Below are 46514 nucleotides of genomic sequence, written 5' to 3'. Positions count from 1 at the left end.
CCACCGCAGTCGCCGCCCCGGATCGTCACACCCGCGGACCGGGCCTCGAACTCGCGCGCCAAGTTCCAGAGTTCCGTAGGACCTGCTGAGCGTTTTCGTTGACTTCCCGACCGCCGTCCACCGATTCCGGGGCACAGGCCGTCGGCGCTACTCGACGGCGCCGCGCCAAACACTCGACGCCGATCAAGGAGATGTAGCTGAGCATCGGAGGGCTACGTCGCCTCGGCGGACCAGACAGCCCTGGGCGTTACCGGGTCGGGATCACTAGGGATCCGATTGTCGCTGAACGCGTCCGCCCGGGCCGTGTTGATGATCATCGATGATGAGAGCTGGCGCGGATGTGGTGTGCAGGCGGAAGCACGTGACCTGATCGGGGCCCTCCCCAGGGTCTCGTCGACGGAGGGAGACGCGCAGCGTGTAGGAATTCGTGTCCTGCTGATGCTCGAACCGCACGTGCGCGACACCGGCCTGCCCGGGTCTGAACCAGCTGAGCAGGTCGATCTGCCCGGCGGCGGGAGCCGCTTCGCAGGAGGGCCCGGCGAACAGGTCTTCCACTCGCGGCAGGATCGGCCGATCGCCTCGGCGCTTGAGCTGCGTCCACGCCGTGGACAGTGCGTCGAGCGGCCCGAAACCGCGGACGAGCGAGAGGGGCGAGGCGACGACCTGGACCAGTGAGAGCGCAGGAGCGTAGGCGAGATACGTGTGATGGACGTCTCCGCCGAGCGCCACCGTCGGACGGCCAGCGCGTGCGTTGAACAGTCCCCTCCAGAACCGCTCGTACTGGGTCCAGTAGTCGTTGATCCCACGATCGAGGCTGTGGTCGAGCAGCATCCGCCATCCCCGCTGACGCGGGAACATCGCCGGGCTCAGGATCGGCTGCGCCACCGCCAGAACGAAGACCTCGGCGCGGCGCGCGACCTCGAGCATCGCGTCGAGGGCGTCGGGGTCGGTGAACTGGGAGACGGCGTTGCGGTGGCTGCGGCTTCGGCGTGTGCGGGTGTCGAGCAGGGCGACCTGCACCGGCCCCAGGTCGACGTGTTGGAAGAGGTCGTTGAGCGGCTCGGGACCGGCAGGCGGCTGGTGGCCTTCGGCTGTCTCGCCGAGGGGGATGGTGCCTCCGACCCGCTCCCCGCGCGTGCGTGTCTGAAAGGAGCCGAAGAGGTCGAAGGCGCCCCGACTCCACCCATCCCATTCGTTGGGGTGGACCGGCGAGTAAATCTGCTGCTGCGCCGCGTTCTCCGGTTCGGCTGCCTGAGCCGGACGCCACCAATTTGTAGGGTTATGACGGACAAGGGCACCCTTGATGAACTCGCCGATGTTGCCGAACGAGTGGAAGGCCGTCGCGGAGAAGTGCGGCCAGTTGTTCCAGAACTCGTGGTCGTCCGGCACGAACCAGGTCGGGCCTGTGGTCATTACCGACCGCAGCGCGCGCACCTGCTCACCACCCCAGCTACGCCAGTACTTCATCAGGTAGTAGGTGCGTGGGGTGTGGCGGGCGAGCGCGCCGAAGAACCACCAGGGTGCATCGAGGTAAACCTGGTCGCCGATCAGTAAAGTGAGGTCCGGGCGGCGGCCCGCCTCGGCGATCGTGCGGTTCCACAGTGTGTCGACGGAGTTGCCGTAGTCAGTGCCGAGGTCGTAGCAAGACGCGGTGACCAGGTCGAGCGGCTCTCCGGTTTGTTCGACGGCTCGGGGCAGCGTGCTCACGGTCGCAGGTGCGGACGTCGGGCCACCGAGAACACTGGCGGTGACCGGCAGGTCACGTGCCCCGCCGGGAACCGGGACCACGACGTGGGAATGGTAGAAGTTGTGGGTCGTCGAGAAGCCCGTGATTCGACGCTCACTGTCGAAGCGATAGCGCGACAGCGTCAGAGGATGCTCGATGTCCGCTACGCTCACCCCAGCCCGGATGGTGTCCGTGTCGCGCTCGACGAAGGCGCCGACCCACAGCAGGACCGACTCCGCCCACGCGTCCTTCTGCGTGACCAGAACCCCGGGTTCCACCTCTGTACGTCGACTCGGTCCCCGTAGCGCTGTGACCCACGACGCTGCCGCTCGGGCGGTCTGCCACAGGGTCCGCGGAGCGGAGCCGGAGTACTGCGCAGACCTCTGGTAAGCGTCGAGGAGGCGGAGCCCAGCCCGGAAGGCCAGTCGCTTCGACCGAAGATGCCGAATCTCGGGTACCAAAGGTTCCCCCACTGACAACTACCCCTCAGCGACACAACGACGTCGAGCGTCGACCCTCACGGCCGTCGCCGCCAGAGTCCAACAGGGTTACGCGCCGTCGGTAGGCCAAGCGATCTCCGAGAAGACGTAAGGCGAGGAGGGCTTGGCTTCCGTCACCCCGACGGCCCATGGTGACTTCTGATGTCAAGCTGATGTGCGAAGCGAACGCCACAAAGGTGGCGACATAGAAGCCGGTTACCGGTACCTGGCGGTCCGCGCGCGACGACGTTGCTGTTGGGGTGGGTCGGCCCCGGAGACGGTGAAGCGCACCGGGTTCAGTGGAGGCTGGGTTCTCCCGAGATCGGATCTTCTCGGGTTGTGTGTTGACGGTAGTAGCTCTGTTCGTGCTCGACGGGCGGGATGTTGCCGATCCCGGTGTGCAGCCGCTGAGTGTTGAACCAGTGCACCCAGGACAGGGTCGCGAGCTCGAGGTCGTCGACGGTGCGCCATGGGCCGTCGCGGCGCACGCACTCGGTCTTGTAGAGCCCGATCACCGACTCGGCCATGGCGTTGTCGAAGTTGTCGCCGACCGAGCCGATGGAGGCCACGGCGCCGGCTTCGGCGAGCCGGTTGCCGTAGCGGATCGCGGTGTACTGCGCAGATTCAATCGGCCGACGCAACACCAGCTACTCGACCGACCGTAGGTGATCTTGGAGTGCTTCGCCAGGGGTGCGCCAGCCGAGGGTCTTGCGGGGTCGGGTGTTGAGCGCGGCGGCGACGGCGTCGAGGTCGTCGCGGCCGTGCCGGGACAGGTCGGTGCCCTTGGGGAAGTACTGGCGCAGCAGCCCGTTGGTGTTCTCGTTGGTGCCGCGCTGCCAGGGGCTGTGCGGGTCGCAGAAGTAGATCTCCATCCCGGTGTCGATGCGCAGCGCGGCGTGCTGGGCCATCTCCGCGCCCTGATCCCAGGTCAGCGTCCGGCGCAGCGCCTCGGGCAGCGAGGTGATCTGCCCGGCGATCGCGTCGCGGACGGCTTCGGCGCCGTGCCCGGCCAGCGCCGGCCCGTTCTTGGTCTTCGGCCCGTCGTGCCTGGGCATCGGGGGCAGCTCGAGCAGCATCGTGAACCGGGTGGCGCGTTCGACCAAGGTGCCGATCGCGGAGCTGCCCACCCCGAGGATGAGGTCGCCCTCCCAGTGCCCGGGCACCGCCCGGTCCTCGACCTCGGCCGGACGCTCGCTGATCATCACCTCCGGGGTGACGAACTTCTTGCCCCGCCCGCGCACCCGGGCCCGGGGCACCCGCAGCACCCGCCCGGTGCGCAGACAGGCGGCCAGCTCGCGGCGCAGCGCCCCTCGTCCCTGCACGTAGATCGACTGGTAGATCGCCTCGTGGGAGACCCGCATCGACTCATCGTCGGGGTAGTCGACCGGCAGCCGGTGGGCGATCTGCTCAGGGCTCCATGCCCTGGCCCACCGCCGGTCCTGGCGCGGTCCGTGGCGACGCGTGCGCCACGGCACCTGCGGACCGGCGATCGGGCGTCCGTCAGGGGTGGTGACTTCTCCGGCGAGCCGTTCGGTCACGTACTCGCGCAGCCGCGGATTCGCGGCGAGTTTGGCGGTCTTGGGGCGGCGGGCCTGCCGCTCGGCGTGCCACTGCGCCACCGAGGCCCGGTAGTCCAGCTGGCCGCCGCGGGTGGCCGCGTTGCGGCGCAGCTCTCGGGAGATCGTCGAGGCGTCGCGGCCGGTCCGGCGGGCGATCTCGCGCACCCCGAGCTCCTGGGCCCGCAGCAGGGCGATCTCCTCGCGCTCGGCGAACGAGAGATACCGGCCGGTGGGCTCGTCGAGGGTGATCGGCGACATCCCGCCACCGTCACGAAACCACCGGGAACCCACCGGGACCGACACACCGCACCCCAGTGCGGCGTCCTCGCTGGACAGGCCCTCAGCGATCAGCCGCCAGAACCGTCGCTGCACATCGCTCCGATTCGCCGGCGGCCGACCCGGCGACTGCATCGGAGCCCGTCCTGCCCGATCCGAAACCCGTCCTCGTGCTCGTCGTGCTGCCACAACACCCTCCTCGACCAGGGTGTTGCGACGACCCCTTGAACCCGAGCAGTACACCTCGATCGCCTTCACCGAACGCCTCGCCGAAGCCGGCGCCGCCCCCTCGGTCGGCTCGGTCGGCGACGCCTACGACAACGCCCTGGCCGAATCCACCATCGGGCTGTTCAAGACCGAGCTGATCAGCCCGCGGGCACCGTGGCGCACCGTCGAACAGGTCGAGATCGCCACCCTCGAATGGGTCGACTGGTTCAACCACCGCCGCCTACACAGCACCTGCGGCGACATCCCACCCGCCGAACTCGAGCGCGCGCACTACCGTCACCACCAGCCCCAACCGAAACCCGAGCAGTCAAGCCTGTAGCTCTCCGGACACGCCGGGGCGGTTCACCCCGCTGCACGATGCGGCTGCGGAACTAAGGCGGGCCGGCTTCCTGGCGAAGGGACAGCCGACCGACCTCGACGGCACCTGGTCGCTCCAGGCGTACTCAGCGGCGTCCGAGCTAAGCGATGAGGACCTGGCTACTCTCGACGGGATAGCCGACCACTGCGGCGTCTCCTTTGACGGGTGGGGAACCTACCTCGGACCGCCCGACAAAGACGGCGGACCAGGCGTCCAGCCAAGCCCCGCAGGCCCGTCATCGCCGACCCACTACGCCGAGCCGGCAGTTCGAGTCGTCTACGAGCACGACCCTGGACTCGAGATATTCGACTCGGACCAAACACCGATCCTCGTCTTCGGCGAGGGATCGATGCATACCGAACACCCCAAGCACGGTGAGGGATGGGTTCTCTACTACCTCGACCCAGCCAGCAGCGGAGTCGACGACCATTTCGTCGGCGGCACGTTCGGCGAGCTGCCGTGGGCACTCGGTCAGGCCAAGGCCTGGCTCCACCTGCAGCGCGAGTCCGCCGACAAGGCGTAGGTCGGAGGCCCGGGCCCGCCGGCGACGTCGCCGCGGAATCGACTCAGCTCGGTCTCGGCCGAAGCCGAGTGGGCTTGCTTGCTCGGGTCGAGCTGCCAGGCACCACCTTGCAAAGATGGCCGACCGCGTTGCCCAGGGCCTCTACCAGCACCGATGTTCACATCGAGTGTCACTCAGTGCTCGCTGGCACCGACGGTCAACCCTGGTTCGCGTCACACCACGTGTCACTACAGCACGGAACGCTCGACCTCCGACTGCTCGTCGTGCCGTCCAGCACCTGCCCAGGCCTGAGCCCTACCCTCCTGGGAACGATCAGCCTGAAGCAAGGAGCGCCTGGGTGGCACAGCGAACGACGGTGATGCTGGTCGATGACCTCGACGGCTCGGACGCCGACGAGAGCCTCGAGTTCGGCCTCGACGGCATCGGCTACGAGATCGACCTCACCGCCGCCCACGCCTCAGCCCTGCGCGACGAGCTCGCCCCCTATATCGGCCACGCCCGACGCACCCGGCGCGAGCCTGCCACCCCGGCCCGCCGCCGCCCCACCCCGGCCTCGACCTCGGCGTCGACGACGGCATCGAGGTCGTCGACCAATGCGGGAGGACGTGAGCAGAACCAGGCCATCCGCGACTGGGCAGCCCGCCACGGACACCAGCTGTCCGCGCGCGGTCGCATCCCCACCGCGGTCAGCGACGCGTTCCACCGCGGCGACCCCGCCGCGCTTCCCACCACCAGCACCCCCGGCGCCACGACCACCGCCGACGTGCTATCGCCTGGTAGCGACCAGCGCGACGCGGCGCCCGCCGCGGCGGCCGGCGACTCGCCTTCTCCTGTGGGCCCCGACGGGCTGACCAGTGAGGAGCGCGAACGCATCCGGACATGGGCCCTTGAGGAAGGCATCGAGGTCAAGGCCCGAGGCCGGCTCAGCAAGGACCTGATCGGCAACTATCGATCCGTCCATAACCGCCGCTAACTCCACAGAGCCTCAAACCGTCAGGCCACGGATTAAAGATTCCCGTGCTTTGGCTCACACAGCCGCTACCAGCAACTTTAGTCGCTGAGCGGGTCTCCTGGACCTCCTCCACGCGCACCAGCTGACACCATTGTTCTCCACGACATGCTCCACGCGATGATCGCCAGCTGCGTGAGCATCATCGGGCCAGCTGGTCCCAGACCAGCATCGCCCTATAGCTCGGGTGTCCCGCGGCAGTGTCGCGAAGTCGACCGAGCGCCTTCCTCGCGCCGGGACGCCGTCGAGCTCAACGCGATGGAGCGATGAGCGACTCGGGCGAAGACCGGCGCCGGTGAGCTCGGCGGACGAGAACGCGTTGTAACCATTCGCCCAACTTCTGCGATAGCTGGTGTAAACCAGTTTGGGTGCGACAGCCTCCCGACCGAACGTTCCGATGAGCCGCAGCGCCCGGCCACCCCAGAGTAGCGTCCGCTTAACGCCTCGCTGGCCAGGCAGATTCAGGAAGGGCCATGAAGGGTGAGCACCAGAGATACACTCTTGGATTTCGAAGACCTGCGAGCCAACGAGCGCGAGCTGGTGAACAACGCCCAGACCGGCTCTTGGTGGAGCGGACCCAACCAGACCTTCGGACCTCCTTCACGTGGTCCATTAACCGCTGAACGCGCGGTGCGTGCTCAGGTCATTTATCAGCTTCTCACTGGGCACGGCGAGCTAAGTCGCAATGCACAGGATGAGGTTGTCTCCGTCAGAGCCGTGCGGCTCATGTCAGCGACTATAGTAGGCCACCTAGATCTTCGTGGTTCGAACATGAGATGTCCGCTGGAGCTTGTCGCCTGTAGTATTGAAGATTCAGAGAATCCGTGCGACTTCCGCCAAGCTTCGGGCCCCTACCTCCGTCTAACTAAGTGCCGTCTCCCTCGAGGTTTGGAAGCTCGCCATCTGAACATCCGCGGCGACCTCGATCTTAGTGGATGCGAGGCGTTCAAGAAGGTCAACCTCGATCAGGCCCAGGTCGGAGGCTCCCTGTACTTCACTGGCGCGAAGCTTCTGGGTCGTGATGATGTGACCCTCAGTGCTGCCGAGGCCGCCATCAACGGAAGTATGTTCCTTGATTCGGGATTCTCTTCAGTCGGCGAGGTTCGACTCCTCGGAGCGCAGCTTGGGCAATCTCTCGAGCTATCAGGGGGCCAGTTCCTAAATGCAGGTGGAAACGCTTTGAATGCGGACAGGATCCTGATTGAGGGTGGTGTCTTTGCCCGCAGGGGACTACAAGCAGAGGGAACCTTGAACTTTGACCTAGCGAAGATCGCCGGCATCGTAAACTCTAGCGACAGCGAAGTCTGGAATGAGGGGGGAACGGCAGTAAGTTTCGAGGGCGCCACCGTGGGCGGCGATATGATGTTGCGGACTGGAGTCGAACTCTGGGGAGGTTTGGTCGCTCGGTCGTGCTCTATACGTGGAAGCCTAAACCTGAACGGAGCGAAGATTGTTCACCCCGGCATGTGTGCAGTAGATGCAGACAATATTGAAGTGGACAGAGGAGCTTTCCTTCGTTCTGGCTTCACCGCAGAAGGCGAGGTCCGACTCTTAAGTGCATCAATCGGGAAGCTGCTCTCCTTCGATGGTGGCCATCTCAAGAATGTCGGCAATAATGCACTCACGGCGGATCACCTTTCTGTGGATGGCTCTTTCCATTTTCGATCTGAAGCTCGTGCCGAAGGTCGGATTAGATTGTGGGGATGTCAAATTGCCGGTTCGGTAGAGTTCAACGGTTCTACCGTGAGCGCCGCCGACACCGCGGCAATCATTCTTGAGCAGTCTGATATCAAGGGAGCGTTGCGAATCCTGCCAGCCTCCCTTGAGGGGCTGGTTGACTTGAGATCAGCGCAAGTGAACGTAATAGTCGATAGCGGGTTGAGCCGAAAAACTCGGACGCTCCTCCGAGGCTGTCGATATGAGTCCCTTATACCTGAGCCGCCACGCGTTGGGGTGCGTGAACGACTCGATTGGCTCCGCCTGGACCCAGAGGGATACTCATCTCAGCCCTACAGTCACTTAGCTTCGGAGTACCAGAAGAAGGGTTACGGGGTAGCGCGGCGCCGCACCTTGATCGAAGCGCAGAAGATCGAGCGTAGCAGGCACTCTGGAATTCGTGGACTTGTTGTGCCTGCATGGAGTCTCGTCTTGCGTGCGACCGTAGGTTATGGTTATCAGCCCTGGCTCGCAGTTGTGTGGCTCGCCGCCATTCTCAGCTGCGGCTCAGTCGCAGTTGAGATCCTCCATAAGCGATCTAGTCAAGACTTCGTTCCCGCCGCTAGCGCACCTGACTTCAACTCGTTCCTTTATGCCACGGATACACTACTTCCATTCATTGACTTTGGCTACAATAGATGGACACCGCATGGGCTCGGACAAGTAGCCTCGGTCTTGCTAGTCGTAGTTGGCTGGGTCTTCGCCACTATCCTCCTCGCAGCCTTCGCAGGAGTTCTCCGCCGCGGAGATTGACAGACAGTGTCGCACCCGAGTGGTCGGCCGCCGATCGACGGTCGTGTTGCGGATGGCATCCAAACACATGCGGTCCGAAGACGCGGCCTCTTGGGTATCGAGAGCAAGAGCGCCCAATATTTGGTCTAGTCAGCAGACCTGTTGACAACTCACGATCCAAGCAAATCGAACGAGAAGCCAACTACGAACAGGAAGAAGGCGGCCCATCGCACTGCGTGACCCGGCCTTGCGCTGTCGAGCGTGTACGCCAAGGGACGCAAGGTAATTGTTGTAACGACGAGCGCGGCGCCAATGAACGGGAGGCGAACACCGTACCGAGCCCGTCGGCCGCCGACTGCCAAGTAGAGTAGGGTGGCGAAGACAGGAGGAACGAGGAGGAAGAGTCCCCCATCCTCCAGCGAGCGAGGCAGACTAAGAACAAATAGGACGCAACAGAAGGTTGAGATGATTAGTAAGGCCAGTCCCATACCAGTAGCGGCCGCCGATGCCACTGTGCGCTCGTCTGGGGTCGAGCGCCTGACACTCACCTGCACGATCTCCTTGTAACGTTCGCTAAGTCGAGTTCCAACGGCACGCAATCTATCCGGACCAGTCAAGTCTAATAGTACTACCAAGCCTGCAGTAAACTGCAGCAACTTACCAATCCGGGCCCACCAGAGCACGGTTAGGCCCAAGATCGTGCTGGAGCTCGCCGAACTGCCTGTGCGCCAGATGGCGACCGCACTTGCGATCTCGCGGGGTAAGCTTGGATTTATCCGTATGAGCAGAAGAATGACCGCAAGGAAGGCGAATGCTGTGAGCCAAGCTTCTCGAAACTTGCTGCCTGTCGACTCTGTCGCCACAGTCACTTGACGACTGCTGTGGCGGTTTCGGCTAGGCTGACTCGCGACGGGAGCCGAGCCGTTGGCCTGCCCGCCAACCTCCGAAGCTCTTGAAGACCGCGGCTTTCGCTTTGACTTCCCTCTACCCCCACTCATGAGGCATGCCCTGCGATCTCATAGACAGGACAGGTATTGAAAAGATCGAGCTTCCACATACGGCTCGTCTGGTCGGCAAGTACCATTGCCTGCACCGCCCAACCGCACACGTTTGCGCCCCCTGTCTGCTGGCTCACACGTACAAGTCGGGCCCACACGCCGAGAAGTTACGCCAAGGGATAGTGCGAAGGATCAAGCTTGCCGAGCGGAGTCAACGGCGGTGCGAGCGCAAGCGCCGTCGACTGTCGCGTGGCTCGGCCGAGATTCCCCGGCCATAGCGGCGGGCTGGCCAGCCCACCCCGGGGTACGGCGCCGCGTAGTAGGGCGCCGCATAGTGCGGCTTACCTCCGGCCCCGACCCCGACATTCGCAAGCCTCCCCGACGACGACGCGCGGCCCTGATGGGCCAGGTCACCTGGCCTTCGCCCCGGGCCGCGCTGCGGCAGTACTCGCTGTTTCAGGCCGAGACGAGGGGCCGGTAGCCGAGCACGGGGGCGGCGCCGTCGAGGTAGGCCCGGCGGTGGGCGCGGGGAACCCAGTCCTCGACCGGGCGCACAGCGAGCATGCCGCCGCCGGCGATCTGCCAGTGGTCCTCCTCGGCGAGCGCGATCGCGGCGTCCTGCTCGCCCTGTGCTCGGGCCTGCTGCTGTTCGGTCACACCTGCCACGCTGCCCCGCTCGAGCGACGTCGTCCATCCCCGAAGTACAGGCGGGAGTACGTGCCGGCCCCGTCACGAGTCGGTCAGGAGCTCCCGCCCGGTCCTCGCGGTTGGTCGGTTGGGGTCAGCGAGGTCGGTACGCCGGGACGCGGTGGATACGGTCGGTGTGGTGGGCGCGGGCGGCGGCCAGGGCGCGGTCGATGCCGGCGAGCACGTCCGGCGGAACTTGCCACGACGCATCGCCGCCGGCGGCTCGATCGTGGCCGGGGAGCAGGGCGAAGGACGCGCGGTGGGCGGTGTCGTCGGGGTCGTCAGGCCCTCCGAGCCCGCCGAGCAGGTGCAGGGCAGCGGCGGCTCGGGTGTCGCCGTCGAGGGCGGCGGCGAACAGCCGCCCGATCGCGCCGCGGTCTCCGGGAGGGCCGTGCCCGGCGGCGGGTTCGCTGTCGACGGGGTCGCTGCCGGGGTGGTCGGTCGGTGTCATGTCTGGTTCGACGCAGCCCACCGACTCGCGGTTTCCCTCCGACTAACCAGGATTCGAGACGCGGGAGCAGCGGCTGCCTATCGATCAGCTGCTGACGATCAGCCGTACCGCTGTGCTCCACACCGAGTCGGCTCGGTGCTGCCTCGACTACGAGCGGCAGCGAGGCACGACGCGCCCGCCGGGCGCAGCCGACCGGACCGTCCCCCGACCATCAGCGGGAACGGCCCGGTCGTGGGCCACAGTCCGCGGAGTTCAGGTCGCCCGGGCCGCTTTAGTCGCGAGGAAGGCGCGCACGGTGGCCTGGGCGCGGGAGGCGCGGGACTTGATGGTGCCGACCGCGACGCCGAACAGCTCGGCGGCCTCCTCGATCGTCAGCCCGTCGAGGTGCAGCACCTCCAGCACCAGCCGCTGATCACGCGGCAGCAGGGCCAGCAGTTCGGGCAGGACCGCGATCGCGTGCTCCCGGTCGATCACCGCCGCCGATGGATCGCCCGGCTCGGTGCGTTCCGGACGGTCGTAGGCCCGGTACAGCTCGCCGACCGGGACCGCGCGCTGGGCCTGTCGGCGCCGGGCGGCCGTGATGGCCTCGTTGACGGTGATCCGGTGCAGCCAGGTCGACACCTTCGCCCGACCATTGAACGTGCCAGCGCTCTTGAGGACCCGCAGCCACACCTCCTGCACGACGGCCTCCGGGTCGGGCTCCAACCACGGCAGATGGCGCACCACCTGAAGCAGCACCCGCTGGTAGCGGTAGACCAGCACCCCGATCGCCTCGACGTCCCCGTCCACGTAGGCCGCGAGCAGCTCCGCGTCGTCGCGGGCATCGCTCTGCGGGTCGGCACTGTGGTGGTGGCTGCGGAGGTGGGTGGGATCGCTGCTCATGGTGGGCTCCGACCGGCAGAAGGGTCGGGGCTGGTGGGCCCCGGGGCGGTGGGTGCGAGGCGCGTGCGCCTCCACCGCCCGAAGGGCGCCGAGCGGGCCGTCGAGGCTCACCGTCAAGGGCCGGGCCGGAGCCTGCGCAGGCCCGGTCGCGCAGCGACGCGCAGCGCAGCGGAGCGCCCTTGACGGTGAGGAACGGCCCGCTCAAGCTCCCGGGGCCCATCAGCGCCGGCAGCCGCGCCAGCGGCGTCCACCCCGGCGCCGCAGGCGCCCACGGCCCGCCGGCCCTGAGGCCACCCCCTACACCCGGCCTCGAACCGCCGGTGTCTGCGCCGGCCTGCGCTGCAAGGCTCGCTGCCCGAGCGACAGACGGAGCGACCGACGAGGTCTCCGCGCGTGCCGTGCCCCTCGGGCGGGCACAGGGCCGGACAAGGTGACCGATCAGGTCCGCCGTTGTCGCGGCGTCACTCCGACCGAGGACGGCGGACCGAGCTCTCAGGGAAGGAAGCACCGATGGGTGACATCGCCGGGAAGGTCGACCAGGCCTACGAGGACAAGACCGTCGCCGATCTCGCCGACGCGCCGGTCGAGGCGCTGCAGGGGGTCAGTGAGGGCGACGCGCAGAAGCTCAAGGACGCCTTCAACATCAAGACCGTGCGGGACCTGGGCACCAACAAGTACTTCCTGTGGGCCCAGGCCATCACCAAGCTCGCCGACTAAGATCTGCGGGCGCGTGCCGCCCGCGCGCGGGCGGCACGCAGAGAAGCCCAGCTCGCCGCGGCCTTCCTCGGTCGTTGCGCCGCGCCGGGCCCCCGGTTCGGGATTCGCGCGGTCGCGGTCGGGCAGGTGGCGCGTACGCCGCCCCAGCCGGTCGGGCCGGCCCCGGACCTCGTCCCGGGGGGATGGGGCGAAGCCCGGGGCAGGCCCGATCATCGTGGCAGCCCCGACGGCCGTGCCGATACTCGACGCCGACGTCGAGCGGTCCCGCTCGAGTCCGCGGTGGTTGCTCGTGGGCCCTGGCGCTGGCTCAGCGGTGTTGACCTACGAGCAGGGTTCGCCGAAGAAGCGGCGCAGGCCGGGTTGCAGATGACAGCAGGCCGGTGCTTTGCAGCATCCAGCCCCAGCCGTCGCCGTGGCGTGTCCGCCGTGCCGCGTGGGTCTCTCGACCGAGGACGGTCAGGGCCAGCGGCAGTCGAGATGGTCGTCGAGGTTGTCGCCGGGGAGGAACACATCGCAGGCGCGGCACACGTAGAGCTGGCGATCCGGTTCGGCGTCGGGTGGGCGCGCGTCGATCCGCGCCAGACCCGCCCGTTGGCCCATCGCGGCCGGATCGACGTAGCGGCGCGTGCCAAGCCCGGCATCGGAGGACGGAGCCGCGATCGCGTCCGCAGCAGGCGCTATGTCCGGCCCGGAGGCGACACCACCAGCGTGGCCGGCCACGCTCCGCGCGTACATCTGGGCCGCCTCCGCGGCTTCTGCGGCGGTCTTCTCGGCGGTGGCCGCCGCCTGGACCTGGTCACGCCATCGGCACACCACGGGCTCGGGCAGCGCTGGCCCGGTGGGACTCAGGGTGAGCATGTCGAACCCGACTGGTACGGCGCGGGTGCGCATACCCCGCGGGGCGGGCCACCGGGGCCCGTAAGGCGCGAGGTCGTCGGTGTCCCACCACCCCGCATCGCGTGCGGCGCCCGTCCCGACCAGCGCGGTGAGCCGGTCGCGTTCGGTGGCGTAGGTCCAGCCGGGCTGTCCGTGCTCAGCCACGATCGGCGGCACCCCGACCCGTGGGTGCCACAACCACACATCCCGCACCCCGACCCGCTGGTAGTCGCGGTGCCGGCAGAGCCACTCGTCGTCAGTGACCCACCGCGACTGCAGCTCCAACGCCACTCGCGAGCCGTCGCTGAACCTGATCTGGACGTCGCTGCGGCGGCGCCCGTCGGCGGTGAACGCCTCGACCCGCGCCTCGGCGACCCCGGGCTGGGTGCGGGCCCAGGCGGCGAGGTCCTGCTTGCCCTCCGCGTGCCACACCGACTCCAGGTGATGCACCCCGCCGGACGGCGCTTGGCCGGGTGGGTGCGCGAAATGCGCCCGGCGCCGGCCGCCGACCCGGCCTTTCGGGATCAGCGCCACCCGCCGCGCCGACCCGTCGACCCCGGCGTAGCAGTGCACACACACCAGCGTCTGGTCACCCGACCAGCCCCGGTGCCGCCAGAACGGCACGTCGGCCTCGTCGATGATCCTGATCTCTTGGCCAGTGCTCAGATCGAGCCCGACCACACCACAGTCGTCCACACGAACCCCTCGGACACGGCGAGCGCGCCCGAGCCAGACGTCGACACCCGCGCCAGAGGCGCGGGGCTACGGGTCGGCGTCGAAGCGCGCGAGGACCGCGGCGGCCGTGTCAGAGAAGACGAAGAGTGTGTGTGTTCTCGATGCTTGGTGTGAGTTCGTGTCGTGTGTGGGCCATCAGGCCCAGGAGCTCATCGGCTCGGAAGGTTCAGAGTCGTGTCGTGTCAAAGGTGATGATCAAAATGGCCACCGTCGCGCACCAGCATAGACCGCCCGAGCGACAGACCTGACCATCAGCATCGAGCAAGGTGCCCGAGCGGCCAAGCAACGGACACAGCGGGGCGGCGATCCATCTAGAACATACCGAGCGCCAATTCAACGATTTCCCACGCGATCCCGCCCACGAAGACTGCCACAAGAAGGCCCATCACGATCAAGAACAGCCAGATGCAGCCCCCGAAACCGGCCTATTCGGGCCGCCTGGAGCGTGCAGAGGTCGACTTGGAAGCCGTGAGCGGGCGGGACTCTTTCTCCCTCGCCAGCCGGTCTTTGACGTCGAGGCGGAGTCCGATCATGGAGAAAGTCGGGTGTACTTTTCGTGCCCCGGCGATGAAAGGCTCGTCGGGGCCGACACGTCTGTGGTAGGTGGTGTGGGCGGAGGCCCGGGAATCGCCATCGTCATGCAGTGTCGCCTTATAGATTCCTGTCGGTTTCAAGACGAAGCCGCCACCGATGCTCACGGTCTCCCAACGTCCGTCCTGCGATGCTAGCCGATACATCCGGGCGCACGTGACCGTTGAGTCGAAACGATGGGTGTATTTCTCGGCGAACATGTCCTCGGCATCGTCCCCGACGAACAGCGAGGAGGGAAGCCCACCCAACAGGTAGGCCGGGACGAGTTCGTTCGACAGCACAGGCAGCGAGACGAACCGATCGCGTTTCGCTACTCGCATCCGACCCACGCATTCATCGCAGTGCCAGACATCCTCGTACTTGACTTTGTGTCGGTGACATAACGAGGCGCGACAACCTTTACAGACTGCTATCGCACCCATTCCAATGAGCAGATTCCGATGATCGGCGCACTCGGCATGGCTTGGAAGCGGTGCCCGCAGCGTCCTTGAACGGGTGTATTCGTAGCTAGGACCACGTCGACCACGCACAGCGCGTCGCACCGGTACTGTCCTGGCTCGAACTCTCGGCTCTCGGCTCCCCCGCACCGTGGGCAGATCGGACTGGTCACGGGCCCCCTCTCACCGGATCAACTGCCCGTCGTCGCGACCGGGCGAGACCGTTACAGCTCCTTGTGATGGAACGTGTGGCCAGCCGAGCACGGATGCCGGTCGACACCGTGACCGATCCTCGAAGCCGAGAGGGCGAGCCCGAGAACTGCGCGGCCGGGAACCTCCCGCCAGCGGTAGCGGCCGTGCGATGCAGCGAGCCGCCCGGCATCCACGGCGGGCTCGACGGTCGACCCTCACCGAGCACGACGACCGGCACTACGTGTGAAGGCGTGTCATCTGCACGGTCGTCGCGCCGTCGCGAACGACGAGCCCCACAGCACCCGAAGACCGGCCGATACTCTCGCCTCGTGCCGATGGAGGGGATCAGCGGATGACCACCGAGCTGCCGCCGGGGTGGAAGGTCAAGCCCGGTCGAGGGCGGACGGACGCGAACGGCAACCAACGAGATTATGTGGTGGTCACCGCACCGGACGGGGCGCGGTTCACCTGGTATGAGTCCGATGGAGCGGGAGATGTTCGACTGCACCGGCCCGACCACCTCATCGAGCTGGGCAGCACGCGCAACCATCCAGACGGAGACTCCCTCTACGTCCGTTTCCTGCCGATGCGAGACCGCTGACGCCCGGGCGAACGCAACTCAGTGAGACGCCTCCGGGGCACAAGCCAGGACACCTAGCCGAGAGTCGATGTTTCGCGGGTGGTGACTGCTCACCCGGCTTCCCCTGAGTGGGATCATCCCTGCTCATCCAACGAATCGAGGCCCTCGTCACCGCGAAGCAATGATGCGATTTCTCTGAGCTCGACCTGAATCGCACACGACATCAGGTACTGAGCCTTCATATAGTGCATCGCGGCTTCGTCGATCCGAGTAGCGCTTTCTCCTGACCGAAATGTGCGGGCCGCGTCGGCCCGGTAACGCTCCGCTCGCGCCTCCGTCTCGAGGGCCGGCTCATCGCGGTACGACGCACCCGAGACCGCTCCCAGTGGGCTGACGTTCACCGCTACTTGACCTTGCCCGTACTCCCTGACCTCCACCTGCACTTCCTGACCTCGGCTAAGAGTGGAGACCCCTCGGGCAAGACCTCGGCGATCGACATACACCCGACGGAAGGGGCTCGCCAGCGCGATCTCGCCGGGCCCATCCGGCTCCTGCCAGAAATCCACCATTCCCCGCTCCACATACCCTCCATCGCCAGATCGCTCTCACGGGCCACAGACCATCATGAAGTAGTGTTTCGGCAACCCACGCAATACCACCCGGAAGGCCGATAGTTGCAAGGTGTCCTCCAGCGCGAGCCGAAGCCCCCCGGGGGGCGTCCGGACGGAGTGCGCACCACCCAGCGCCGGCGGCGCTCCCGATCAACATCACCGGGGCCACGGACCGCTCGAGCCACGACAGTGGAGTCTTGACGAAGCGCCGCGCTGAGCCCGCATCGACTGCCCAGGACCAAGGCCCCAGATGGAAGCCTCGCGCCCTCCACGCCCACACGTCGCGTTCAGGCGGCAGGGGACCCCTGGCCAACGCATCTCCATCGCCAGGCGACCCCCCGGAGCCCTAGAGTCGCCCCGGGGGGAGAGCATGAACCAGAGCCGTCAAGGCGCGATCGAACTCGTCCAACTTCGGGCATGGGTACATCGCCTCGCGCTCGATCTGGAGAGAGCGTCGATCAGGCACACCAACCTGAAGCGCGAGAAGAAGACGATCAAGCTCTTGGAGCGCGCCGTCGACGGAAAGCCGCGCGGAGCCCGAAGATACGTCCGAACCCTGCTCGCCGCCGGGGTCATGCGCTACAAAGAACTACAAGCGCCAGTTGAGAACGAGACGCTTCCTGACGCAATCGTCTTCGACTTTGCTGCAGATGCCCTCTGGCCCCTGATACATGCCCCACATCCCCCGAACGGTTGGATGGCAGCACTAAGCGAGATCGCGTCGCCCGCCATCTCTATCCTGTCCCTCGACGCGCGCAAAGATCTGAAAACGTTCGGCCGCGTCGACAGAGCCGAATTCCAGGCACAACTCGCAGACCGGAGGTGTGCCGCCGGAGTCCTCAACATGCTTCGCGACCTGGGTGACCCACGCGGGACCGCCCCCCACCTAGCGGCCTTGTGCCTTGCCGGAGGAGTGGAGGCCCCCGACAGAGAGGAGAACGAGAGTCCACCGAAATCGACCCTGAGGTGGATACTTGCCGGTGCCGCAGGAGCCGTTGCCAGCGGCGTAGTAGGAAATAGGACCGACTGGGCGGTCGTCTGGGTGTACGAGTGGCTCAAGGACGAGGCCGTTGCAGAGCACAACACAACGGAAGCTGGCTATCTCTTCCTCACCTACGTTGAAGGAGATGCTCACCGCGGCCGCGCTGGAGGTACCGGGGTCCTTGCGGGCATCTTCGAAGCACTGAGCTGGACGTAGACAGATTACTGATGAGCTCGCTCAGTAGCCGTAGTCTCTCGGACCGCATAGGGCGGCCGCGAGCCATAGGACCCTTGCCGCGGTCGCCAGCTCAAGGAACGGGGCGCGATCCGTCCCCCCCGGGGACGGCGGCCGCTCTCGGCCTGGCGACCCCGCGTCGAGAGTTCCCGACGAGTCCCACGGAACGGTCCTGGGCGTTATCGGATCGAGTGAGAGAGGCGAGAGCCGCATCGGCGCCGGTGCTCCCGTCTCGACATGCCGGTCTTCTCCGGCCCTCTGGCGGGCGGCCCTTCTGAGCGCCGGTGAGCTTGTTGGGTCGAGGCAGGATCACGAACGTCGCGACTGTCGGGGCGTCTACCGCTCCAGCTCATCCGGTGGACCGTCTGAATCGGTAGGCGTGATCTCGTCAGGCGTTGCCTGCCCAGGTCCTCCACCCTCGACGGCCCGAGGCTGAGCTCGGCCGCGATAGCGCTGGGTCAAGAACGCCGTGGCCACTCCTATGATCGCGGCAGCGCCGAAGCCCGCGGCCACCTCCGGTGCACCCGCAAGTGCAGCGACGAGCGCTGCGACGACGATCAGGGCCACCAGGCCCGCAGCCAGGTATTGTCCTCGCGTCATGAACGCGGTCTCTGCCCGCGCGTCGTCCCGCTCGGCCTGCAGCGCAGCGTCCAGCCGATCGGCGTCGCGCTCCGCGATGCGGTCCAGCCGGTCGGCCTCCCGGCGCTCCATGTCGATCTGGTGAGCTGACACGTCCTCAGCCATGCGCAAGATGCGGTCCGCCGCGTCTGGCGTTCCGTCGTTGTAGCGGGCGAACGACTCCGCCGTCGGTAACGGACCGGAGTGCGTCTCATGACGCAGGCGCCATCCGTACTGACCACCCTCGGGCGGCTGAGTCCGCGGCTCTATCAGCTCATCACGAACATCGGGCGAGTCGTCGCCGCGCTGCAACGGCAGTGAAGACGATGGGTCACCGTCGGTGCCCTCCGGACCGGGCGCGTTCAGCTCCACCGGACGACTCGATCTCCTCACCTGTATCCGCGCTACTCATGACTGCGCGCAGGGTATCGCCGACCGACCGCCATATCCCGGCAACCGTCGTGCGCCGGGCCTGGCGAGCAGGTAAGGCCTGCGGAGACCGAACCGCGGTGTAGCGGCCCGTCCTTGTCGAGCGGACCGACCGGACGTGCCGGGCCTCCCTGGCGGCGAGGCGACCGGACGGGTCCGCCACTGACCGCGCCGCAGCCGCGCTGAGCCGGCCGGCCTTCACGGCCGCAGACTTTGACGAATAGGTCCTCGTGACGTTCGAGGCCTGCGCCTGTTGCGTCCCCCGAGTCACGCCGCCAGTCGCCACGTCGCGACCCTATCCACCTTGAGCTCATGTCATGCGCGCAGATGGGCTAACAAGTCGGTGAAGCTACCTCGCCGCGGCCCTCGGGCCGCGAGTATGCAGCCCGTGCCGCACACCCGTGAGCTCGAACCATCGAGACGGATCGAGGTAGAAGCAGTTGTCAGGTGTCGAGGTGGACTCGCAAAGCACCGGACCTGTCGCCCACATCGTTGCCACATCGAGGCGGCGGGCACCACCTTGCAAAGATGGGTGACAACGTTAACCAAGGCCTCTACCAGCAACGATGTTCTCGCGAGCTGTCGCTCGGTGCTCTTCGGCATCGCTGGTAGCCCCTATTTCGTGCCACGGGGCGTGCCACGACCGTGCGAGCGATGCGTTCGAAGCACCGGCGGCCGCGCCGTCGCGCTCATGGTCCGCCATGAGCATGATCATGGGGCCGCCTGCGGGCGGCGACCGAGCCACCACAGCCGCATCGCACCGAGTCGGTCGCTGACGACCAGGAGGGCCAGGACCCATGGGCCCTGCGAGCCCAACACCCATCCTGCGGGGATGCACAGGAGGAAGACCACGAGGTTCCCCACGAGGGGCCACACCATCCTGTCCCGATCCTTCGGGGTCGACGTGACGAGTCCGCGGGTGTCGATCAGGTGGCGCAGACGCAGGAGCAGCACGACGATCACAGCGTTGACGACTCCGTAGACAGCGAGCGCGATCGGCTCGCGTCCGTAGTGGCCGAGCAGGCTCGCGGGGAACGGCAGCACGGCCACCATCAACAGCAGTGGAAGCGTCCGGCTCAGCAACTGAGGGTGGCTCGAGGTGACCGACCGCATGAGCTGCCGGTGGCAGAGCCAGTAGCTGGCGATGACGTAGAAACTGACCGCGTAGGACAGGAAGTTCGGGACCAACGTCACCAGGGCCTGGGCGAGGCTCGCGTTGTCGGGCGTTGCCAGGTCAGGCACCCGCAGATCCAGCGCGAGCAGGGTCATCGAGATGGCGAAGACTCCGTCGGAAAGCGCCAACAATCGCCCGAGGGAGTTGTCTGATTCCCCCGCCGGCTCGACGTCCCGGCTGCCGATCTCGTCCATGTCGGCCCCTCCGCTCCACGGTGTCCAGTGGACCGTAGGCGTGGTGATTCCACACCGGGACCGACCTTCCAACGGTCCGTGCCGGCGTTTGGAACGAGGTTGGAAAGGGGGGAGCGAGGGTGGTGCCGACGGGTCGCCCACCAGGGGTGGCCAGCACCGGAAGGACCGTTCCGTGTCGATCAAACAGTTTCTGCCGGGTTTCCTGCCCTGGATCGTGTTCAGCCTGGTCTCCACCCGGGTGGGGCCCGGCGCGGTGGGGATGGCCGCGCTGCTCGCCATGGGCGTGGCTGCGGCCGTCGTCGTGGGCTCCCTGGTTCGCGGCCAGAGCCCGAAGCTGATCCCGGTCACCGCTGGGGTGTCGTTCGCCGCGATGGGCGCGTGGGCGATCGCTTTCCCGGCCTCCGACGCTTTCTTGGCCCTCTATGGTCGCGGTGTGATCGGGCTTGTTCTCGCCGCGGTCATGGCCGTCAGTCTCGTGACCCGCCCGTTCACCGAGCAGTTCGCCCGGGCTTCGGTGCCTGCGCAGTTCTGGGACTCCCCGCAGTTCCACGCCACCAACCGCCGCATCAGCGCCGCCTGGGCGGGTGCGGTCGCGGTGATGGGCGTCGGGCACGTGATCTCCGGCGCGCTGGACGCCAACGCCGCGGACTACGCGGGCTACCTGATCGTTCGGCCCGGCGAGCTTCTGCTCAACTGGATTATCCCCGCCCTCGCGCTCTACGCCGCGTATCGCTACACGCGGCGCGTCCTCGACGGGGTTCACCACAGCGCCGCGCTGGTAACCCGATGACGGCCACCCGTCAGGGCGCGCCACGGCGAGGGGATGGCCGGCCCGCCCCCGTCGTCCCGGGGCCGCACCTGACCGGACCGTTCGCCCCGGTTATCGCGGAAGTCGACGTCGCCGAACTGGAGGTCGTCGGCGAGCTGCCCGTCGACCTCGACGGCGCGTATGTCCGCAACGGACCGAACCCGCGCTTCTCCCCGATCGGCTCCTATGTCTTCCCGATCGACGGCGACGGGATGCTCCACCGTATCCGGCTGTCGGAGGGCCGAGCCGGCTACGACAACCGCTTCGTCCGGACCCCGATGGTCCTTGTCGAGGAGCGTGCCGGCCACGCCATCTGGCCCGGTTTCGGATCGGGCCGGCAACCGGGGCCCGACGAGGTCGGTGCCGATCTGGCCGGCACCAGACGCCAGCTCCCCGACATCAACGTGGTCCGCCACCACGGCACGCTGCTCGCCCTGGCCGAATGCGACCGGCCCTACCGGATCGGTCCGGAGCTGGAGACCCTCGGCCAGGAGAGTTTCGGCGGCGTCCTGCCGGCCGGCATCTGCGCCCACCCGAAGACCGACCCGGCCACCGGGGAGATGTTCGCGTTCTGCTACAGCTTCTCCGCGCCGTTTCTCACCTGGACCGTCGTCCGACCCGACGGCACCGCCACCCCGCCGCGCCCGGTCGAGGGCATCGCGCGACCCAGCATGATCCACGACATGGCGATCACCGGCCGCTACCTGATCCTGGTCGTGGCTCCGCTGTACTTCGACGGCGCCAAGGCCGTCAACGGCGGGTCGATGCTGTCCTGGCAGCCCGACCACGGCACCTGGATCGCGCTGATCCCCCGCGACGGCGGCCCGGTGCGCTGGTGCGCCGACGACGCGTTCTGGCTGTGGCACACCATCAACGCCCACGACCACGGAGATACGGTCGTGCTCGACTACGTCGAATGGTCCCGGCCGGACGACCTGGCCCCAGGCCCACCGGTGCAGCCCCGGCTCGCTCGAGCCGTCCTTCGCCCGACCACCGGCAAGGTGCGCCGCAGCACGCTCGCCGATGTCGCCGCCGAGTTCCCCCGGATCGACGACCGGCTTCTCGGCACAGCGCATAGCGTGTCGGCGTCGGTCGCCCGCACCGGCCGCGATCTACCGCACCCGGGCTGCTGGGACGCTCTCGCCTGGTACGACACCACAGCGGGCACCCTCACACGCTGGAGCCCCGGTGAGCTCGCCCTCGGCGAGCCCGTATTCGCCCCCGACCCCCGATCCCCCGACCCGCACGCCCGGGACGCGGGCTGGTGGCTCGTGCTCGGCACCCGGTTCGGCACCGGAGAGAGCGCCCTGTTCGTGCTCCCGGCCGCCGACCCCACCTCCGGGCCGGTTGCCACCGTGCGGCTCCCCGTCCGGGTCCCGCTCGGGCTGCACGGCAACTGGCTACCCGCCTGAGACCGGGCGGCCGGTAGTCCCGACAGCTCCGGACTCCGGGCCGGCCACCGGCGTCTGCGGCTTCCCCACGTGGGCGATCTCGGCCAAGGAGAGGCTGCTGCCCTCACGCCACGCCCGCTCGTAGACGCTGGGACCGAGACGGCGGGCGGCGTCCTCGAGGACCGCGGTCGTGGCGGAGCGGTACGGCCAGCGGGTCGCGTTGCGCCGGTTGTAGGCGCGGGCGGCGGCGAGGACCTGAACCGCGGTGACATCGTCTCCACCGCGGGCATGCAGCGTCCCGTGCATCTCCATGATCGGCTGGACCTCGCGGTTGCCGAGCGCGAGGTGATGCTCGAGGCCCCGTTCCGACCAGGCCAACGCCGCAGCGACGTCCCCGGCCCGCATGCCCGCGATCACGCCGAGGATCGTCGACATCCAGCCGATCTCCCGATTTCCCCGCTCCGTCGCCGCGCTGTGCACCGCTTCCACCTCGGCGAGCTGCCTCCGCGGGTCGAGTGGATGAGCCACGAGCCCCGCGAGCGCGGCCTGCAGCGCGCTGGACGAGTCCCCCGTGCGCACGGCGACCTCGCGGGCACGAGCGGCCAGCTGGCCGTGCAGCTCCACGGTGAGCAGCTCCAGTCCCGACCACATCACCGAGGGCAGGACGTCGCCCACGTCGAGCAGGTCCGGCTCGGTCAGGTCGTCGATCGCCGAGCACAACGCCTCGACGTGCGCCCGCGCGCCGGGGAGGTCACCGGCGAACAGGTGCCGGCGGGCGACGGCCGCCGCCACGAGCGCGGCGTCGACCGGACGGGCCCGCTGACACCGGTCAAGGGCCAACTGAACCCATCGGCCGGCCTCCAACTGCATGCCGCGGTAGTACCAGTAGTCGCTCAGCCCCCCGACCAGAGCCGGACCCCGCCACGACGGGCTCTCGACCAGCGAGTGGTGCAACGACGCCCGCAGGGCGGCGAGGTCGTCGTCCATGGCCGCTCGGAAGTCGAGCAGCTCGGGGGCTCCCACCCGCGGCCTGCCGAGCACGGTGCCGACCACGGCCTCGTCGCGACGGTCGGCGATCCGGTCGGCCGCGGCGTCGTCGAGCATCCGGGCGCCGTGGGCCCGCACGATCGCCAGCTGGACGAAGCGCGACCGCCCGCCGGGCCGTCGTGGGCCCTCGGCCACCAGCAGCGAGCGGTGCACGAGGCCGACCACCAGGTCGTCAGTATCGGGCCCTCCACCGATCAGGGCAGCCGCCATCGCAGCGGTCATCGGACCGGGGACGGCGGACAACGCGGCGTGCAGCTCCTGCTCGCCCGAGGACAGCAGCCGGACACTGCGTTCGACGGCCGCGCGGACGGTCTGACGCTCGCTCCGCCCGCGCCCGGGTCCAGACAGCGCACCGGGATCCGTGCGGACCTGCTCAGCGATCTCCACGAGGCTGAACGCCCGTCCGCGAGCCGCGGCCAGCTCGATGGCCAGCGGCACCCCGTCCACCGACGTGCAGATCTCGGCGGCCACTCTGAGATCCTTCGAGCCGAGCCTGCGGTCCGGTCCCGCCGCGGCATAACGCTCCAGGAACAGCTCGACCGCCGGAGACGTCGTCGAGTCCCCGAGCGCCAACGGGGAGAGTTCGACCAGCTCCTCCCCCTCCGTCCCCAGGGGCTCGCGGCTCGTGGCGAGCACCGCGAGCCGGCTGCCCGCACGGTGCAGTCGCTCGACGAGCACGGCCACGGCGTCAAGGACGTGCTCGCAGTTGTCGAGCACCACCAGCATCCGCCGGGCACCAACGAAGGCACCCACAACCTCGTGCGCCGACCCGTGGGCCCCGGTCAACCCGAGCGCGGATATGACCGCGGCGCCGACCTGCTCGCCGTCGGGGGCCGGGCTGAGGTCCACGAACCAGATGCCGTCAGGGAACTCCGCAGCCATCCGTTCCGCCGTCGCCACCGCCAGTGTCGTCTTCCCGCAGCCGGCGCCGCCAACAACCGTGACCGTCGATGCATGGACAAGACGGCGCGCGAGGTCGGCCACCTCAATGTCCCGCCCGATCAGCCGTGGGCGGCGCGTCGGCAGGTGGATCTCGGTTGCTGTACGAGCGTCGGCGATCTCGATCGGCCCGTCGACGTCCCGGGTGGTCGTGAACGTCAGCGAGCCGGACAGGACGAGCCGGTGCAGACGTTGCAGCTCTGCGCCCGGCGCCACACCCAGCTCGTCACGGAACAACCGGTCGCACTGTCGGTAGGCCACCATGGCGTCCTCGGTCCGGCCCATGCGTGCGGCCGCGAGCAGGTACTGCTCCCACGGCCGCTCCCGTAGCGGTTGCTCGGCCAGGACCGGGCCGAGCTCGACCAACGCCCGCTCCGGACGGGCCCCGGCGAGCAACCCGTCCACCAGGGTCTCGGTGAGCTGCCTGCGCATCTCCTCCAGGCCCGCGACCACGGCTGCCGCCCAGGTCTCGTCGCTCCACGGCGCGAACGGGCGCCCCCGCCACAACGCGCGGGCCTGCTCAGCGCGCTCGACCGCCCGCCCCGCCTCGCCGGCCGCCAGCAGCTCCGACGCCTCTCGAACGAGGCTCGCACACGACGCGGAATCGAGACGGTCCCGACCCACTGCCAGCCGGTAGCCACCGGCATCAGCGACGAGCAGGGCCGGCGCCTCACCCCTGCGCCGCTCCGGCTCCAGAAACCGACGCAACCGGTGCAGGTGAGACTCCAGAGTCGACACCGACCTCGGGGCGCCGTGGGAGCCCCATACGGCCTCCATCAGCTCGCCGACCTCGACCCGCTCGCCAACTCCAACCAGCAGACGCGACAACAACCGACCCAGCACCGCCCCACCGGGCGACCGCGCCGCACCCCCGACGCCGAGCTCGACCTCGACGGCACCCAGAACACGGAACCCTGGGACGCCCACGTCCGACACGGTCACCACCTCAGCGCGCGCGAAGCCTTCGCGCAGCATATGGAAGCTTCCGCTGCCGGAACCGGGCGCAGGCCGAGAGCTACAACGCCTCGAGCAGCCCTTCGGCGGCCGAGGGCGGAGGCACGTCCATCATGGGCGCGTGCCCGCTCGGCGCCCCGGTCACGCGGGCGGCGCCGCCGTGCACGTCGTCCTCGAAACGCTCGCCCCGCCCTTCAAGATCTCCTACGCCCTCGGCAGGTGGACTGCCATTCGGGGGTTGGATGGCCACCCAAGGTCGACCTGCGCCAACCCTGTGAAGGGATGTGGCTGGTGTCGATGGCGAGCACCGCCGCAATTTCGTGCCACGTCCGGGCACAGACGATCAACGAAGCGCGCGTTCTCGCAGGTCAGATGGGTGGAGACGAAGGGAATCGAACCCTCAACCCCCGCCTTGCAAAGATGGACGATCCTCTTGCCCAGGGCCTCCACCAGCAACAACGTCCTCGCCGGGCGTCACTCCGTGCTCCTAGGCAACATCGCTACACCACGTTTCGCGTCACGAGCCGTGTCACGACGCCGGTGGGCCGGCGACGCTCAACCCGCCCAGTTACGGATGGCCTTCATCGCATCGCGACCGCAGCCTTCGACACCGCACCGCTCGAGGCCGAGGAGCAGCCTCAGCTGCCCGTCCCGCGAGCGCGACCGCCGGTGCGGCGGGCGGCAGCGATGTAGGGGCGAAGACCTCACGAAGCGCCTCGACACTGTCCCTGGCGAGGTTGATCTCGTAGGTCACCCCGTCGAGCGCGTACTCCACCGCCCTGGCTGGACGGCTCGGACACGCTCCCCAGCTCCCAACTTGCGCTGCTGATCAGCGAGGCGTCGGGGTCGTCGTCTTTACGCTCGGTACACTGGGTACGAGGGGTTCGAGGTAGGTGTCTGACGGTCGTGCATCGCGCAACCTGCCTAGGACCTCAGCCGGGAACTCAGCCCGTCGAGTCGTAGACGCCATCGCTTGGCAGTTCGTCGACCGAGCTTGTAGCCCAGACGGGCCGACGAGCAGAGCTGCGCGGCGCTGCCGACCTTTAGACCTGCTACCCGCTTCGGGAGGGAGAGATGGACACCGACACAACGAAGGCTTGGGACGAAGTTCTCCAGCACTTCCGGCTGCCCGCGCTACCCGCGGGCCCATGGTTCTCGGCTCCGAGCATGCTCGGCAAGGCAGTATGCACTCACAATGTACTCATATAGGTTGAGCATTTCCTGAAGCGCCAGGATCGCCGCTGAGCCTGCCGCCCTGCGAGCTCTCGGGAACCGGTGGCTCGAAGTGCTCTGGCACTGCCTGACCAAGAACGTGAAGTACGACGAGGCCCTCCACCAAGCGAACCGCCAACGGCACCTATCAGCCGTCGCCTGAGCAGCCCGAAACAGCGCTGACAGAGATCTTCGCCGGTGGAGCTGGACAGAGGGTGTCTCCCGGGGTCCTCCGGCACCGGCCGCCGCAAAGCGGCGTCCACATCAGCGCCGCGGGCGCCACGGCCGCCCGGCCCTGAGGAGCACCGCCCGGGCCGGGCGCGTACCGGCCGACCGGCGGGCCTCGCTCGACGCCGGTGGCAGCGCCGCCCGCGAACGACGTCGGGTTCGCGGGGCGCTCTTGTCGTCGGGGCGCGCCACCACACTTGGGGCCCGTCGCCCGCGCTCCCCCTCGGACGCCTCCTCCTGTCCTGGAGGTACGTGTGGTGCAGCCGGCGCGCAACGCCTGGTAGGTGACCCGATCCGAGAGCCCGCTCCGCGCAGCAGGCACCGCGTACGAGCAAGGCCGATGGCGCACGCCACCAAGTACTTGCGCCTACGACCCGACCTCGCCCCCAATGTGGCAGCCGACTCGGCATGCCCCGTGGCGAGTTCGATGAAGGGTATGCATCGGAGCCCTACCGACCAGGCGGTCAGCTACGTCGCGCCGATGTGCACAGTTTCGCGGCCTCGTACCTCGTAAGGCTGACCTCGAGCCTGACGCGTTGCTTGCTCGGCCTCGCTGGACCGGGCACGATCTTGGACGGCGAACTCTCGCGTCTCTTCGAGTCGGCCGGTGTGCTCGAGCGACGCGGGTCCGCGGAGATGAAGACCAGCAACTGACCTCTTGGGAGTGATCATGCCGCGTCCGTACGCCAGTGGAGTCGTCGCCGCGCCCGTCGACAAGGTGTGGGCTCAGCTTCGCGCCTTCAATGACCTGCCGGCCTTCCTGCCCGCGATCGGGCACAGCGAGCTCGTCGAGGGTGTCGACGGTCAGGTCGGGGCCGTGCGGAGACTGACGCTCGCAGACGGCGGGGACCCCTTCGACGAGCGGTTGCTCGTCCTGGACGACCCGGGCCGCAGCCTCACCTACACCTTCACCGGGGCGAACCCGTTCGGCGTCCGCCGGTACGTCTCGACGGTCCGGGTCAGCCCGGTCACGGATACGGGCGAGTCCTTCGTCGAGTGGTGGGCGGAGTACGACGCCGAGGCGGACCAGGAGGAGGAGCTCAACCGCACCTTCGCCCAGGACGTCTACGGCGGTGGCATTGCCGGCCTGCGGAAGGCGCTCGGCTAGCTGGTCCGGGTCAGCTCGAGGCGGGCACCGCCACAGATCGCGAGCAGCGCACGGTGGAACTCGTGCTGCGCGGACCCACGTTTCACGACCTCGTGCTCCGAGCCGGTCAGCGACATACCGGCCGGTGCTGGTGTGCATCGTGAGCCGGACTCCCGACGCGAGATGCGGTGATTCCAAGGGATTCCCCCCGCAGATGCGGAGTCAGCCATGCTGTCGCTGTGCTCAGCGACGCCAGGAACCCCTCGGCTCTGGACCCGACAGCGCTCTATCGGCTCCGCGACGGCGCTTACGCCGCCGATCTGGTCCTCGCTGCGGTGAGCAAGTTCGACCTGTTCGACTGGCTCGTCCACCACGGTCCCGTCCCCGCCGTGGAGCTGTGCGAGGCGATGGGGTGGGCGGCGCGTCCCGCTGACGTGCTGCTGACGCTGTGCGCGGCGCACGGTCTCATTGAGCGCTTCGTCGAGGCCGACGATCTCGTCGCCGTCTCAGAGTTCGGGCGTTGGCACCTGAGCGGGGACACCTCGTTCGACCTGCGGCCCTACTACGGCTCCCTCGCCGAACGGCCGGGCGTCGCCGAGTTCGCCTCGGTGTTGAGAACCGACCGTCCGGCTGCGTGGGCGAGTGCGGCACCGAACGGCGCCCCAGGATCGGACTGGTCCGGGCGCCTGTCCGACCCGCACTTTGCGGCCGGGATCACCGCCGCGATGGATGCACGAGGCGCCTTCCTCGCCCCCACGGCGGCGCAGGTCCTCCGCGACCTCCCGATCCGGAGACTCCTCGACATCGGCGGCAGCTCGGGGATCTACGCGATGGCTCTCCTCGAGGACCGGCCCGACGCCGCGGCCACCGTGCTCGAACGGTCACCGGTCGACGACGCAGCCCGGACGCTGCTCTCTTCCCGCGGAGCCGGCGAGCGCATCGAGGTCGTCACCGCCGACATGTTCGCCGACCCATGGCCGCATGGATGTGACACGCACCTGTTCTCGCAGGTGCTCCACGACTGGGACGCCGAGCGCGTCGAGCAGCTCCTGGCCGCGTCCCACAAGGCGCTCGCGCCAGGCGGGCTCCTGATTGATCTCGACGCGCACGTCGACGGTCGTCGCACCGGTCCCCTACCGGTCGCCGAGTACTCGGCCCTGCTGATGCACTCCACACCCGGGAAGTGCTGGTCGGTCGACGAGCTCGCCGGGATCGCCGCACGCGTCGGTTTCGTCGGCGTCGAGGTTCGGCCCTGCGCCGGCGATCGCAGCGCTCTCGTCTTTACGAAGGCCCCGTGACCTCACGTCGCGAGGGCAGCCTCAGCCGTTGAGGGTGTCAGCAAAGACACACCCAATCGTAGGAAATTCGCGAAGCCGCCACGACGGAAAGGGCCCGCCCGCTTCTACGGCGCCTCCCCCGAGCGCGTGCCCGTGGCTGCGGTTCGGCGTCTCCGTCGTTGGCTCGGCGTCGCCGTCGTCTCGCTCTAATGTGGGTCTGACCAGGGCCGACGGCGCCGCTACCCCCCGGCGCGCGCCGCGGCTCTGGTCCCACTGTGCGCATCGAAGAGGAGACTTTGTGGTGTCTGTGCCCACGGGCGGTTCGGTGGGTCTTGCCGAACTCGCCGACCTCCTGAGTAGCCGCTCACTCGACGACGCCGAGCTGGCGTTGCTGAGCGACGAGGCCCCGGAGACCCCGGTCCTGCCCGACGTGTCCGTCCTCAAGATCGGTGGGCAGAGCCTCATGGACCGGGGCCGTAGCGCCGTGCTGCCGCTGGTCGAGGAGATCGTCGCCGCGAAGGCACAGCACCGGCTCCTGATCGGCACCGGCGGCGGCACCCGCGCCCGCCACGCCTACGCCCTCGCCGCCGGGCTCGGCCTGCCGACCGGGGTGCTCTCCGAGATCGGCTCCGCGGTCGCCGGCCAGAACGCCACCATGCTCGGCTACTTGTTGGCCAAGCACGGCGTGCCCATCGTCGAGCCCCACGCCTTCGCGACGCTCCCTCTGCAGCTGGCCGACTCTGGCGCGGCGATCTTCCCGGGCATGCCGCCCTACGGCATGTGGCAGCGCGTGCCCCAGGAAGGTGTGATCCCGCCGTACCGCACCGACGCCGGGTGCTACCTCGTCGCCGAGACCTACGCCTGCCAGCAGATCATCTTCGTCAAGGACGAGGACGGCCTCTACACCGCCAACCCGAAGAACGACCCGTCAGCAACGTTCATCCCCGAGATCACCGTCGACGAGCTCCTGGCCCGAGAGCTGCCCGACCTCGTCCTCGAGCGCGGCATGCTCGAGCTGCTGCGCGACGCGCGCCACGTCCGCTCGGTCCAGGTCGTCAACGGCCTCGTGCCAGGCAACCTCACCCGCGCCCTCGCCGGCGAGCACGTCGGCACGATCATCTCCGCCGGAGGAGACCGATGAACCGCCCCGACCACGAGGACCGCAAGGGCCGAGACGTCGAGTCTGCCTTCGTGCGCCAGACCCTCCTCGACCGCAACCTCGTCCGCTCCGCGGAGCCCGACGACGTCGCCCCGATCCGGCTGCTGCCCTGGCTCGAGGTCGTCGTGCTCGGCGGATCGACGATCGTCGACCGCGGCCGCGACGTACTGGTGCCGCTCGTCGAGGAGTTGCGCGGGCTGATCACCGGCGGCGACCACCGGATGCTGCTGCTCACCGGCGCCGGCGTCCGCGCCCGCCACGTGCTCGGCGTCGGGCTGGACCTCGGGCTTCCCGCCGGCGCGCTCGCCGGGCTCGCCGCCACCGAGGCCGAACAGAATGGGCGCCTCGTCGCGTCGCTGCTCGCGGCCGAGGGCGTCTCCTACCTCCCGCACCAGACCGTCGCGGGCCAGCTCCCGGTGCACCTCGCGGCGGCCAACGCCGCGGTGTCCAACGGCTACCCGCCCTACGGCGTCCACGAGTTCCCGACGCCTTCAGCCGGACGTCTCCCGGTGCACCGCACCGACACCGGTGCGCTGCTGCTCGCCGACGCCTTCGGTGCACAGCGCCTGGTCTACGTCCGGGATGCCGCGACGCTCAAGGGGCTTCCGGAGGAGGTCTCGGCCAAGGAACTGCTCTACCGCGACGGCAACCTCCCGATCGACCGGCTCGCACTCGAGCGGCTGGGCCTCGCGCGCCACGTCCGGTCGTTGACCCTCGTCGACGGCACCACCCGCGGGGGGCTCACTGGCGGGCTCGACGGCGCCGGGGTGACTGTCACCGCCGACTGACCCGCACCGAGCCGCGTCGTCCCGCGGTGGATGACCCACCACCGCGGGACGACGCTGGGCACCCCTACGAGGGGAAGTTGCTCGGCTTCTCCTCGAAGATCATCGTCTTGTTCTCGAGGTAGTGGTGCAGACCCTCGACGCCGCCCTCGCGGCCGATGCCGGACTGCTTGAACCCGCCGAATCCGATCCCGAAGTCGGTGTGGAAGTTGTTGTGCCCGACGGTGCCCGCCCGCAGCCGGCCGCCGACCTCCCGGCCCCGGTCCGGGTCGTTGGTGAACACGGCGGCGTTAAGGCCGAAGACGGTGTCGTTGGCGATCCGGATCGCGTCCTCCTCGTCCTCTGCGGGGATGACCGACAGCACCGGCCCGAAGATCTCCTCCTGGGCGATGCGCCAGGAGTTGTCGACGTTGCCGAAGACGGTCGGCTCGATGAACCAGCCGCGCTCGAGGTCTCTCGGGCGGCCGCCGCCGGTGGCCAACGTCGCGCCCTCGCTCTTCCCGATCTCGATGTACGACTCGACGCGGTCGCGCTGGCGCTGCATGGCCAGCGGGCCCATCTGCACGTCCGGGTCGAACGGATCCCCGAGTCTGACCTGCGAGAACGTCCCTGCGAGCGACTCGACCATCTCGTCGTGCCGACGGCGGGGGACGACGATCCGGGTGAGCGAGGAGCAGACCTGGCCGGAGATGAAGCACTCGGCTCCCGAGAGGGTCGCGGCCGCCTTCCCGAGGTCGTAGTCGTCGAGGATCACCGCAGCGGACTTGCCGCCCAGCTCGAGCGAGTAGCGACCGACCCGCTCCGCCATGATCCCAGCGATCTTCTTGCCCGCGGCCGTCGAGCCGGTGAAGGCGATCTTGTCCACCCGCGGGTCGCGCACCAGGGTCTCGGACACCTCCCGGTCGGCGGTGAGCACGTTCAGCACACCCCCGGGCAGCCCGACCTTCGCGGCGATCTCCGCCATGATGAGCGGAGCTCCCGGGGCCTCGGGCGAGGCCTTGAGCACCACGGTGCAGCCGGCCAGCAGCGCCGGGGCGAGCTTGTAGGCGATGAGCGTCATCGGCGCGTTCCACGGGATGATCGCGCCTACCACGCCGACCGGCTCGCGGACGATCATGCCGTAGTTGCCGCCCGCGGTCGGGGTCTCCGGCGTCTCCCAGTGGTACGTCTCAGCGAGGTCGGCGTAGTAGGTGTACGCGTCCGGGATCCCGCCCATCATCCCCTGCGCGACGCCGGCGAGGATGCCCGACTCGCGCGGCCACACCTGGATGACGTCGTCGGTCCGCTCCCGGACCTCGGCGCTGATCGCGCGCAGGTACTCGGCGCGCTGCGCGTGCGTGAGCTTCGGCCAGGGGCCGTCGTCGAACGCCTCCCGGGCCGCTCCCACAGCCCGCGCGACGTCGGCGTCCTTCGCCTCGGCGACGCTGAAGTAGACCTGCTCGGTGGCGGGCTCGATGACATCGATCGTGTCCGACGACGAAGGGCCGACCCATTCGCCGCCGATATAGAACTTGTCGAGGCCCGTGATCGGGGCCTTCCTGTCGCTGGCGATGCTCACGCGTGCTCCTCCGATGGGGCTCGTCGTGGCCGGGGGACGCGTCACGCCGACCCGTCCTGCGCCCGGCGGACCCTCCGGCCCCACAGGAGGTTCCCCCGCATGTGCGGGCTGACACAACCCGTCGTTCCGCATTTGCGTAGTTGCCGCGCGCCGCGGATGCGACGAAGGTGCGACGACATGGCACTGATGGACGAGGCTCTCTGGACCGGCAAGCTCCTCAACGGCGATTGGAGCCCTGGCTCCGGTGCCGACCGCACGTCGTCGAGCCGGCCACGGGCGCCGAGCTCGGGCGGGTCGCGACGGCCGACCCGTCGGACATCGCCGCAGCCTGCGCCCGGGCCGCCGAGGCCCAGCGCGAGTGGGCCGCGCGGCCCTACACCGAGCGCGCCGCGGTGCTGCGTCGCGCGGGCGCCCTCTGGGAGACCCACGCCGCCGAGGTGCAGGACTGGATCGTGCGGGAATCCGGCGGCATCCCGTCGAAGGCCCAGCTCGAGACGCACATCGCCTCCGAGGAGTGCTACGAGGCCGCCGCCCTCGCGTCGCACCCCGTCGGGGAGGTGCTGCGCTCGGAACAGCCCCGGCTCAGCTTCGCCCGGCGCCGACCGGCGGGTGTCGTCGGCGTGATCGCGCCGTTCAACTTCCCGCTGATCCTGTCCATCCGTGCTGTGGCGCCCGCCCTGGCGCTCGGCAACGCGGTCGTGCTCAAGCCTGACCCGCGTACGGCGGTGTGCGGCGGCGTCAGCCTGGCGCGGGTGTTCGAGGAGGCCGGACTCCCGGCCGGCCTGCTCGCGATGCTGCCCGGCGACGCCGGCTGCGGGGAGGCCGTGATCAAGGACCCGCACGTCCGTGTCGTCGCCTTCACCGGCTCGACCCGCGCGGGCCGCGCGGTCGGAGCGCTCGCCGCCCAGCACCTCACCCGCGCGCACCTCGAGCTCGGCGGCAACTCCGCGCTGATCGTCATGGGCGACGTCGACGTCGAGGCGGCGGCCTCGATCGGCGCGTTCGGCTCCTTCATGCACCAGGGCCAGATCGGCATGACCACCGGACGCCACGTCGTCGACGCGACGATCGCCGACGACTACGTGGCCGCCCTCGCCCAGCACGCCGAGAAGCTCCCAGTCGGTGACCCTGCCTCGGGAGCGGTCGCTCTCGGCCCGATCATCGACGCGGCCCAGCGCGACCACGTGCACCAGCTCGTCACGGCGACGACGGAGGCCGGCGGCCGCCTCGACGCCGGCGGAACCTACGAGGACCTGTTCTACCGCCCGACCGTGCTCTCGCAGATCACGCCCCAGGCCCCGGCGTGGGCCGAGGAGGTCTTCGGGCCGGTCGCGCCCGTCATCGCGTACTCGAGCGAGGACGAGGCCGTCGCCCTGGCCGCGGACAGCGAGTACGGGCTCTCGTTGGGAATCCTCGCCGCCGACGGGCTGCGCGCCCTGGAGCTCTCCGAGCGCATCCCGGCCGGCGCGGTCCACATCAACGACCAGACGGTCGCCGACGAGGCGGTCATCCCGTTCGGCGGGCTGGGCGCGTCGGGCAACGGGTCACGCACCGGGGGCATTCAGGCCAACCTGGATGCCTACACCGAGACCCAGTGGGTCACTGCTCAGAGCCGCTTGCCGGCCTATCCGTTCTGAAGACGCTTCGCGTCTCGGCGTCCGGCAGCCTAGGCGGACTACCTCGTGATGTTCGCAGGTGCGCAACAACGCGGTTGCTCGGTCCGCAGATGCGGCGCGAAGGTGGTTGAGGCAGCGGATCGATCCTGGGCCGCGACGGATGGGGAGGTCTCTCGCGATGGTGTTCATCCCCCATCTCGTCGACGGCGAGGAGGTCTCCTCGCTCGACGGCGCGACGTTCCCGTCGATCGACCCGGCCACCCGCGAGGAGCACGCGACGGTGGCGCTCGGATCGGCCGCCGACGCCGACCGGGCCGTCGCGTCGGCTCGGCGGGCGTTCGACGAGGGCCCGTGGCCGCGGATGGGCTTCGCCGAGCGTGGGGCGATCCTGCACCGGCTCGCGGACCTCGTCACCGAGCACCTCGACGAGCTCGCCCTGGCCGACACCACGGACATGGGCAAGCCTATCGACGACTCGCGGAGCAAGGACGTCCCGCGCACCGCGCAGAACATCCGGTTCTTCGCCGACCACGCCCGTCTCGCCCACGGCGACGCCCTGCCGATGGACACCGGTCACCACGCCTACTCGCGCTTCCCCCCGGCCGGGGTCGTCGCGGCGATCGCGCCGTGGAACTTCCCGCTGATGCTGGAGTCCTGGAAGATCGCGCCCGCCCTGGCGTGGGGCAACACGGTGGTGCTCAAGCCAGCCGAGGACACCCCGTGCTCGGCGACGATCCTCGCCCGCCTCGCGCTCGAGGCCGGCATGCCGCCCGGGGTGCTCAACGTGCTCCACGGCTACGGCCCGGACTCGGCGGGCGCCGCGCTCACCACCAACCCGCGCGTCGACCGGATCACGTTCACCGGCGAGTCGAACACCGGCCGGGTGATCTCCGAGGCGGCCGCGCGCAACCTCGTCCCGGTCAGCCTCGAGCTCGGCGGCAAGGGCGCCAATCTGGTCTTCGACGACGCCGAGCTGAACGGCGCTGTCGACTGGTCGATCAAGGCGATCTTCACCAACGCCGGCCAGGTGTGCCTCGCCGGCTCGCGGCTCTACGTCCAGCGCGGGGTCTACGACGAGTTCGTCGAACGCTTCGCCGCCGCCGCGCAGGCGCTCGTCGTCGGCGACCCGAAGCAGTCCGGCACGCAGATCGGCCCGCTCGCCTCGGAGACCCATTTCCGCAAGGTCGGCTCCTTCCTCGACGGGATCGAGCAGCACGGCGGCAAGATCCTCACCGGCGGCGGGGGCGAGGGCTGGACCGTCGAACCGACCGTCGTCGTCGACGCCCCGCCGGACGCGCCCGTTCAGCGCGACGAAATCTTCGGACCGGTCGTGTCGATCACGCCGTTCGACACCGAGGCCGAGGCGGTGCACCTGGCCAACGACACCCGCTACGGGCTCAACGCGATGGTGTTCACCGAGAACCTCTCCCGCGCCCACCGCGCCGGCGCCGCTCTGCGGGCGGGCACGGTGTGGGTGAACTGCTTTTTCGTCCGCGACCTGCGCGCCCCCTTCGGCGGGATGGGCGACTCGGGCGTGGGGCGCGAGGGCGGCGACTACAGCCGCGAGTTCTTCACCGAGCCCCAGGCCGTCGTCATGGCCATCCGGCCCGACAGGGCCTGATCACCGACGACCGCCCTCAGGCGGAGAGGGGGGCGCCGACGGGACACCGAAGTCGTCGAGCCCCTCGAGCAGCGCCGCGGCCACGAGGCTCAGGGGTTCGTCCGCGGCCGTGAGCACGCCGACCGGCGGCGTGGGGACCGGCGGCAGGGGCACCGCTCGCATGCCGGGCGGCACGCCGAAGGAGTCGAGCCAGGTGTGCGCGACGACCGTCGACCAGCCCTGCGCCGCGTGGGAGTAGAGGGCGGCGACGGAGTTCGCCTCGATGACGGGATCGAGCCGTGCGCCGGCCGCGAGTGCCCCCGCCTCGAGGATGCGCCGATTGCGCATCAGCCGGACCAGCGCGCACAGCGGGCGGTCGACGGCCTCGGCCCACCCGACCTCGTCCCCGTCCGGAGCGAGGCCCTCGGGGGTGAGCAGGAGGTAGCGCTCCCGGTAGAGCTCGACCGACCGCGTCCCCGACGGCGGCTCGGGGTCGAGGTAGGTCAGACCGGCGTCGAGGGTGTAGTCGCCGAGCCTCCGGACGATCTCGGTCGAGGGCAGCTCCTCGATCCGGACCCGCGCCCGCGGGTGCCGGGCGCAGAAGTGGCCCGTGAGGCGGCCGACCATGGGCATCGCCGTTGGGATCGCCCCCAGGCGCAGCGTGGCGTCGAGGCCGCCATGCATGCGGGCCAGGTCGTCATGCAGCCCGTCGCGCTCGGCGAGGATGCGGTGCGCCCACCCGAGGACCCGCCGCCCCTCCTCGGTGAACCCCGCGAAGCGCCGGCCGTGGTGGATCAGGGTGACCCCAAGCTCGCGCTCGAGCTTGTGCAGCCCCGTGGAGAGAGCCGGCTGGCTCGCGTGACACGCCAGGGCCGCGCGCCCGAAGTGCTCCTCCCGCGCGAGTGCCACCAGGTACTCGAGCTGGCGCATGAGTACGTCGCCGGACATGCGACGGACCCTAGAGCTGATCATCCATTCCGTGAATGACCGCATCTGCGGCGCAGATGGTCGTACTATTGCCGCGGATTCGGAGCAAACGGGACGTTGGCTATGGCCCGCCCGTCACCGTCGAGGAGGCTCCACATGGCCAAGGTGCTCTGCGTGCTCTATCCGGATCCCAGCGGTGGCTATCCGCCGCCCCTGGTGCGCGACGGTCTGCCCCAGCTGGAGCACTACCCGGACGGCCAGACCCTCCCCTCCCCGAGCGCCATCGACTTCACCCCCGGCGCCCTGCTGGGGAGCGTGTCGGGCGAGCTGGGGCTGCGCCGGTTCCTCGAGGACGCCGGTCACGAGCTCGTCGTCACCGCGGATAAGGATGGCGACAACTCCGAGTTCGACCGCCACCTCGCCGACGCCGACGTGGTCATCTCCCAGCCGTTCTGGCCCGCCTACCTCACCGCCGAGCGGATCGAGAAGGCGCCGAACCTCAAGCTGGCCCTCACCGCCGGTATCGGGTCGGACCACGTCGACCTCGATGCCGCGATCGCCCACGGAGTCACCGTGGCCGAGGTGACCTACTGCAACTCGATCTCGGTCGCCGAGCACGTCGTGATGATGATCCTCTCGCTGGTGCGCAACTATTTGCCCTCGAACCGGATCGCCAGCGAGGGCGGCTGGGACATCTCGGACTGTGTGTCGCGCGCCTTCGACCTCGAGGGCATGGATGTCGGCACCGTCGCCGCCGGCCGCATCGGGCTCGCGGTGCTGCGCCGGCTCGCCCCGTTCGACGTCCGGCTGCACTACACCGACCGACACCGCCTCCCGACCGAGATCGAGCAGGAGCTCAACCTGACCTTCCACGAGTCCGCCGCGGCGATGGTGCCGCACTGCGACGTCGTCACTGTCAACGCGCCCCTGCACTCCGAGACCCGCGGGATGTTCGACGACGACCTCATCGCCACCATGCGACGCGGCGCCTACCTCATCAATACCGCCCGCGGGCTGATCGCCGACCGCGAAGCCGTCGTGCGCGCCCTCGAGAGTGGACAGCTCGCCGGCTACGCCGGGGACGTCTGGTATCCCCAACCCGCGCCGCCCGACCACCCGTGGCGTTCCATGCCGAACCACGGCATGACCCCGCACATTTCTGGCTCGACGCTCTCCGCCCAAGCCCGCTACGCCGCGGGGACACGCGAGATCCTCGAGTCGTTCTTCGGCGGGACCCCGGTTCGCGACGAGTACCTCATCGTCGACGGAGGCAAGCTCGCGGGAGCGGGCGCGCACTCGTACAGCAAAGGAGGCTGACCTGACGGCCGCTCGGCTCTCGACGACGTCCTACCTCGTGCTCGGCCTCATCGCCGAGCACGAGCTCTGCACGTCCTACGACCTCAAGTCGCTGGTCGTCGAGCGCCTGGGCGGACTATGGACCGTGCCGCACGCTCAGCTCTACAGCGAGCCCGACCGCCTGGCCGAGCACGGACTGCTCCACCGGGACATCGAGACGGGCGGGCGGCACCGCAAGCTGTTCCGGGTCACAGCCTCCGGCCGAGAAGTGGTCGGGGCGTGGCTCGTCGACGAGCACCGGCCGGGCTGGGAGGTGCGCGACGACCATCTGGTCCTGCTCGCCCTGGCCTCGGGTGCCGGGCGCTCCGAGCTCGTCCCGGGACTGGCGAAGCAGCGCCGGGACGGGCACGAGGAGCGCATCGCCGAGCACCTCGCGCCCGCTGCGCCGGGCGCCGACGACCTACCCTGTCGCCTGGCCCTTCACCTCGAGCTCGCCGCCCGGGACTTCTGGGCCGAGATCGCGGACGACCAGGGGCCCGGATCGGGAGGGGCGCCCGAGTCGTGACTCCGCCGTTGCCCACGTCGACCTCCGTCCTGCTCGTGCTCCTCGCGGAGCACGCACCGTGCAGCCCGGCGGCGCTGCGCTCGCTGGCCGTCGAGCATCTGCCTGGGTCGCAGGGCCCGACCGTGGACGAGCTCGACGACGAGTCCGATCGCCTCGTCGGCCTGGGGCTGGTCCGTCGGGACGCCGACGGGCTCGGTCTCACCCCAGCCGGGCACGCCGCGGCGTCCGCCTGGTTGTACGGGGACGGCCGCTCGCCGGAGCACCTCGACGAGGAGCGCGTGCTGCGCTTTGCGCTGCTGTTCGCCGCCGCGGCGCGCGAGGCGGGCCCTGGCTGACCGTCGAGGCCGGTCAGGAGTCCCAGCTGTCAGGTTTCCATGTGAAAGAGCTCGAGCTGGATGTTGTCCGGGTCGCGGAACACCAGGGTCGAGTACGGCATCGGGTCCTTCGCGTCCTGGACCCCGTCGTGCGCCACCCCGCATGTGTCGAGCCAGGTTGCCCAGGTGTCGAGGTCCGCACGGGAGGCGACCCCGAAAGCGACGTGGTCGAGCCCGGTTTTCCTCTCGTCGAAGCCGCCCTCGAGGCGGGCGTGGTGGTGGTGGAGACCGATGAGGAACCCTGCCGGGTGCAACAGGACGACGGCGTAGCCGCCCTCCTCGTCGCCCCAGTGCGGGAACGGCGCGGGGACGCGGGACATCCCGAGGACGCGCTCGTACCAGGCCGCGCTCGTCTCGACGTCCGAGACCGTGGGGCTGTAGTGGTGGATGTTGGTCAGGCCGGGTGCAGTCATGGGGCGACTCCTTCGTCGGTCGGGGCGCGGGGGCAGGGGGCGGACGCCAGGTAGGTGGACTTCAGGGCCTGGTAGGACGCCAGGCCCTCCGGGCCGAGCTCGCGACCCAGCCCGGAGTCCTTGATGCCGCCGAACGGTGCGGCCGGGTCGATGCGGTAGGCGTTGACGCCGATCGACCCGGTCTGGACCCGCGCGGCGACGGCCTCGCCGCGCTGGGGATCGGAGGTCCACACCGTGCCGCCCAGACCGTGGTCGGAGTCGTTGGCCAGCCGGACCGCATCGTCGACATCCCGATAGCGGATGACCGAGAGGACCGGCCCGAAGATCTCCTCCTGGGCGATGGTCGACCCGTTGTCCACGTCGGCGAAGAGGGTCGGCTCGACGAACCAGCCCCAGTCGAACCCGGCCGGTCGGCCCCCCTCCGGTGGTCATCCGGGCCCCCTCGCTGCGTCCCTTCGCGATGTAGCCCTCCACCCGGTCGCGCTGGCGTGCGGACGCGAGAGGGCCGATCCGGGTGGTGTCGTCGAGGGCGTCGCCCACCGGCAGGTCGCGGACCCAGTCGGTGAGAGTGTCGACGACCTCGTCGTAGCGCGACGACGGGGCGAGGATGCGCGTGCCGAGGAAGCAGGTCTGACCGTTGTTGAGCAGCGTCGCGGAGAACATGGCCTCGAGTTGTGAGGGCAGGTCGACGTCGTCGAGGATGATCGCGGCCGACGTGCCGCCGAGCTCGAGGGTCGCCGGTCGCAGCAGGCGTCCGCACGTCTCGGCAACGGCACGGCCGGTGGCCGTCGACCCGGTGAACGCCACCTTGTCGACGGCCGGGTGGGCGACGAGGTGGGCACCGGTCTCGCGCCCGCCCGGCATGACGTTCACCACGCCCGGCGGCAGGCCGGACTCGTCGACAGCTTCGGCGAAGAGCTGGGCGTCGAGCACAGTCTCCGGGCTGGGCTTGAGCACCACGGTGCACCCCGCCGCGAGGGCGGGCGCCAGCTTGAACGCGGCGAGCACCTGCGGGAAGTTCCAGGGCACGATCGCCCCGACGACGCCGACCGGGGAGCGGGTCACCTTGACCCGGCCGCCGAGCATGCCGTCCCGGATCTCCTCGAGGACCGTCGAACGGATCATGCGGGCGAAGTAGCGGAGCAGCACAGCAGGGAAGGCCCCCTCGCGCTGACGCGCGGTCGTGATCGGCATCCCGTTCTGCGCCGACACCCGCCGCGCCGTCTCCTCTCCGCGGCGCTCGAGCGCGTCGGCCAGCCGTTCCATCGCGAGCGCCCGGTCCTCGACCGGCCAGTGCGCCCATCCCTTCGGATCGTCGAACGCCCGCCACGCAGCCCCGACCGCGGCATCGACGTCCTCCTCCACCGCCTCCGGTACCCGCCCGATCCACTCCTCGGTGCTCGCCGAGACCACGTCGATGGTGCGGGACGACGCCGGTGCCATCCATCGGCCGTCGACGAACAGCGACTCGTACACGAGCTCCATGCAGGCCGCCCTCACGGTCACAGTGTCCGCACCTGCGGACTATTGCCGCGATCTCATCCGCAGATGCGGAAAATTGCAAGGGAAGGGCGGCGCGAGCGAGCTGGATCTCGCGGGGATCAGCCACTTCGGGGCGGGTCGACGGGCAGCTCCACGCAGTCCGAGCCACACGCCCCGTCGGCGGGGTCGGGCTGCGTCGACGACGCGGGTCGGTGCAGCACCGCTCGCCCCGGCTGGACGTCGAGCCGATCACCGACGACGGTGGCGGTGCCGTCGACGATCAGCGAGTAGTCGCCCGCCTGTCGGGGTGCCCAGAGCAGGGTGACGGCGTCGTGGCCGGCGACGTCTCGCAGGGCGGAGCGGCCGACATCCCGGACCTGCACGACGCCGTCGACGACGGTGGTGCCGACCGCACCGACATGCGGGCGAGGTCGGTCGCCGAGCGTCAGCAGGTAGGCCACTGCGAATCCCTCGACGGTCGCGGCCAAGGCGTCCCGCGTGACCTCGAAGCTCATCCTGGCAGGCTACGACGCTTCTCCACGAGGTGACCTCGAGTCGGCCGGCAGCTCTGCCGAGTCAGTGCCCTGCCGTGCCAGGCTCTCCGCCATGGTCGTTCAGGGCGCGCTGATTGTCGCTGCGGTTGCTTTCGCCGCCGCCGCCGTCTTCACCGGAATCGTGCTCGGCGCCCTGGCCGCAGACCGTGTGATGCATCGACGCTGCCTCGCGGAGGTAGCGCGCCACCATGGTGCAGGTGCGGCGCTGTTGGCGGAGGCGGAGTTCGTCGCGAACGGTGGCATGCGACTCCGTGAACGCTTCTCGAGCGCGACTCAGCGACACCACAGCGGATAGGAGCTGGGCCGCCCGTTGTCGCGGTCGATAAGCGCCGGGGCAGATCCCACCGGTGCTCACGCTCCCCAGGACGACGAGGTTTCGCCTGCGGCATTCTTTCCAGCGTGCCTTGAGTAGCTGTTGGCGCCCTCGGCCACCGACACCACTCAGCGCGGTACGGCCCTCTCCGGTGTGCTCGAGGCTGCCGGGCAGCGGCCGAGCTGTGGAGCGGTGCGCGTCCTGGGCTCCGGGCACGGATCGCGCGGCCGCCTCCGGTCCGTACGCGGTGACCGTGCACCACGGCGGGGACACCGACAACCTCACCAGCCGGGGCACCGGGTGGCTCGGACCTCCGCCTCGCCCTGCACGCCCCCGGATACCGAGGGCTGATCTTCTCGCGCTGCTCCTGGCCATCCGCCTCGCCACGCCGCGGGCGGGCGGGCGCCGCCACGGCCGCCGTCGCCTTCGGCGCGGCACTGCTTCTCGGCCTCGCCCCACACGGTTCGCTCGGGGTCGTGCCCTACCTGGCGGCCGGGGTCGCACTCGACGCGCTCGGCGCGGTCGCCCCGTGCGGCGCCGCCCCCTGGTCCTCGCCCTCCTCGCCGCGCCGATCCACCTGGTGGCCCTCGTCGTGCCGCTCGGGCGCAGCCTCGCGGTCGGCGTCACCCTGGTACGGCCCTGTTGACATGACCGGGATGGTCGTCCTCCAGTTCCTCATCGGGCTGGGCGCCGGCCTGCTCGGCTGGGCCGCCGTCCGCGCTCGGCGCGGCACGCGGACTCCCTCGCCGCCCCTGCCCTGATCCCGCTGCGCCGCCCGGGACGCCGACGGTGCACCTGCGCCATGGCGCGCCACACACCCGCGACGACCGGCCCCGACCCGGACGTCAACCGGCCCGGTTTGCTGATCGCTCGGCCTCCCGCGCGGCCACGTCGTCGCTCGAGCAAAACCCGCGGCCGTGCTTCTTGAGGCAGAGCAGCCCGAGCAGCACGCCGCAGTGGTCGACCACGGCGAGGCGGCGCCGATGCTGTGCTGCCATCGTGAGCCGGGTCGTCTCGAGGTCCTCGTCCGGACCGACAACACGGCCGGCCAGGCCGCCGGCCGACCGGGCTCGCGCGGTGCCGGCCACGCCGGCCAGGTCGTCGCGCTCCACGACCGCGACGAGGACGTCACCGCGGACCAGGAGCAGGGCGTGCACGTGGTCGGTGAGGAAGAACGTGCGGGCAGCGCCACCGAGACGTCGGGCCGGTGGGTCTTTGGCGTCGTCAGGACCGCGTCACGGATTGTCGTCATGGCGCGACGCACCCGCTCCTCCCCGGGTCGAGGGCCCGGCCGGGTCGGCGCGGCGACCCGGCTCGGACGGCGCTCACCGCAGGTAGCTCTTTGGCGCGTAGATCGACTTGTACTCGAGGTAGTTGTTGATGCCCTCGGGCCCGAGCTCGCGACCGATGCCGGAGTCCTTCATGCCGCCGAAGGGTGCTCCGAGGTCGATGTCGTAGCGGTTGACCCCGATGGTGCCGGTGCGGACGCGTCGGGCCACGTTAAGGCCTCGTTCCTCGTCGGCCGAGTACACCGAGCCGCCGAGCCCGTACTCGGAGTCGTTCGCGATGCGCACGGCGTCGTCGTCCGAATCGAATGGGATGACCGCGAACACTGGCCCGAACACCTCCTCGCGGGCGAGCTGGTCGCTGTTGTCGACGTCGGCGAACACCGTCGGCTCGACGAACCAGCCGCGATCCTGGTCGCCCCGGCCGCCGCCGGTGACGAGGCGGGCCGAGGAGTTGCGGCCCACGTCGATGTAGCCCAGGACCCGCTCGAGGTGGGTCTGCGACGCCATCGGGCCGACCGTTGTCGCCGGGTCGAGCGGGTTGCCGACGACCTGCTCGCGCGAGAACTGCGCGACCGCGTCGACGACCTCCTGGTACCGCGAGCGCGGCGCCAAGATGCGCGACGCCGTGGTGCAGGTCTGGGCGTTGTTCATGAACGACGACGTCGGCATGGCAGCGAGGAACGTGTCGAGGTCGCCGTCCTCGAGGAAGATCGACGCGGACTTGCCGCCGAGCTCGAGGGTGCAGCGACGGATGAGGCGCCCGCACTCGGCGCCGATCTCGCGGCCGGCGCGCGTCGAGCCGGTGAAGGCGATCTTGTCGACGCCCGGGGCCGTGACGAGCGACGCGCCCGCCTCGCGGCCGGCCAGGACGATGTTGAGCACGCCAGGCGGGAGGCCGATCTCCTGGGCCACATCGGCGAAGATGTAGGTGTCGAGCGCGGTCTCGGGCGAGGGCTTGAGCACCATCGTGCAGCCCGCGGCGAGTGCCGGGGCGAGCTTGAACATGGCCAGCGCCTGCGGGTAGTTCCACGGCGTGATGGCGCCGACGACGCCCACGGGCTCGCGGCGCACGATCGTCGCCCCGTCCACCCCCGTACTCGGGCGCACGGACTCGAGCTCGACGCCCTGGATCACCTGCGCGTACATCCGCAGCAGGCCGGCCGGGGCGCCGCCGTTGAAGGCGTTCGACAGCGTGATCGGCATGCCGTTCTCCTGGCTCACCAGGCGGCTCGTCGACTCGGCGCGCGCCTCGAGGGCGTCGGCCATCCGCAGCATGAAGTCCACGCGCTCGGCGACGGTCGTCCTTCCCCACGGGCCCTCGTCGAGGGCCTGCCGCGCGGCCTGGACCGCGGAGGCGATGTCGGCGTCGGAGCCGAGGGCTGCCTCGCCGAGGGGCTCGCCGGTGGCGGCCTCGAGGGCGCGGTGGGTCTCGGTGCCCCGCGGCTCCACCCACTCGCCGTTGATGAAGAAGCGCGTCCGGTCCAGCTCGGTCCGGGCGTCGGCGGTGACGGTCACGGTGTCGTCTCCTGGGTGTCGGTGAGAGCGGTCACCACTACTGTCTCCGCAAGTACGGATTGAATCAACACTTCGATGACGCAGATGCGCATACTCTTGGAACTATTGTCCGCAATCGAGGGTCACGGCCAAGCTTCCCCCCTGCGCTGGGGCGCTCACACCTTGTGCAGCAACGACGCCCTGTACGCCGGAACCGGCCGGGGCCTCGACGTCATCGTGCGGGGCGGTCGAGGCAGCAACACCGCGGCTGCCTCCTGCTCCGAGGCATCTCGCATCTGCGGGCCCAATGAGGTCGGTCGGCATCACGTTGTAGTCGCCGGCGAGGACGACCGGAACGCCGCGTGCGAGCAGGCTCGCGGCGTAGCCGATGAACGCCTCGAACCAGGCCAGCTTGTGGTCGAACTTGGGACCGGGAGCCGGGTTGCCGGTGGGCAGGTAGAGGCAGCCGATCAGAATGCCGTTCACGGTGGCCTCAATGTAGCGCGATTGCCCCGGATCGGGCTCGCCCGGCAGACCGCGGCGGGTCTCCGCCGGCGACTCGCCGCGAGCGAGGATCGCGACCCCGTTCCAGCTTTTCTGTCCCAGCCAGACCGCCTCGTACCCGGCGTCGCGAAGGGCGGCCGCGGGAAACTTCTCCTGCGGCGCCTTCAGCTCTTGCAGGCACACGACGTCCGGCCCGGCCTCCGCAAGCCACTCCAGCAGGACCGGCAGCCGCCCGTTGACGCCGTTCACGTTGTAGGTCGCGATCTTCATCTCGTCGGTGCGCCTCGTCCCACCGTCAACACAACCAAGGCCAACTCGCGCACCGCCACAAGTTGCTCCTATGTCAAGCCGCAGTGGGCTGCGGGGCAGCCGCGGGAGGTGGCTGGGACTGGAGGAGGTTGAACACGACACGGGCCAGGCGCCGTTTCAGGACGCGCAGGGCTTCCATCGTGGTGTCGCCTCCGGCGCGTCGTCGCTGGTAGTAGGCCTGTCCGAGGCTGCCGGGCAGACGGATCTGAGTGACCGCGATGCGATGTAGGGCGACGTTGAGCTGCCGGTTGCCCCCGCGGGCCAGGCGATGGCGGTCAGTGCGCCCTGAGGACGCCGGGATCGGGGCGGCGCCGGCGTGCATGGCACAGCAGGCCTCGGAGCGGAACCGTCCCGGACGTGCGGTCTCCCCGACGATCTTCGCTGCGGTCAACGGACCGCAGCCAGGCAGCTCGAGCAGCCGGGGGCGCGGCCTGCCGGGTCAACGCGGTGATCTCGCGTCGAGCTCCCGGATCCGCAGGGTGCGCGCGCGGACGTCGGCGATGAGCTCACCAGCCAGCCGAGCCACCATCACGCTGTGCTCGTCCAGCCGCGCCGCGAGCGCGTCGAGCAGACCGACCTCGCCCAGCCGCCGCGCCGGCGGGTCGATCTCGGGGTCGAGCTCGTGGAGATGCCAGCGCAGCCAGTTCTGCATCCGGGTGCGCTCGGCGACGAGGTCCTCGCGGTGATCGACCAGCAACTTGAGCTCGCGGGAGGCCTGGTCGTGCTCGGCGACCGGCAGGTCGGGCTCGCGCAGCGCCGCCCGGGCGGTCGCCAGGGCGTCGATCGGGTCTGACTTACCGCGGGTCCGGGCGCTGTGCCGGGCGCCGGCCATCAGCTTCGGCGGTACCCGCACCACTTGCTGCCCGGCGCCGAGCAGCGCCCGCTCCAGGCGGGTGGAGACGTGCCGGCATCCTCCACCGCCCACCGCAGCTCATCGTCGGAGTGAGCCGCCTGGCCGCGGGCCCAGGCCACCAGCGCCCGATGCCCGGCGTCGGTGGCTCGCACCGTGCGGGAGGCGTGTTCGCGGCCCAGTTCGTCGACCAGGACCGCGGTGTGGGTGTCCTTGTGGACATCGACTCCGACCGTGAGCACCATCGAGAGGTCTCCTCTCATCAGCCTGTGGGGTGACAGGCCGGGCCGGTCGGCGGACACATCTCAGTCGGCGGACACATCTCAGTGGGGGCGCAGCCACGCTCCTATCAAGTCACGCCGGCCGGTCCAGGCCGCCGATGCTCGGCACAACTTGTGATCGCCAGCCACGAGGGCGGCAAGCACGCTACGAGCCAGAACATCAGCAGCCAGGCTCCCAACCACCGCAACAGCGGCGAGCTGACCCTGA

Annotated in this window: 36 protein-coding genes and 6 pseudogenes; 20 read left to right on the top strand and 22 right to left on the bottom strand. The window is 69.4% G+C overall.

Annotated features, from left to right (window positions below; genetic code table 11):
* Nucleotides 1-264 precede the first annotated feature (264 nt).
* From WCD58_RS32475 to WCD58_RS32465, 3 genes and pseudogenes are all read right to left on the bottom strand, one after another.
* Nucleotides 265-2004 carry a metallophosphoesterase family protein gene (locus WCD58_RS32475; RefSeq protein WP_337707284.1) on the bottom strand — a complete coding sequence of 580 codons (1740 nt, stop codon included), beginning with the start codon at nucleotides 2002-2004 and terminating at the stop codon, nucleotides 265-267.
* A gap of 497 nt (nucleotides 2005-2501) precedes the next feature.
* A pseudogene (locus tag WCD58_RS32470) lies at nucleotides 2502-2825 on the bottom strand (integrase core domain-containing protein); the annotation flags it as partial.
* Between the two features lie 27 nt (nucleotides 2826-2852).
* On the bottom strand, nucleotides 2853-4175 hold the full coding sequence (locus WCD58_RS32465) for an IS30 family transposase (protein ID WP_373696322.1): 1323 nt from the start codon (nucleotides 4173-4175) through the stop codon (nucleotides 2853-2855).
* A gap of 100 nt (nucleotides 4176-4275) precedes the next feature.
* Here WCD58_RS32465 and WCD58_RS32460 point away from each other — a divergent pair.
* From WCD58_RS32460 to WCD58_RS32445, 5 genes and pseudogenes are all read left to right on the top strand, one after another.
* A pseudogene (locus tag WCD58_RS32460) lies at nucleotides 4276-4587 on the top strand (integrase core domain-containing protein); the annotation flags it as partial.
* Between the two features lie 388 nt (nucleotides 4588-4975).
* Nucleotides 4976-5149: a hypothetical protein gene (locus WCD58_RS32455; protein ID WP_337707283.1), complete on the top strand. Its 174-nt coding sequence runs from the start codon at nucleotides 4976-4978 to the stop codon at nucleotides 5147-5149.
* Nucleotides 5150-5486: 337 nt separating this feature from the next.
* A pseudogene (locus WCD58_RS32450) lies at nucleotides 5487-5855 on the top strand (histone-like nucleoid-structuring protein Lsr2); the annotation flags it as partial.
* 57 nt (nucleotides 5856-5912) lie between these two features.
* Complete coding sequence (locus WCD58_RS33855; RefSeq protein WP_444876333.1) at nucleotides 5913-6122, top strand: Lsr2 family DNA-binding protein; 210 nt, start codon at nucleotides 5913-5915, stop codon at nucleotides 6120-6122.
* A 516-nt stretch (nucleotides 6123-6638) separates the two neighbouring features.
* Nucleotides 6639-8627, top strand: a complete 1989-nt coding sequence (locus WCD58_RS32445) for a hypothetical protein (protein WP_337707282.1) — start codon at nucleotides 6639-6641, stop codon at nucleotides 8625-8627.
* A gap of 1433 nt (nucleotides 8628-10060) precedes the next feature.
* Here WCD58_RS32445 and WCD58_RS32440 read toward each other — a convergent pair.
* The 3 genes from WCD58_RS32440 to WCD58_RS32430 form a co-directional block, all read right to left on the bottom strand.
* Nucleotides 10061-10261 (bottom strand): hypothetical protein, encoded by a 201-nt coding sequence (locus tag WCD58_RS32440; protein ID WP_337707280.1) that lies wholly within the window; start codon nucleotides 10259-10261, stop codon nucleotides 10061-10063.
* Nucleotides 10262-10385: 124 nt separating this feature from the next.
* Nucleotides 10386-10742, bottom strand: coding sequence for a hypothetical protein (locus tag WCD58_RS32435; protein WP_337707279.1), 357 nt, complete (start codon nucleotides 10740-10742; stop codon nucleotides 10386-10388).
* Nucleotides 10743-10994: 252 nt separating this feature from the next.
* A complete protein-coding gene (locus WCD58_RS32430) occupies nucleotides 10995-11624 on the bottom strand; it encodes an RNA polymerase sigma factor (protein WP_337707278.1) in 630 nt (209 codons plus the stop codon).
* A 510-nt stretch (nucleotides 11625-12134) separates the two neighbouring features.
* Here WCD58_RS32430 and WCD58_RS32425 point away from each other — a divergent pair.
* A complete protein-coding gene (locus WCD58_RS32425; RefSeq protein WP_337707277.1) occupies nucleotides 12135-12341 on the top strand; it encodes a hypothetical protein in 207 nt (68 codons plus the stop codon).
* 456 nt (nucleotides 12342-12797) lie between these two features.
* Here the strand turns inward: WCD58_RS32425 and WCD58_RS32420 are convergent, their stop codons facing one another.
* Together WCD58_RS32420 and WCD58_RS32415 are read right to left on the bottom strand one after the other, a co-directional pair.
* Nucleotides 12798-13898, bottom strand: coding sequence for a competence protein CoiA family protein (locus WCD58_RS32420; protein ID WP_337707276.1), 1101 nt, complete (start codon nucleotides 13896-13898; stop codon nucleotides 12798-12800).
* 479 nt (nucleotides 13899-14377) lie between these two features.
* Nucleotides 14378-14872, bottom strand: coding sequence for a hypothetical protein (locus WCD58_RS32415; RefSeq protein WP_337707275.1), 495 nt, complete (start codon nucleotides 14870-14872; stop codon nucleotides 14378-14380).
* A gap of 652 nt (nucleotides 14873-15524) precedes the next feature.
* Here WCD58_RS32415 and WCD58_RS32410 point away from each other — a divergent pair.
* Nucleotides 15525-15773 carry a hypothetical protein gene (locus WCD58_RS32410; protein WP_337707274.1) on the top strand — a complete coding sequence of 83 codons (249 nt, stop codon included), beginning with the start codon at nucleotides 15525-15527 and terminating at the stop codon, nucleotides 15771-15773.
* 113 nt (nucleotides 15774-15886) lie between these two features.
* Here WCD58_RS32410 and WCD58_RS32405 read toward each other — a convergent pair whose 3' ends face one another.
* The gene (locus tag WCD58_RS32405) at nucleotides 15887-16321 is read right to left on the bottom strand and encodes a hypothetical protein (RefSeq protein ID WP_337707273.1); all 435 of its coding nucleotides are present in this window, start codon (nucleotides 16319-16321) and stop codon (nucleotides 15887-15889) included.
* 412 nt (nucleotides 16322-16733) lie between these two features.
* On the opposite strand from WCD58_RS32405, the gene WCD58_RS32400 reads away from it, so the two are divergent.
* Nucleotides 16734-17561: a hypothetical protein gene (locus tag WCD58_RS32400; protein ID WP_337707272.1), complete on the top strand. Its 828-nt coding sequence runs from the start codon at nucleotides 16734-16736 to the stop codon at nucleotides 17559-17561.
* 354 nt (nucleotides 17562-17915) lie between these two features.
* Here WCD58_RS32400 and WCD58_RS32395 read toward each other — a convergent pair whose 3' ends face one another.
* A complete protein-coding gene (locus WCD58_RS32395; protein WP_337707271.1) occupies nucleotides 17916-18569 on the bottom strand; it encodes a DUF2335 domain-containing protein in 654 nt (217 codons plus the stop codon).
* Between the two features lie 768 nt (nucleotides 18570-19337).
* Nucleotides 19338-19994: a TMEM175 family protein gene (locus WCD58_RS32390; protein ID WP_337707270.1), complete on the bottom strand. Its 657-nt coding sequence runs from the start codon at nucleotides 19992-19994 to the stop codon at nucleotides 19338-19340.
* A gap of 172 nt (nucleotides 19995-20166) precedes the next feature.
* Here WCD58_RS32390 and WCD58_RS32385 point away from each other — a divergent pair, with 172 nt between their 5' ends.
* Both WCD58_RS32385 and WCD58_RS32380 read left to right on the top strand, forming a co-directional pair.
* On the top strand, nucleotides 20167-20784 hold the full coding sequence (locus WCD58_RS32385; protein ID WP_337707269.1) for a hypothetical protein: 618 nt from the start codon (nucleotides 20167-20169) through the stop codon (nucleotides 20782-20784).
* Nucleotides 20781-22214: a carotenoid oxygenase family protein gene (locus tag WCD58_RS32380; protein ID WP_337707268.1), complete on the top strand. Its 1434-nt coding sequence runs from the start codon at nucleotides 20781-20783 to the stop codon at nucleotides 22212-22214. Before WCD58_RS32385 ends, WCD58_RS32380 begins: the two co-directional genes overlap by 4 nt.
* Here WCD58_RS32380 and WCD58_RS32375 read toward each other — a convergent pair.
* Nucleotides 22203-25154, bottom strand: coding sequence for an AfsR/SARP family transcriptional regulator (locus WCD58_RS32375; RefSeq protein WP_337707267.1), 2952 nt, complete (start codon nucleotides 25152-25154; stop codon nucleotides 22203-22205). The genes WCD58_RS32380 and WCD58_RS32375 overlap by 12 nt on opposite strands.
* Nucleotides 25155-27243: 2089 nt before the next feature.
* Here WCD58_RS32375 and WCD58_RS32370 point away from each other — a divergent pair.
* The 4 genes from WCD58_RS32370 to WCD58_RS32355 all read left to right on the top strand — a co-directional run bounded on the left by WCD58_RS32370 (nucleotide 27244) and on the right by WCD58_RS32355 (nucleotide 30884).
* Nucleotides 27244-27681, top strand: coding sequence for an SRPBCC family protein (locus WCD58_RS32370; RefSeq protein WP_337707266.1), 438 nt, complete (start codon nucleotides 27244-27246; stop codon nucleotides 27679-27681).
* A 218-nt stretch (nucleotides 27682-27899) separates the two neighbouring features.
* Nucleotides 27900-28958, top strand: a complete 1059-nt coding sequence (locus WCD58_RS32365) for a methyltransferase (protein ID WP_337707265.1) — start codon at nucleotides 27900-27902, stop codon at nucleotides 28956-28958.
* Between the two features lie 280 nt (nucleotides 28959-29238).
* Entirely contained in the window at nucleotides 29239-30078 is an 840-nt protein-coding gene (locus WCD58_RS32360) for an amino acid kinase family protein (RefSeq protein WP_337707264.1), read from the top strand.
* Nucleotides 30075-30884: an amino acid kinase family protein gene (locus WCD58_RS32355; RefSeq protein WP_337707263.1), complete on the top strand. Its 810-nt coding sequence runs from the start codon at nucleotides 30075-30077 to the stop codon at nucleotides 30882-30884. The genes WCD58_RS32360 and WCD58_RS32355 overlap by 4 nt, the downstream gene beginning before the upstream one ends.
* Before the next feature lie 64 nt (nucleotides 30885-30948).
* Here WCD58_RS32355 and WCD58_RS32350 read toward each other — a convergent pair whose 3' ends face one another.
* Nucleotides 30949-32439 carry an aldehyde dehydrogenase gene (locus WCD58_RS32350; protein ID WP_337707262.1) on the bottom strand — a complete coding sequence of 497 codons (1491 nt, stop codon included), beginning with the start codon at nucleotides 32437-32439 and terminating at the stop codon, nucleotides 30949-30951.
* 177 nt (nucleotides 32440-32616) lie between these two features.
* Here WCD58_RS32350 and WCD58_RS32345 point away from each other — a divergent pair.
* Both WCD58_RS32345 and WCD58_RS32340 read left to right on the top strand, forming a co-directional pair.
* Nucleotides 32617-34076 (top strand): annotated as a pseudogene (locus tag WCD58_RS32345) (benzaldehyde dehydrogenase).
* Between the two features lie 157 nt (nucleotides 34077-34233).
* The gene (locus WCD58_RS32340; RefSeq protein ID WP_337707261.1) at nucleotides 34234-35676 is read left to right on the top strand and encodes an aldehyde dehydrogenase; all 1443 of its coding nucleotides are present in this window, start codon (nucleotides 34234-34236) and stop codon (nucleotides 35674-35676) included.
* Here the strand turns inward: WCD58_RS32340 and WCD58_RS32335 are convergent, their stop codons facing one another.
* A complete protein-coding gene (locus WCD58_RS32335; RefSeq protein ID WP_337707260.1) occupies nucleotides 35677-36603 on the bottom strand; it encodes a LysR family transcriptional regulator in 927 nt (308 codons plus the stop codon). It lies immediately after the preceding gene.
* A 135-nt stretch (nucleotides 36604-36738) separates the two neighbouring features.
* Here WCD58_RS32335 and WCD58_RS32330 point away from each other — a divergent pair, with 135 nt between their 5' ends.
* The 3 genes from WCD58_RS32330 to WCD58_RS32320 are packed head-to-tail and all read left to right on the top strand — an operon-like array spanning nucleotide 36739 to nucleotide 38778.
* The gene (locus tag WCD58_RS32330; RefSeq protein WP_337707259.1) at nucleotides 36739-37899 is read left to right on the top strand and encodes an NAD-dependent formate dehydrogenase; all 1161 of its coding nucleotides are present in this window, start codon (nucleotides 36739-36741) and stop codon (nucleotides 37897-37899) included.
* A 37-nt stretch (nucleotides 37900-37936) separates the two neighbouring features.
* Nucleotides 37937-38443, top strand: coding sequence for a PadR family transcriptional regulator (locus WCD58_RS32325; protein WP_337707258.1), 507 nt, complete (start codon nucleotides 37937-37939; stop codon nucleotides 38441-38443).
* Nucleotides 38440-38778, top strand: coding sequence for a hypothetical protein (locus WCD58_RS32320; RefSeq protein WP_337707257.1), 339 nt, complete (start codon nucleotides 38440-38442; stop codon nucleotides 38776-38778). The genes WCD58_RS32325 and WCD58_RS32320 overlap by 4 nt, the downstream gene beginning before the upstream one ends.
* Before the next feature lie 29 nt (nucleotides 38779-38807).
* Here the strand turns inward: WCD58_RS32320 and WCD58_RS32315 are convergent, their stop codons facing one another.
* The 4 genes and pseudogenes from WCD58_RS32315 to WCD58_RS32300 all read right to left on the bottom strand — a co-directional run bounded on the left by WCD58_RS32315 (nucleotide 38808) and on the right by WCD58_RS32300 (nucleotide 41227).
* On the bottom strand, nucleotides 38808-39230 hold the full coding sequence (locus WCD58_RS32315) for a VOC family protein (protein WP_337707286.1): 423 nt from the start codon (nucleotides 39228-39230) through the stop codon (nucleotides 38808-38810).
* The gene (locus WCD58_RS32310) at nucleotides 39227-39589 is read right to left on the bottom strand and encodes an aldehyde dehydrogenase family protein (RefSeq protein ID WP_337707285.1); all 363 of its coding nucleotides are present in this window, start codon (nucleotides 39587-39589) and stop codon (nucleotides 39227-39229) included. Before WCD58_RS32310 ends, WCD58_RS32315 begins: the two co-directional genes overlap by 4 nt.
* 124 nt (nucleotides 39590-39713) lie before the next feature.
* A pseudogene (locus WCD58_RS32305) lies at nucleotides 39714-40673 on the bottom strand (aldehyde dehydrogenase family protein); the annotation flags it as partial.
* Between the two features lie 158 nt (nucleotides 40674-40831).
* On the bottom strand, nucleotides 40832-41227 hold the full coding sequence (locus tag WCD58_RS32300) for a hypothetical protein (protein ID WP_337707256.1): 396 nt from the start codon (nucleotides 41225-41227) through the stop codon (nucleotides 40832-40834).
* A 91-nt stretch (nucleotides 41228-41318) separates the two neighbouring features.
* Here WCD58_RS32300 and WCD58_RS32295 point away from each other — a divergent pair, with 91 nt between their 5' ends.
* Nucleotides 41319-41561, top strand: coding sequence for a hypothetical protein (locus WCD58_RS32295; protein WP_337707255.1), 243 nt, complete (start codon nucleotides 41319-41321; stop codon nucleotides 41559-41561).
* 863 nt (nucleotides 41562-42424) lie between these two features.
* Here the strand turns inward: WCD58_RS32295 and WCD58_RS32290 are convergent.
* The 4 genes and pseudogenes from WCD58_RS32290 to WCD58_RS32275 form a co-directional block, all read right to left on the bottom strand.
* The gene (locus WCD58_RS32290; RefSeq protein ID WP_337707254.1) at nucleotides 42425-42736 is read right to left on the bottom strand and encodes a hypothetical protein; all 312 of its coding nucleotides are present in this window, start codon (nucleotides 42734-42736) and stop codon (nucleotides 42425-42427) included.
* Nucleotides 42737-42904: 168 nt separating this feature from the next.
* Nucleotides 42905-44383 (bottom strand): aldehyde dehydrogenase, encoded by a 1479-nt coding sequence (locus tag WCD58_RS32285; RefSeq protein WP_337707253.1) that lies wholly within the window; start codon nucleotides 44381-44383, stop codon nucleotides 42905-42907.
* A 102-nt stretch (nucleotides 44384-44485) separates the two neighbouring features.
* Entirely contained in the window at nucleotides 44486-45136 is a 651-nt protein-coding gene (locus tag WCD58_RS32280) for an exodeoxyribonuclease III (protein WP_337707252.1), read from the bottom strand.
* A gap of 73 nt (nucleotides 45137-45209) precedes the next feature.
* A pseudogene (locus WCD58_RS32275) lies at nucleotides 45210-46288 on the bottom strand (IS110 family RNA-guided transposase).
* Between the last annotated feature and the right edge of the window lie 226 nt (nucleotides 46289-46514).

It is taken from the genome of Actinomycetospora flava, assembly GCF_037400335.1.
Taxonomy (GTDB): Bacteria; Actinomycetota; Actinomycetes; order Mycobacteriales; family Pseudonocardiaceae; genus Actinomycetospora; species Actinomycetospora flava.
The sequence above is the reverse complement of the archived record's forward strand: the minus strand, read 5'-3'. Positions and strand labels throughout refer to the sequence as shown.

What these genes read in the sequence shown, in the direction of transcription:
- WCD58_RS32465 (WP_373696322.1), bottom strand. Translation starts at nt 4,175, where the DNA reads ATGCAGTCGCCGGGTCGGCCGCCGGCGAATCGGAGCGATGTGCAGCGA.
- WCD58_RS32455 (WP_337707283.1), top strand. Translation starts at nt 4,976, where the DNA reads ATGCATACCGAACACCCCAAGCACGGTGAGGGATGGGTTCTCTACTAC.
- WCD58_RS32435 (WP_337707279.1), bottom strand. Translation starts at nt 10,742, where the DNA reads ATGACACCGACCGACCACCCCGGCAGCGACCCCGTCGACAGCGAACCC.
- WCD58_RS32430 (WP_337707278.1), bottom strand. Translation starts at nt 11,624, where the DNA reads ATGAGCAGCGATCCCACCCACCTCCGCAGCCACCACCACAGTGCCGAC.
- WCD58_RS32425 (WP_337707277.1), top strand. Translation starts at nt 12,135, where the DNA reads ATGGGTGACATCGCCGGGAAGGTCGACCAGGCCTACGAGGACAAGACC.
- WCD58_RS32410 (WP_337707274.1), top strand. Translation starts at nt 15,525, where the DNA reads ATGACCACCGAGCTGCCGCCGGGGTGGAAGGTCAAGCCCGGTCGAGGG.
- WCD58_RS32405 (WP_337707273.1), bottom strand. Translation starts at nt 16,321, where the DNA reads ATGGTGGATTTCTGGCAGGAGCCGGATGGGCCCGGCGAGATCGCGCTG.
- WCD58_RS32400 (WP_337707272.1), top strand. Translation starts at nt 16,734, where the DNA reads ATGAACCAGAGCCGTCAAGGCGCGATCGAACTCGTCCAACTTCGGGCA.
- WCD58_RS32390 (WP_337707270.1), bottom strand. Translation starts at nt 19,994, where the DNA reads ATGGACGAGATCGGCAGCCGGGACGTCGAGCCGGCGGGGGAATCAGAC.
- WCD58_RS32380 (WP_337707268.1), top strand. Translation starts at nt 20,781, where the DNA reads ATGACGGCCACCCGTCAGGGCGCGCCACGGCGAGGGGATGGCCGGCCC.
- WCD58_RS32375 (WP_337707267.1), bottom strand. Translation starts at nt 25,154, where the DNA reads ATGCTGCGCGAAGGCTTCGCGCGCGCTGAGGTGGTGACCGTGTCGGAC.
- WCD58_RS32370 (WP_337707266.1), top strand. Translation starts at nt 27,244, where the DNA reads ATGCCGCGTCCGTACGCCAGTGGAGTCGTCGCCGCGCCCGTCGACAAG.
- WCD58_RS32355 (WP_337707263.1), top strand. Translation starts at nt 30,075, where the DNA reads ATGAACCGCCCCGACCACGAGGACCGCAAGGGCCGAGACGTCGAGTCT.
- WCD58_RS32340 (WP_337707261.1), top strand. Translation starts at nt 34,234, where the DNA reads ATGGTGTTCATCCCCCATCTCGTCGACGGCGAGGAGGTCTCCTCGCTC.
- WCD58_RS32335 (WP_337707260.1), bottom strand. Translation starts at nt 36,603, where the DNA reads ATGTCCGGCGACGTACTCATGCGCCAGCTCGAGTACCTGGTGGCACTC.
- WCD58_RS32330 (WP_337707259.1), top strand. Translation starts at nt 36,739, where the DNA reads ATGGCCAAGGTGCTCTGCGTGCTCTATCCGGATCCCAGCGGTGGCTAT.
- WCD58_RS32315 (WP_337707286.1), bottom strand. Translation starts at nt 39,230, where the DNA reads ATGACTGCACCCGGCCTGACCAACATCCACCACTACAGCCCCACGGTC.
- WCD58_RS32300 (WP_337707256.1), bottom strand. Translation starts at nt 41,227, where the DNA reads ATGAGCTTCGAGGTCACGCGGGACGCCTTGGCCGCGACCGTCGAGGGA.
- WCD58_RS32295 (WP_337707255.1), top strand. Translation starts at nt 41,319, where the DNA reads ATGGTCGTTCAGGGCGCGCTGATTGTCGCTGCGGTTGCTTTCGCCGCC.
- WCD58_RS32280 (WP_337707252.1), bottom strand. Translation starts at nt 45,136, where the DNA reads ATGAAGATCGCGACCTACAACGTGAACGGCGTCAACGGGCGGCTGCCG.